Raw genomic sequence first — 57,671 nt, forward strand, 5'->3', positions numbered from 1 at the left:
TTGAAAGAAAAACAATTTTGGAATCGTATTTTAGAATTTGCTCAAGAAAGATTGACTCGATCTATGTATGATTTCTATGCTACACCTGCTGAACTCATCAAAGTAGAAGAAAACACAGCTACTATATTTCTACCGAGATCAGAGATGGAAATGGTGTGGGAAAAGCAATTAAAAGATATTATTGTTGCTGCTGGTTTTGAAATTTATGATTCTGAAATCAAACCTCACTATATTTTCACTAAACCTCAGAGTACAGAATCTCCTCAAGTAAATGATACGAATAGTGTCTCTACTTACGATTATACGCCTGCACTACCAACGATTCCCTATTCTGAAACAGGATTAAAAGAAAAATATACCTTTGATAACTTTATTCAAGGTGATGGGAATGTTTGGGCGGTGTCTGCTGCACTAGCTGTATCTGAAGATTTAGCTCTGACCTATAATCCTCTTTTCATCTATGGAGGACCTGGTCTTGGAAAGACTCATTTGCTCAATGCGATTGGAAATGAGATTTTGAAAAATATTCCTGATGCGCGTGTCAAATACATTCCTGCCGAAAGCTTTATCAATGACTTTCTTGAACACTTGCGACTTGGGGAAATGGAAAAGTTCAAAAAGACTTACCGTAGTCTTGATCTCTTGTTGATCGATGATATCCAATCTCTCAGTGGCAAAAAAGTCGCGACCCAGGAAGAATTTTTCAATACCTTCAATGCTCTTCATGATAAACAGAAACAGATTGTTCTAACCAGTGATCGAAGTCCTAAACACCTAGAAGGACTTGAAGAGAGACTTGTCACGCGCTTTAGCTGGGGATTGACGCAAAATATCACTCCTCCTGACTTTGAGACACGTATCGCCATTCTTCAAAGTAAAACAGAGCATTTGGATTACCATTTCCAAAGTGATACTCTGGAATACTTGGCTGGCCAATTTGATTCAAATGTTCGAGAATTGGAAGGAGCAATCAACGATATCACTTTAATTGCCAGAGTGAAGAAGATTAAGGATATTACTATTGATATTGCTGCGGAAGCTATTAGAGCACGTAAGCAAGACGCCCGCCAGATACTTGTTATTCCAATTGAGAAAATTCAAACTGAAGTTGGTAATTTTTATGGAGTGAGTGTCAAAGAAATGAAGGGTACGAGACGAGTTCAAAACATCGTTTTAGCACGTCAAGTTGCCATGTACCTAGCTAGAGAACTGACAGATAATAGTCTTCCAAAAATCGGAAAAGAATTTGGCGGAAAGGATCACACCACCGTTATTCATGCCCATGCTAAAATTAAATCATTGATTGACGAAGACGATAATTTACGTTTAGAAATAGAAGCAATCAAAAAGAAAATTAAGTAGGTTGTGGATAACTTTTCCTTTCTTATCTTTTTTATCCACATTTTTTAAACAAGCTTATAAGCTTAAGTTTACTAAATAGCACCCAGTTTTCCACAGAATTCACAGACTCTATTATTACTATTAACTTTCTAATACTAAAAATAAATAAAGGAGAATCCATGATTCATTTTTCAATCAATAAAAATTTATTTCTACAGGCCTTAAATACTACAAAACGAGCAATAAGCTCTAAAAATGCTATTCCAATTTTATCAACAATCAAAATTGACGTTACCAATGAAGGAATTACTTTAATTGGATCAAACGGTCAAATTTCTATTGAAAATTTCATTTCTCAAAAGAATGAAGATGCTGGTCTCTTGATAACTTCTTTGGGTTCGATTCTTCTAGAAGCTTCTTTCTTTATCAATGTTGTATCTAGTCTTCCAGATGTAACGCTTGATTTCAAAGAGATTGAACAAAAACAAATTGTCTTAACCAGTGGCAAATCAGAAATTACCCTAAAAGGAAAAGATAGCGAACAATACCCACGAATCCAAGAAATTTCAGCAAGCACACCTTTGGTTCTTGAAACCAAACTACTTAAGAAAATTATCAATGAAACAGCTTTTGCTGCAAGTACGCAAGAAAGTCGTCCAATTTTGACTGGTGTCCATTTTGTTTTGAGCCAACACAAGGAACTAAAAACAGTTGCGACAGACTCACACCGCCTTAGCCAGAAGAAATTGACTCTTGAAAAAAATGGTGATGATTTCGATGTAGTAATTCCTAGTCGCTCTCTACGTGAATTTTCAGCTGTATTTACGGATGATATTGAAACAGTGGAGATTTTCTTTGCCAATAATCAAATCCTCTTTAGAAGCGAAAATATTAGTTTCTATACTCGTCTCCTAGAAGGTAATTATCCTGATACAGATCGCTTGATTCCAACAGACTTTAACACTACAATTACTTTTGATGTGGTTAATTTGCGTCAATCTATGGAGCGTGCACGTCTCTTATCAAGTGCGACTCAAAATGGTACTGTGAAGCTTGAAATTAAAGGTGGTGTTGTTAGCGCCCACGTTCATTCTCCTGAAGTTGGTAAAGTAAACGAAGAAATCGATACTGAGCAGGTGACTGGTGATGATTTGACTATTAGTTTTAACCCAACTTACTTGATTGATTCCCTCAAGGCTTTAAATAGCGAAAAGGTAACTATTAGCTTTATCTCAGCTGTTCGTCCATTTACTCTTGTGCCAGCAGATACTGACGAAAATTTCATGCAGCTCATTACACCAGTTCGTACAAATTAAGTGAAAGAGGTTGAGCCTGGCTCGCCTCTTTTATGATATAATCGAAAAAGAAAAGGAGAGTAGTATGTATCAAGTTGGAAATTTTGTTGAAATGAAAAAACCACATGCTTGCACCATCAAGTCAACAGGTAAAAAGGCCAATCGTTGGGAAATTACACGTGTAGGGGCAGATATCAAACTCAAATGTAGCAATTGTGATCACGTTGTTATGATGAGTCGCTATGATTTTGAACGAAAAATGAATAAGATTATTGACTAAGAACCCTTAGTTAGAGGGTTAGCAAGTTTTCCCTTTTTGTGTTATAATGTTAGGGATTGAAATGAGAACGGAGAATGAGAAACTATGGCTTTAACAGCAGGTATCGTTGGTTTGCCAAACGTTGGTAAATCAACCCTTTTTAATGCAATTACAAAAGCAGGAGCAGAGGCGGCAAACTACCCATTTGCGACTATTGATCCAAACGTTGGGATGGTGGAAGTTCCAGATGAACGTCTACAAAAACTAACGGAAATGATTACCCCTAAAAAGACAGTCCCAACAACCTTTGAATTTACAGATATTGCAGGGATTGTAAAAGGAGCATCAAAAGGAGAAGGTCTAGGTAATAAATTCTTGGCCAATATCCGTGAGGTAGATGCGATTGTTCACGTAGTTCGTGCTTTTGATGATGAAAATGTGATGCGCGAACAAGGACGTGAAGACGCCTTTGTGGATCCACTTGCAGATATTGATACCATTAACCTGGAGTTGATTCTTGCGGACTTAGAATCAGTTAATAAACGCTATGCGCGTGTAGAAAAGATGGCACGTACGCAAAAAGATAAAGAATCAGTAGCAGAGTTTAATGTTCTTCAAAAGATTAAACCAGTCCTTGAAGATGGAAAATCAGCTCGTACCATTGAATTCACAGATGAGGAACAAAAGGTTGTCAAAGGTCTCTTCCTTTTGACCACTAAACCAGTTCTTTATGTTGCTAATGTGGATGAGGATGTAGTTTCAGATCCAGATTCTATCGAATATGTGAAGCAAATTCGTGAATTCGCAGCGACAGAAAATGCAGAGGTAGTAGTTATTTCTGCGCGTGCTGAGGAAGAAATTTCTGAGTTAGATGATGAAGATAAGCAAGAGTTTCTTGAAGCACTTGGCTTGACAGAATCAGGTGTTGACAAGTTGACTCGTGCAGCCTATCACTTGCTTGGGCTTGGAACTTACTTCACAGCTGGTGAAAAAGAAGTCCGTGCTTGGACCTTTAAGCGAGGGATGAAAGCTCCTCAAGTAGCTGGTATTATCCACTCAGACTTTGAAAAAGGCTTTATTCGTGCAGTAACAATGTCATATGAGGATCTAGTGAAATATGGATCTGAAAAGGCTGTAAAAGAAGCTGGACGCTTGCGTGAAGAAGGAAAAGAATATATCGTTCAAGATGGCGATATCATGGAATTCCGCTTTAACGTTTAATAACATTTAATAAATAGTGTCAATTAGGTTGGAAAAAAATTCCAACCCTTTTGGCTTTTGAAAGGAAAAATAAATGACTAAATTACTTGTTGGATTAGGAAATCCAGGGGATAAATATTTTGAAACCAAGCACAACGTTGGATTTATGTTGATTGACCAATTGGCCAAAAAACAAAATGTTACCTTTACACATGACAAGATATTTCAAGCTGACCTAGCATCTTTTTTCTTCAATGGAGAAAAAATTTATCTGGTCAAACCAACAACATTTATGAATGAAAGTGGAAAAGCGGTTCATGCTTTATTGACTTACTATGGTTTGGATATTGATGATTTACTCGTTATTTACGACGACCTTGACATGGAAGTCGGAAAAATTCGTTTAAGAGCAAAGGGCTCAGCAGGTGGTCATAATGGGATCAAATCTATTATTCAACATATAGGGACTGAGGTATTTAACCGTGTTAAAATAGGTATTGGAAGACCTAAAAAAGGCATGTCGGTTGTTCATCATGTTTTAAGTAAGTTTGATCAGGATGACTATGTGGGTATTTTACATTCTATTGACAAGGTTGACGATGCTGTAAACTACTATTTACAAGAGAAAAACTTTGAGAAAACAATGCAGAGGTATAATGGATAAATGGTGACTTTATTAGGTTTATTCTCAGAAAATGACCAGATAAAAAAATGGCATCAAAATCTTATAAATAAGAAAAGACAACTAATACTTGGTTTATCAACGTCTACCAAGGCTCTTGCAATTGCAAGCAGTCTAGAAAAAGAAAATAAGATTGTGTTACTGACTTCAACTTATGGAGAAGCAGAACGAATTATCAGTGATCTTCTTTCTCTCTTAGGAGAGGAAGTTGTCTATCCTTTTTTGGTAGATGACTCTCCTATGGTAGAGTTTTTGATGTCTTCGCAAGAAAAAATCATTTCGCGGGTTGATGCCTTGCGTTTTTTGAGTGATCCGTCTAAGAAAGGGATTTTAGTTTGTAATATCGCAGCGAGTCGGTTGATCTTACCCTCTCCGACTAGATTTAAAGAAAGTATTATAAGGATTGCGGTTGGTGAAGAATATGACCAACACGAGCTACTTCACAAATTAAAGGAAATTGGATATCGAAAAGTTACTCAAGTACAGACACAAGGTGAGTTTAGTATTCGAGGAGATATTTTAGATATTTTTGAGATGTCTCAGTTAGAACCTTTCCGAATTGAGTTTTTTGGTGATGAAGTAGATGGTATTCGTACTTTTGAAGTCGAAACACAATTATCGAAAGAAAATCAGACAAACCTCACTATCTTTCCAGCTAGCGACATACTTTTGAGAGAAAAAGATTATCAACGAGGACAGTCAGCTTTAGAAAAGCAAATTTCGAAGACTCTATCACCGATTTTGAAATCCTATCTAGAAGAAATTTTGTCAAGTTTTCATCAAAAACAAGTACATTCAGATAGTCGAAAGTTTTTGTCTTTATGTTATGAAAAAACATGGACTATATTTGATTATACTGAAAAAAATACACCAGTATTCTTTGATGATTATCAAAAATTGATGAATCAGTATGAAGTATTTGAAAGAGAATTAGCACAATACTTTACAGAAGATTTACAGAATAGTAAATCATTTTCTGAGATGCAGTATTTTGCAGATACAGAGCAAACCTATAAAAAACAAAGTCCAGTTACCTTTTTCTCCAATCTTCAAAAGGGTTTAGGAAATCTCAAGTTTGATCACATTTATCAATTTAATCAATACCCCATGCAAGAGTTTTTCAATCAGTTTTCTTTTCTTAAAGAAGAAATTGAGCGATACAAAAAAATGGACTACACCATTGTTTTGCAGTCTAGCAATTCAATGGGCAGTAAAACATTGGAAGATGTTTTAGAGGAATACCAGATCAAATTGGATTCCAAAGATAAGTCAAGTATCTGTAAAGAATCTGTAAACTTGATTGAGGGTAATCTAAGACATGGTTTTCATTTTGTAGATGAAAAAATTCTCTTGATTACTGAACATGAGATTTTTCAAAAGAAATTAAAACGTCGGTTTCGAAGACAACATGCTTCAAACGCAGAGCGATTAAAAGATTATAATGAACTTGAAAAAGGTGACTACGTTGTTCACCATATTCATGGAATTGGTCAATATTTAGGAATCGAAACAATTGAAATCAAAGGGATTCACCGTGATTATGTCAGTGTACAGTATCAAAATGGTGACCAAATCTCCATCCCAGTAGAGCAGATTCAGTTACTGTCTAAATATGTTTCAAGTGATGGGAAAGCGCCAAAACTTAATAAATTAAATGATGGTCATTTCAAAAAGGCCAAGCAAAAAGTTAAGAAACAAGTAGAGGATATAGCTGACGATTTAATCAAGCTTTATTCTGAGCGTAGTCAGTTGAAGGGGTTTGCTTTCTCAGCTGATGATGATGAGCAACATGCTTTTGATGATGCTTTCCCTTATGTTGAAACGGATGATCAACTTCGTAGTATTGAGGAAATCAAGAGAGATATGCAGGATTCTCACCCCATGGATCGACTTTTGGTTGGAGATGTTGGTTTTGGGAAGACTGAAGTAGCAATGCGTGCTGCTTTTAAGGCAGTCAATGATCACAAACAGGTGGTCGTTCTAGTTCCAACGACGGTTTTAGCGCAACAGCACTATACGAATTTTAAGGAACGATTCCAAAATTTTGCTGTTAATATTGATGTGTTGAGTCGCTTTAGAAGTAAAAAAGAGCAGGCAGAAACACTTGAAAAACTAAAGAATGGTCAAGTCGATATTTTGATTGGAACGCATCGTGTTTTGTCAAAAGATGTTGTGTTTTCAGATTTGGGCTTGATGATTATTGATGAGGAACAACGATTCGGTGTTAAGCATAAGGAAACTTTGAAAGAACTAAAAAAACAAGTAGATGTTCTAACCTTGACAGCAACGCCGATTCCTCGTACTCTTCATATGTCTATGCTAGGAATCAGAGATTTGTCTGTTATTGAAACTCCTCCAACCAATCGCTATCCTGTTCAAACCTATGTTTTGGAAAAGAATGATAGTGTGATTCGTGATGCTGTCTTGCGCGAAATGGAGCGTGGAGGTCAAGTTTACTATCTTTACAATAAAGTTGACACAATTGACCAGAAGGTTTCGGAATTACAGGAGTTGATTCCAGAGGCTTCGATTGGGTATGTTCATGGACAAATGAGTGAAATTCAGTTAGAAAATACTCTACTGGACTTTATTGAAGGACAATATGATATTTTGGTGACAACTACTATTATTGAGACAGGGGTAGATATTCCAAATGCCAATACCTTATTTATTGAAAATGCAGATCATATGGGCTTGTCAACCTTGTATCAATTAAGAGGAAGAGTTGGTCGTAGCAATCGCATTGCCTATGCCTATCTCATGTATCGTCCAGAAAAATCAATCAGTGAAGTTTCTGAGAAGAGATTAGAAGCTATTAAGGGATTTACAGAATTGGGCTCAGGATTTAAGATTGCGATGCGAGATCTTTCGATTCGCGGAGCAGGAAATCTCCTAGGAAAGTCCCAGTCTGGTTTCATTGATTCTGTTGGTTTTGAATTGTATTCACAGTTATTAGAGGAAGCTATTGCTAAACGGAACGGTAATGGGAATAAAAGAATCAAAGGAAATGCTGAGTTGATTTTACAAATTGATGCTTATCTTCCTGATACTTATATTTCTGACCAACGACATAAGATTGAAATTTACAAGAAAATTCGTCAAATTGACAATCGTGTCAACTATGAAGAACTACAAGAAGAATTGATGGATCGATTTGGAGAATACCCAGATGTAGTAGCCTACCTTTTAGAGATTGGTTTGGTTAAGTCATATTTGGACAAGGTCTTTGTAGAACGTGTGGAAAGAAAAGATAACAAGATTACAGTTCAATTTGAAAAAGTCACTCAACGACTATTCTTGGCTCAAGATTATTTTAAAGCCTTATCTGCAACGAACTTAAAAGCAGCTATAGCTGAGAATAAGGGATTAATGGAAGTTGTATTTGATGTCCGAAACAAGAAGGATTATGAAATTTTAGAAGGTTTGCTGATTTTTGGAGAAAGTTTATTAGAGATAAAAGAATCAAAGGAAGCAAATCCCATTTAACATTTTTCTTCTATAAAAAGGATAAAAATGGTACAATAATAATTTGAGGTAATAAAAATGAGATTAGACAAGTATTTAAAAGTATCACGAATTATTAAGCGCCGTACAGTCGCAAAAGAAGTAGCAGATAAAGGTAGAATCAAGGTAAATGGAATTTTGGCCAAAAGTTCAACGGATTTGAAAGTTGATGACCAAGTTGAAATTCGCTTTGGAAATAAGTTGTTGCTTGTTAAAGTACTAGAAATGAAAGATAGTACAAAAAAAGAAGATGCAGCAGGCATGTATGAAATTCTCAGTGAAACACGGGTAGAAGAAAATGTCTAAAAATATTGTACAGATGAATAATTCTTTTATTCAAAATGAACATCAACGTCGTCGTTACCTGATGAAGGAGAGACAAAAACGAAATCGTTTTATGGGTTGGGTCCTTATTTTGATGATCTTGTTGTTTATTTTACCAACTTATAACTTGGCCCAAAGCTATGATCAGTTACTGCAACGACGTCAGCAATTAACAGAGTTGAAAGAGAAGTACCAAACTCTTAGTGATGAAAAGGATAAGGAATCCGCCTTTGCTGCAAAGTTGAAAGATGAAGACTATGTAGCAAAGTATGCACGCGCCAAGTACTATTACTCAAAGAAACGAGAAGCAATTTACACAATTCCTGATTTGCTTCCGAGGTAATGTCATGGAAAATTTATTGGAAGTTGTTGAGCAATTTCTAAGTTTATCAGATGAAAAATTAGAGGAATTGGCAACTAAAAACCATTTATTACGATTACAAGAAGAAAGGGAAGAGAAGAATGCGTAAGTTCTTAGTAGTTTTATTGCTACCTGCTTTTATCATAACCTCAAGAGTAGTTAGCACAGAAAAACAGCTTCCTTACTCTTCACAAGAAATTTATTATCTAACCGAGTCTGATTATGGATTCTACTATAAAGAAACTCTGGAATCCCCAATGGTATATGGAGAAACAGCTGTCTATGCTAATGAGGATCTTGTCAAGGAGTCTGGTAAATTGACTCCTGGAACCACCTTTAAAATAGTAGAATGGCGTTTGAATAGACAAGGTGTTCCTGTTTTTAAATTAGATAATCACCAGTTTATCCTTGCAGATAAGCGGTTGGTCTATGATCAAAGTCAAGTTCAAACTCAAAATAGACAAGTATGGTTGGAGCAGGGGTTTGTTATCTATAACAGTCCCTATGATGCGAAAGAAATTTCTTCAACCCTCTCTCCCTATCAACGCGTAACGGTGGATAGAGCTCTCTTTGCTGAGGGACAAGAATTTCTTCATATCAATCAAGTTGGGTGGGTATCAAAAGAGTTCACCTCAGAAGAAGACAATCGCATCCAGAAGGTTCAAGAAGTTTTATCAAACAACTATCAGAATGAAAATTATTCTATTTATGTTAAACAACTGAGTACAGGTAAAGAGGCTGGGGTGAATGAAGACAGCAAACTTTATGCAGCTAGCATCTTGAAACTAGCCTACCTTTATTACGCTCAAGATAAGATAAATCAAGGGGAATATACGCTAGACAGTAGCTTCAAGTATATCCCAGAAGTAAATAGTTTCCCTGGGTCCTATAAACCAGAAGGTAGTGGTAGCTTACCTAAAAAAGAAGATAACAAAGAATACAGTCTTCAACAGTTAATTACCAAGGTAACAAAAGAGTCTGATAATGTTGCTCATAATATTTTAGGTTATTACGTGACCAATCAATCTGACGGGGCTTTTAAAGAAAAAATGTCCACCATTATGGGCGAAGATTGGGATGTGAATGATAAACTGACTTCTTCAAAAATGGCTGGAAAAGTCATGGAAGCTATTTATAATCAGAATGGTTTTGTCCTAGAGTCTCTAGGTAAGACTGATTTTGACAACCAAAGAATCGCAAAAGGTGTTTCGGTTAAGGTAGCTCATAAAATTGGAGATGCCGATGAGTTTAAACATGACACTGCCATTGTTTATACGGATTCTCCTTTCGTTCTTTCCATTTTCACCAAAAATTCTGATTATGATACTATTGCTAAGATAGCCAAGGATGTCTATGAGGTTCTAAAATGAGGGACCAGGATTTTTTAAATCATTTTCTCCGAAAAGAGTATTTCAAAAAACATTCTAAAGTCGTATTAGCTTTGTCTGGCGGACTGGACTCAATGTTTTTATTCCAGCTATTGTCTACTTATCAAAATGAGTTAGAAATTGAGTTGATTTTAGCACATGTCAATCACAAGCAGAGAAGGGAATCTGACTGGGAGGAAAATGAACTAAGGAAGTTAGCTGATGCAGCTGAACTTCCTATTTATATCACAAGCTTCTTAGGAGACTTTTCAGAAGCGCGTGCTCGAGAGTTTCGTTATGATTTTTTTAGGAAAATCATGAAAGAGATTGGAGCGACTGCCTTGGTTACTGCCCACCATGCAGATGATCAAGTTGAAACGATTTTGATGCGCTTGATTCGAGGAAGTCGGCTCCGTTATTTAACAGGAATAAAAGAAAGTCAAGTAGTTGATGGAATTGAAATCATTCGTCCCTTGTTGCCTTTTCATAAAAAGGATTTTCCACCAATTGTTCATTTTGAAGATCAAACAAATCAGGAAAATACCTATTTTCGCAATCGCATTCGAAATAGGTATTTACCAGAGCTTGAAAAAGAAAATCCTCGTCTTAAATCCGCCCTTTTAGATTTAGGAAGGGAAATTTCAGATTACCAAGCAACAATAACGGAGCTTTCGAAACAAATTGATGTGGAAGATTTGAATGAGCTATTTTCATACTCTCAACAAACTCAAGGAATCTTGCTCCAAAACTATCTTAATCAATTTCCAGACTTAAATCTGACGAAGGCTCAGTTTGATGAAGTTCGACAGATTTTAACAACGAAAAGCCAGTATCGTCATTCTCTTAAAAATGGCTACGAATTGATAAAAGAGTATCAGAATTTTCGAGTTTGTAAAATCAGTCCTCAGGCCGATGAAAAGGAAGATGAACTTGTGTTACACTATCAAAATCAAGTTCGATATAAGGGATATTTATTTTCCTTTGGCATCCCTATTGAAGGGGATTTTGTTCAAAAAGTAACGGTTTCACGGGAAACATCTGTACATATTAGATGTCGAAAACCTGGCGACGTTATTACCCTAAATGGTCATCGAAAGAAACTGAGACGCTTATTTATAGATTTGAAAATCCCTATTGAAAAACGAAAAACAACCCCTATTATTGAGCAATTTGGAGAAATTGTCTCAATTTTAGGAATTGCGACCAGTGATTTGAGTAAAAACACGAAAAATGATATAATGAACACTGTGATTTATATAGAAAAAATAGATAGGTAAAAAGATGTTAGAACACGATATTAAAAAAATCCTCGTTTCACATGATGAAATTACAGAAGCAGCTAAAAAGCTAGGTGCGCAACTAACAAAAGAATATGAGGGGAAAAATCCAATTCTTATTGGAATTTTGAAAGGATCGATTCCTTTTATGGCTGAATTGGTCAAACATATTGATACGCATATCGAGATGGACTTCATGATGGTATCTAGTTACCATGGTGGAACAGCAAGTAGTGGTGTCATCAATATCAAGCAAGACGTGACTCAAGATATCAAAGGAAGACATGTTTTATTTGTAGAGGATATCATCGATACAGGTCAAACTTTGAAGAATTTGAGAGATATGTTTATTGCAAGAGAAGCAGCTTCTGTTAAAATCGCGACTTTGTTGGACAAACCAGAGGGACGTGTTGTTGAAATTGAAGCGGATTATACTTGTTTTACTATTCCAAATGAGTTTGTAGTAGGTTATGGTTTGGACTATAAAGAAAATTATCGTAACCTTCCTTATGTCGGAGTATTGAAAGAAGAAGTTTATTCAAATTAGAAAGATTTATCTTTAATGAAAAAACAAAATAATGGTTTAGTTAGAAATCCATTTCTATACTTGTTAATTATCTTCTTCCTAGTGACAGGATTCCAGTATTTTTACTCTGGAAATACTGCTGGACGAAGCGAAAAAATTAACTATACAGAACTGGTAAAAGAAATTACTGCAGACAATGTAAAAGAATTAACCTATCAGCCAAATGGTAGCATCATTGAAGTGTCTGGTGTTTATAAAAATCCTAAGACTAGTAAAGAAGAAACGGGAATTCAATTTTTCACTCCTACAGCTACAACAGTAGAAAGATTCTCAAGTACTATTCTTCCGTCTGATTCAACAGTTTCAGAATTGCAAAAACTTGCTTCTGAACATCAGGCAGAAGTAACAGTCAAACATGAGAGTTCAAGCGGTATGTGGATCAATATCCTTGTCTCTGTTGTGCCATTTGCTATTCTTTTCTTCTTCTTATTCTCTATGATGGGAAATATGGGAGGAAATAGTGGCCGAAATCCAATGAGTTTTGGACGTAGCAAGGCCAAAGCTGCTAACAAAGAAGATATCAAGGTACGATTTTCAGATGTTGCAGGTGCCGAGGAAGAAAAACAAGAATTAGTTGAAGTTGTTGAATTCCTAAAAGATCCAAAACGATTTACCAAACTTGGTGCGCGTATTCCTGCGGGTGTTCTTTTAGAGGGACCTCCGGGAACAGGTAAGACCTTACTTGCTAAGGCGGTTGCTGGAGAAGCAGGAGTTCCATTCTTTAGCATCTCAGGATCGGACTTTGTAGAAATGTTTGTCGGAGTTGGGGCTAGCCGAGTTCGTTCACTTTTTGAGGATGCAAAAAAAGCAGCGCCAGCCATCATCTTTATCGATGAAATTGATGCCGTTGGTCGCCAACGTGGTGTCGGTCTTGGTGGAGGTAATGATGAACGTGAACAAACCTTGAACCAACTCTTGATTGAGATGGATGGTTTTGAGGGAAATGAAGGAATTATTGTTATCGCTGCGACGAACCGTTCAGATGTTCTAGATCCAGCTCTTCTCCGTCCAGGACGTTTTGATAGAAAAGTCTTAGTTGGTCGCCCTGATGTTAAAGGTCGTGAAGCAATCTTGAAAGTTCACGCTAAAAATAAACCTCTGGCAGACGATGTGGATTTGAAACTAGTTGCCCAACAAACTCCAGGTTTTGTGGGAGCTGACTTGGAAAACGTATTGAACGAAGCAGCATTGGTTGCTGCCCGTCGCAACAAATCAATCATTGATGCTTCAGATATTGATGAGGCAGAGGACAGAGTGATTGCTGGACCATCTAAGAAAGATAAAACAGTATCACAAAGAGAACGTGAATTGGTTGCTTATCATGAGGCTGGACATACCATTGTTGGTTTAGTCTTGTCAAATGCCCGTGTTGTTCATAAAGTTACCATTGTACCACGTGGACGTGCAGGTGGCTACATGATTGCACTTCCGAAAGAGGATCAAATGCTTCTTTCTAAAGAAGATATGAAAGAGCAATTAGCAGGTTTGATGGGTGGTCGTGTAGCTGAAGAGATTATCTTTAATGTCCAAACGACAGGAGCTTCAAATGACTTTGAACAAGCTACACAGATGGCGCGTGCAATGGTCACTGAATACGGTATGAGTGAAAAACTTGGCCCAGTTCAATACGAAGGTAATCATGCTATGTTTGGTGCACAAAGTCCTCAAAAATCAATTTCAGAACAAACAGCCTATGAGATTGATGAGGAAGTTCGTTCATTATTAACTGAGGCGCGAAACAAAGCTGCTGAAATTATCCAATCAAATCGTGAAACGCATAAGTTGATTGCAGAAGCGTTGTTGAAATATGAAACATTAGATAGTACACAGATTAAATCTCTTTACGAGACAGGAAAAATGCCTGAGACAGTAGAAGAGGAATCCCATGCATTATCTTATGATGAAGTGAAATCAAAAATGAGTGAAGAAAAATAAATTTAGAGAGGTTCAACCTCTCTTTTTATGTTCTAATGTGATGGCTACCGAGCGGATGCCCTGATAGTCGACCCTCCTCGTACAGGCTTAGATGATAAGCTGTTGGAAACCATTCTGACCTATGTTCCAGACAAAATGGTCTATGTATCCTGCAATGTTTCAACCTTGGCACGAGATTTGGTTAAACTAGTAAAAGTCTATGATCTCCAGTATATCCAGTCGGTCGATATGTTCCCCCACACTGCACGGACAGAAGCAGTGGTTAAGTTAGTGAAGAAAAGAAAAAATTAACTTCACTGAAAAAAGTCCTTGACAAAGGTAAAAAAGTAGGTATAATAGAAAGAGTTGAAAAGCTCAGGTCCGTTGGTCAAGGGGTTAAGACACCGCCTTTTCACGGCGGTAACACGGGTTCGAATCCCGTACGGACTATGTTGTATTGCGGCTAAAAAAACTTGAAAAAAGTTTAAAAAATCTGTTGACAGAGACAGGTGGCTGTGATATACTAATATAGTTGTCGCTCGAGAGAGAATGAGTGACAAAGACCTTTGAAAACTGAACAAGACGAACCAATGTTCAGTACTATAACTGAAGTTATAGTACTGAACAATGAAAAAACAATAAATCTGTCAGTGACAGAAATGAGTGAGAACTCAAACTTTTAATGAGAGTTTGATCCTGGCTCAGGACGAACGCTGGCGGCGTGCCTAATACATGCAAGTAGAACGCTGAAGGAGGAGCTTGCTTCTCTGGATGAGTTGCGAACGGGTGAGTAACGCGTAGGTAACCTGCCTGGTAGCGGGGGATAACTATTGGAAACGATAGCTAATACCGCATAAGAGTAGATGTTGCATGACATTTGCTTAAAAGGTGCAATTGCATCACTACCAGATGGACCTGCGTTGTATTAGCTAGTTGGTGAGGTAACGGCTCACCAAGGCAACGATACATAGCCGACCTGAGAGGGTGATCGGCCACACTGGGACTGAGACACGGCCCAGACTCCTACGGGAGGCAGCAGTAGGGAATCTTCGGCAATGGACGGAAGTCTGACCGAGCAACGCCGCGTGAGTGAAGAAGGTTTTCGGATCGTAAAGCTCTGTTGTAAGAGAAGAATGAGTGTGAGAGTGGAAAGTTCACACTGTGACGGTATCTTACCAGAAAGGGACGGCTAACTACGTGCCAGCAGCCGCGGTAATACGTAGGTCCCGAGCGTTGTCCGGATTTATTGGGCGTAAAGCGAGCGCAGGCGGTTAGATAAGTCTGAAGTTAAAGGCTGTGGCTTAACCATAGTACGCTTTGGAAACTGTTTAACTTGAGTGCAAGAGGGGAGAGTGGAATTCCATGTGTAGCGGTGAAATGCGTAGATATATGGAGGAACACCGGTGGCGAAAGCGGCTCTCTGGCTTGTAACTGACGCTGAGGCTCGAAAGCGTGGGGAGCAAACAGGATTAGATACCCTGGTAGTCCACGCCGTAAACGATGAGTGCTAGGTGTTAGACCCTTTCCGGGGTTTAGTGCCGCAGCTAACGCATTAAGCACTCCGCCTGGGGAGTACGACCGCAAGGTTGAAACTCAAAGGAATTGACGGGGGCCCGCACAAGCGGTGGAGCATGTGGTTTAATTCGAAGCAACGCGAAGAACCTTACCAGGTCTTGACATCCCTCTGACCGCTCTAGAGATAGAGTTTTCCTTCGGGACAGAGGTGACAGGTGGTGCATGGTTGTCGTCAGCTCGTGTCGTGAGATGTTGGGTTAAGTCCCGCAACGAGCGCAACCCCTATTGTTAGTTGCCATCATTTAGTTGGGCACTCTAGCGAGACTGCCGGTAATAAACCGGAGGAAGGTGGGGATGACGTCAAATCATCATGCCCCTTATGACCTGGGCTACACACGTGCTACAATGGCTGGTACAACGAGTCGCAAGCCGGTGACGGCAAGCTAATCTCTTAAAGCCAGTCTCAGTTCGGATTGTAGGCTGCAACTCGCCTACATGAAGTCGGAATCGCTAGTAATCGCGGATCAGCACGCCGCGGTGAATACGTTCCCGGGCCTTGTACACACCGCCCGTCACACCACGAGAGTTTGTAACACCCGAAGTCGGTGAGGTAACCTTTTAGGAGCCAGCCGCCTAAGGTGGGATAGATGATTGGGGTGAAGTCGTAACAAGGTAGCCGTATCGGAAGGTGCGGCTGGATCACCTCCTTTCTAAGGATAAGGAACTGCACATTGGTCTTGTTTAGTCTTGAGAGGTCTTGTGGGGCCTTAGCTCAGCTGGGAGAGCGCCTGCTTTGCACGCAGGAGGTCAGCGGTTCGATCCCGCTAGGCTCCATTGGTGAGAGATCACCAAGTAATGCACATTGAAAATTGAATATCTATATCAAATAGTAACAAGAAAATAAACCGAAACGCTGTAGTATTAAAAGAGTTTATGACTGAAAGGTCAAAAAATAAGGTTAAGTTAATAAGGGCGCACGGTGGATGCCTTGGCACTAGGAGCCGAAGAAGGACGTGACAAACGACGATATGCCTTGGGTAGCTGTAAGTAAGCGATGATCCAGGGATTTCCGAATGGGGGAACCCAACAGGTACTACCTGTTACCCGCATCTGTTAAGGATGTGAGGAGGAAGACGCAGTGAACTGAAACATCTAAGTAGCTGCAGGAAGAGAAAGCAAAAGCGATTGCCTTAGTAGCGGCGAGCGAAACGGCAGGAGGGCAAACCGAAGAGTTTACTCTTCGGGGTTGTAGGACTGCAATGTGGACTCAAAGACTATAGAAGAATGATTTGGGAAGATCAGCCAAAGAGAGTAATAGCCTCGTATTTAAAATAGTCTTTGTACCTAGCAGTATCCTGAGTACGGCGGGACACGTGAAATCCCGTCGGAATCTGGGAGGACCATCTCCCAACCCTAAATACTCCCTAGTGACCGATAGTGAACCAGTACCGTGAGGGAAAGGTGAAAAGCACCCCGGGAGGGGAGTGAAATAGAACCTGAAACCGTGTGCCTACAACAAGTTCGAGCCCGTTAATGGGTGAGAGCGTGCCTTTTGTAGAATGAACCGGCGAGTTACGATATGATGCGAGGTTAAGTTGAAGAGACGGAGCCGCAGGGAAACCGAGTCTGAATAGGGCGCCTTAGTATCATGTCGTAGACCCGAAACCATGTGACCTACCCATGAGCAGGTTGAAGGTGCGGTAAGACGCACTGGAGGACCGAACCAGGGCACGTTGAAAAGTGCTTGGATGACTTGTGGGTAGCGGAGAAATTCCAAACGAACTTGGAGATAGCTGGTTCTCTCCGAAATAGCTTTAGGGCTAGCGTCGACATAAAGATTCTTGGAGGTAGAGCACTGTTTGGGTGAGGGGTCCATCCCGGATTACCAATCTCAGATAAACTCCGAATGCCAATGAATTATGGTCGGCAGTCAGACTGCGAGTGCTAAGATCCGTAGTCGAAAGGGAAACAGCCCAGACCACCAGCTAAGGTCCCAAAATAATTGTTAAGTGGAAAAGGATGTGGGGTTGCACAGACAACTAGGATGTTAGCTTAGAAGCAGCTATTCATTCAAAGAGTGCGTAATAGCTCACTAGTCGAGTGACCCTGCGCCGAAAATGTACCGGGGCTAAAACAATTTACCGAAGCTGTGGATACCTTTATAGGTATGGTAGGAGAGCGTTCTATGTGTGAAGAAGGTATACCGTGAGGAGTGCTGGAACGCATAGAAGTGAGAATGCCGGTATGAGTAGCGAAAGACAGGTGAGAATCCTGTCCACCGTAAGACTAAGGTTTCCAGGGGAAGGCTCGTCCGCCCTGGGTTAGTCGGGACCTAAGGAGAGACCGAAAGGTGTATCCGATGGACAACAGGTTGATATTCCTGTACTAGAGTATGTAGTGATGGAGGGACGCAGTAGGCTAACTAAAGCAGACGAATGGAAGAGTCTGTCTAAGCAGTGAGGTGTGATATGAGTCAAATGCTTATATCTATAACATTGAGCTGTGATGGGGAGCGAAGTTTAGTAGCGAAGTTAGTGACGTCACACTGCCAAGAAAAGCTTCTAGCGTTTAAACATACTCTACCCGTACCGCAAACCGACACAGGTAGTCGAGGCGAGTAGCCTCAGGTGAGCGAGAGAACTCTCGTTAAGGAACTCGGCAAAATGACCCCGTAACTTCGGGAGAAGGGGTGCTGACTTTACGTCAGCCGCAGTGAATAGGCCCAAGCAACTGTTTATCAAAAACACAGCTCTCTGCTAAATCGTAAGATGATGTATAGGGGGTGACGCCTGCCCGGTGCTGGAAGGTTAAGAGGAGTGCTTAGGAGTAATCCGAAGGTATGAATTGAAGCCCCAGTAAACGGCGGCCGTAACTATAACGGTCCTAAGGTAGCGAAATTCCTTGTCGGGTAAGTTCCGACCCGCACGAAAGGCGTAATGATTTGGGCACTGTCTCAACGAGAGACTCGGTGAAATTTTAGTACCTGTGAAGATGCAGGTTACCCGCGACAGGACGGAAAGACCCCATGGAGCTTTACTGCAGTTTGATATTGAGTGTCTGTACCACATGTACAGGATAGGTAGGAGTCTATGAGATCGGGACGCCAGTTTCGAAGGAGACGTTGTTGGGATACTACCCTTGTGTTATGGCCACTCTAACCCGGATAGGTTATCCCTATCGGAGACAGTGTCTGACGGGCAGTTTGACTGGGGCGGTCGCCTCCTAAAAGGTAACGGAGGCGCCCAAAGGTTCCCTCAGAATGGTTGGAAATCATTCGCAGAGTGTAAAGGTATAAGGGAGCTTGACTGCGAGAGCTACAACTCGAGCAGGGACGAAAGTCGGGCTTAGTGATCCGGTGGTTCCGTATGGAAGGGCCATCGCTCAACGGATAAAAGCTACCCTGGGGATAACAGGCTTATCTCCCCCAAGAGTTCACATCGACGGGGAGGTTTGGCACCTCGATGTCGGCTCGTCGCATCCTGGGGCTGTAGTCGGTCCCAAGGGTTGGGCTGTTCGCCCATTAAAGCGGCACGCGAGCTGGGTTCAGAACGTCGTGAGACAGTTCGGTCCCTATCCGTCGCGGGCGTAGGAAATTTGAGAGGATCTGCTCCTAGTACGAGAGGACCAGAGTGGACTTACCGCTGGTGTACCAGTTGTCTTGCCAAAGGCATCGCTGGGTAGCTATGTAGGGAAGGGATAAACGCTGAAAGCATCTAAGTGTGAAACCCACCTCAAGATGAGATTTCCCATGATTTTATATCAGTAAGAGCCCTGAGAGATGATCAGGTAGATAGGTTAGAAGTGGAAGTGTGGCGACACATGTAGCGGACTAATACTAATAGCTCGAGGACTTATCCAAAGTAACTGAGAATATGAAAGCGGACGGTTTTCTTGGTATTTGATAGATATTCAATTTTGAGTAGGTATTACTCAGAGTTAAGTGACGATAGCCTAGGAGATACACCTGTACCCATGCCGAACACAGCAGTTAAGCCCTAGAACGCCGGAAGTAGTTGGGGGTTGCCCCCTGTGAGATATGGAAGTCGCTTAGCTTTTATCCGCCATAGCTCAGTTGGTAGTAGCGCATGACTGTTAATCATGATGTCGTAGGTTCGAGTCCTACTGGCGGAGTATAAATCGAAACGTTCAACTGAGCGTTTTTTTATTTATAAATATAGTGGACTATTGAAATTTCAAATTTTAATTTTTAAATCTGTAATTACCTCTTTATTTTATTTATAGTTCGTTTAGCTTTAAATTCTTCTTTTATAGGATTTGAAGCTTTTTTAGTTCCTTTTTTTGTTAGACTAGTGTTACTAATAAGAAAGGGAATTTTTATATGCTTCAGAAATTTTATGATCGAGCATTTGTCTTTTTGAAACTAGTTGAACAAGAATATGCCTCTTTAGGCCAGAGTTGTTCAGAGTGGGAATCACTTCATCTTCGGTTTTTACTATATTACTTAATCCGATTTAAAATTAAAAGTGATAGGGACTTTTCTCTATATCACTTTAAAACAGCTTATCGTCTATATCTAGATAAATTACTGCAAGGTGGTACAACTCTTATCCAATAGGGGGCATCTATATCATAATTACGAACAATAGTTATAACTATATTTTAAAAAATATAGAATTAGCTTATAATCAAAGACTTTGGTATTTAGAAATGAAAGAATTTCCAAATCTTTTCTCCTGTTTCTTCTTGATAAAATAGTGTTTTTTTCTTATAATAAATTGTAAGATATAATTGCGGGTGAAATTCCTGCCATGTATATGAGAAAGGACGAGCTACTAGTAGCTCAGACGAATTTTATTATGACTTCAGTTGTTGTTGTAGGTACCCAGTGGGGTGATGAAGGTAAAGGGAAAATTACAGATTTTCTTTCTGCTAATGCAGAGGTAATTGCTCGTTATCAAGGTGGTGATAATGCTGGTCACACGATTGTGATCGATGGTAAGAAATTTAAGTTGCACTTGATTCCATCTGGAATTTTCTTTCCTGATAAAATCTCTGTTATTGGGAATGGAATGGTCGTGAACCCAAAATCCCTTGTGAAAGAGTTGAGCTATCTTCATGAGGAAGGTGTGACAACTGATAACTTGCGTATTTCTGATCGTGCGCATGTTATTTTGCCTTATCATATTGAGTTGGATCGCTTGCAAGAAGAGGCTAAGGGAGATAACAAGATTGGTACTACAATCAAGGGAATCGGTCCAGCATATATGGACAAGGCTGCTCGTGTTGGAATTCGTATTGCGGATCTTTTGGATAAGGATATTTTCCGTGAACGTTTGGAACGCAACCTTGCGGAAAAGAATCGTTTGTTTGAAAAATTATATGATAGCACCCCTATTTCAGTTGATGATATTTTTGAAGAATATTATGAATATGGTCAACAAATCAAGCAATACGTGACAGATACATCCGTTATCTTGAATGATGCGCTTGATAATGGCAAACGTGTGCTGTTTGAAGGTGCGCAAGGTGTTATGCTAGATATCGACCAAGGTACGTATCCATTTGTTACGTCGTCAAACCCTGTCGCTGGTGGTGTGACAATTGGGTCTGGTGTTGGCCCAAGTAAGATTGACAAGGTTGTAGGTGTATGTAAAGCCTACACAAGTCGTGTAGGAGACGGACCTTTCCCAACTGAATTATTTGATGAAGTGGGAGATCGCATCCGCGAAGTAGGTCATGAATATGGTACAACAACTGGTCGTCCACGTCGTGTGGGTTGGTTTGACTCAGTTGTGATGCGTCACAGCCGTCGTGTATCTGGGATTACCAATCTTTCATTGAACTCTATCGATGTTTTGAGTGGTTTGGATACTGTGAAAATCTGTGTGGCCTATGATCTTGATGGTCAACGTATTGATTACTATCCTGCTAGTCTTGAGCAGTTGAAACGCTGCAAGCCAATCTACGAGGAATTGCCAGGTTGGTCAGAAGACATCACTGGAGTCCGTAATTTGGAAGACCTTCCTGAGAATGCACGTAACTATGTTCGTCGTGTAAGCGAGTTGGTTGGTGTTCGTATCTCAACTTTCTCAGTAGGACCTGGTCGTGAACAAACTAATATTTTAGAAAGTGTTTGGTCATAGGAGATTTTTAAGATTAGTTTAAGACAGGTTGGGTATACTATAGACAGTTACAAGAAGACCTCCTAACTTGTTGTAACAAATATCCTAAACTTTTCTTTTTCATAATAATCTCCCTATTAAGTCACCGCATTCGGTGGCTTTTTTTGTGTTGAGAATCATGATATAATAATAAAATCGACAAGTAGGAAAAGAGAAGAACGATGAATTATACAGTTGAAGAAAAAGAAGCTTTTATGAGAGAGGCTTTGAGAGAGGCTGAGATTGCCTTAGAACACGATGAAATTCCAATTGGTTGTGTGATTGTCAAGGATGGAGAAATCATTGGTAGGGGGCATAATGCGCGCGAGGAGTTGCAACGGGCGGTCATGCATGCAGAAATCATGGCTATAGAGAATGCGAATGTGAGTGAAGAGAGTTGGCGCCTGCTGGATTGCACGCTTTTTGTGACCATTGAGCCTTGTGTCATGTGTAGCGGGGCGATTGGGCTTGCCCGTATTCCAAACGTAGTCTACGGGGCTAAAAACCAGAAATTTGGTGCAGCTGGGAGCTTGTACGATATTTTGACAGATGAGCGTCTCAATCATCGTGTAGAGGTTGAAACGGGAGTTTTGGAGAGTGAGTGTGCAGCGATTATGCAGGACTTTTTCCGAAATCGACGGAAAAAATAATTTCTCTTTAAAAACAGAGGGGAATGTGGTATAATGAATAATGGAGCAACAGTTCTGCGTGAAGCGGGTCAGGGGAGGAATCCAGCAGCCCTAAGCGATGTGAATTGTGTGCTCTTTTTTCGTGCTTTTTTCGAATAAATAAGATAAAATAGCCTAGAATAAATGATTATAGAATAGAAAAGAGAAAGATATGAAAATTCGTGGTTTTGAATTGGTTTCGAGTTTTACAGATGAAAATTTGTTACCTAAGCGTGAGACAGCCCATGCAGCTGGCTATGACTTAAAGGTTGCGGTGCGTACGGTTATTGCTCCAGGAGAGATTGTTTTGGTTCCGACAGGTGTTAAGGCCTATATGCAGCCGACTGAAGTGCTCTATCTTTATGACCGTTCATCAAATCCTCGTAAGAAAGGTCTGGTCTTGATCAACTCTGTTGGCGTTATTGATGGAGACTATTATGGTAATCTGGGAAATGAAGGCCATATCTTGGCTCAGATGAAAAATATTACCGATCAGGAAGTTGTTCTTGAAGTTGGAGAACGTGTAGTTCAGGCTGTCTTTGCTCCATTTTTAATTGCAGATGGAGATGAGGCAGACGGAGTTCGTACTGGTGGATTTGGATCGACTGGGCACTAAGATAATGACCTGCTTTCAAAACCATAACAGGAGAAATCAGCTGATAGAAAGAAGGATAATAAAATGAGTTATAAAGACTTTCAGTCTTTTACTCCAGAAAATTGTCAAGGGTATAAGAAAGTCTATAATATCAGTATTGGAGGATTTCTTTACTTAGCTTTTCTTCCGGAAGCCTATTATAAAATTCTTTGTATTTCTTCAGAATATATGTCAATAATTGACTGTGAAAATGATCAGGTAACTCCTGTAGATGGGGATTATGATGAGACGGAATTAGTAGCCATGTATGAGGGCTGTGATTCTCCCATTTCTATTGCGGGACAATATGGTGGAAGTCTCCCTTTGGACAATGGGGAAGATATCCGAGTGACAATGGAAAAAGATCAATCTGGGAAGTATCCGATTTTAACCATTTTTTGGGAAAAGGATAAAGAAACTAGGGTACAAATTTATAAAGGTTATTTACCGTATATTTTTGGTTTTAGTCCGGATGGAGAGTATTATGCTTATGCAGATGATGGCGGATTGACTGTTTTAAAGAAAGATAGTTGATAGCGTGAAAAAAAGAAATTTTAAAATGAGAGGATTAGAATCATCGCAAAGAAAAAAGCGACATTTGTATGTCAAAATTGTGGGTATAATTCCCCTAAATATCTGGGACGTTGTCCTAACTGTGGGTCTTGGTCTTCTTTTGTAGAAGAGGTTGAGGTTGCCGAGGTCAAGAATGCGCGTGTGTCCTTGACAGGTGAGAAAACCAAGCCCATGAAACTGGCTGAGGTGACTTCCATCAATGTCAATCGAACCAAGACGGAGATGGAGGAATTCAACCGTGTACTTGGAGGCGGAGTGGTACCAGGGAGTCTCGTCCTTATCGGTGGGGATCCAGGGATTGGGAAATCAACCCTTCTCTTACAAGTATCGACTCAGCTGTCCCAAGTAGGGACTGTTCTCTATGTCAGTGGGGAGGAGTCTGCCCAGCAGATTAAACTCCGTGCAGAGCGCTTGGGGGATATTGATAGCGAGTTTTATCTCTATGCAGAGACCAATATGCAGAGTGTTCGATCTGAGGTGGAGCGCATCCAACCAGATTTTCTCATCATCGACTCTATCCAGACGATTATGTCTCCTGAGATTTCAGGGGTGCAGGGGTCTGTTTCTCAGGTGCGTGAGGTGACAGCTGAACTCATGCAGTTGGCTAAGACTAATAACATTGCCATCTTTATCGTAGGGCATGTGACCAAGGAAGGGACCTTGGCGGGTCCGCGTATGTTGGAGCATATGGTGGATACGGTGCTTTACTTTGAAGGGGAGCGCCACCATACCTTCCGTATTTTGAGGGCAGTCAAAAACCGTTTTGGTTCCACTAATGAGATTGGGATTTTTGAGATGCAGTCGGGTGGATTGGTTGAGGTACTCAATCCGAGTCAAGTTTTCCTAGAGGAGCGTTTAGATGGGGCTACTGGCTCGTCAATCGTTGTGACCATGGAAGGGACCCGTCCGATTTTGGCGGAGGTTCAGGCTTTGGTAACACCAACCATGTTTGGAAATGCTAAACGCACGACGACAGGACTTGATTTCAATCGTGCAAGTCTGATTATGGCTGTTTTGGAAAAACGAGCAGGGCTTCTCTTGCAAAATCAGGATGCCTATCTCAAATCTGCTGGTGGCGTGAAATTGGATGAGCCTGCTATTGACTTAGCCGTTGCAGTGGCTATTGCCTCTAGTTACAAGGACAAGCCTACCAATCCTCAGGAATGTTTTGTGGGTGAACTGGGCCTGACTGGAGAAATTCGGCGCGTGAATCGTATCGAACAACGTATCAATGAAGCGGCAAAACTGGGCTTTACCAAGATTTATGTACCCAAGAATTCCTTGACAGGAATCACTCCACCCAAGGAAATTGAAGTCATTGGTGTGACAACGATTCAGGAAGTTTTGAAGAAGGTCTTTGCATAATCCGTGACAAATCCTCTTAAAAATGATAAGATAGGAGAAATATTTGATTATCAAATTTTTGAGGAGGGAATCGTGTCGTATTTTGAACAGTTTATGCAAGCCAATCAGGCTTATGTTGCCCTACATGGGCAGTTAAATCTGCCACTTAAACCCAAAACCAGAGTAGCTATCGTGACCTGTATGGACTCACGTCTACACGTTGCGCAAGCTCTAGGTTTGGCCCTTGGGGATGCTCATATCTTGCGGAATGCGGGTGGTCGAGTAACTGAGGACATGATTCGTTCACTGGTGATTTCCCAGCAACAAATGGGGACAAGAGAGATTGTGGTGCTTCACCATACAGACTGTGGAGCTCAAACCTTTCAAAATGAAAGTTTTCATGAACATTTGAAACACGAGCTCGGAGTCGATGTGTCTGATCAAGATTTTTTACCATTCCAGGATGTGGAAGAGAGTGTGAGAGAGGATATGCAATTGCTTCGAGAATCTCCACTGATTCCTGATGATGTGGTTATTTCAGGTGCTGTCTATGATGTGGATACAGGAAGTATGAGAGAAGTATACTAACTTTGTCTCGAAAAAATTTCATCCTAGCATAAAATCGATTGTTAAAATGTAGGATTTTTAGTTTTAATATAGCTAATATAAAATAGCATAAAACAAGGGTATAAATGTTTGCTCTTGTTTTATTTTTGATTGAAAAATAAAGGAAAAAGCGCTACAATGGTAGATGGAAGATGTTGTGTAAAAACAAGTGATACATAAATACCGGAGGAAATCATGTCTTTTTCTGATTTAAAGCTGTTTGCCCTTTCTTCTAATAGAGAATTGGCAGAGCGTGTGGCGCAAGAAATTGGGATAGAGTTGGGGAAATCGACTGTTCGCCAATTTTCAGATGGGGAGATTCAGGTCAACATTGAAGAATCAATCCGTGGAAAACACGTCTTTATCCTACAATCAACTAGTTCACCTGTAAATGATAATTTACTTGAAATTTTGATTATGGTGGACGCATTGAAGCGCGCCAGTGCAGAATCTGTCAATGTTGTTATGCCTTACTATGGCTATGCACGTCAGGATAGAAAAGCGCGCGCGCGTGAGCCAATCACTGCAAAGCTCGTTGCAAACATGCTAGAAGTTGCTGGGGTAGATCGTTTGTTGACGATTGATTTGCACGCTGCACAGATTCAGGGATTCTTTGATATTCCTGTAGATCACTTGATGGGTGCTCCATTGATTGCGGACTATTTTGAACGTCGTGGCATGGTTGGCTCTGACTACGTGGTTGTCAGCCCAGACCATGGTGGGGTGACTCGTGCTCGTAAATTGGCAGAGTTTTTGAAAACTCCGATTGCGATTATTGACAAACGCCGTAGTGTAGACAAGATGAATACCAGTGAAGTGATGAACATCATTGGTAAGGTAGAAGGTAAGACTTGTATCTTGATTGACGATATGATCGATACAGCTGGAACTATTTGTCATGCGGCGGATGCTCTTGCTGAAGCAGGTGCTGTTGAAGTTTACGCAAGCTGTACGCACCCAGTACTTTCTGGGCCAGCTATGGACAATATCCAAAAATCAGCTATTAAGAAATTGGTTGTTTTGGATACTATCTATCTACCAGAAGAGCGTTTGATTGATAAGATTGAACAAATTTCGATTGCTCATCTTCTGGGCGATGCTATTATTCGTATCCACGAAAAACGTCCTCTTTCTCCATTATTTAGTATCGAGAAAAAAATCTAAACTTTCACTTGAAATAGATCGTTCTCCTAGCAGGTTTCTTTTCTTGCTAGGAGATTTTTTGTAGTCAAAATCTGCAAGCCTTTTCAAAATATGCTATACTGAGAAAAAAGGAGGATTTCTATGAGCCAAGAATATATCAATCCAAGTGATGGTGTGATTCGTCAGTATCTGGAGACCAGTAAAACGTTAGCGGTAGTGGGCTTGTCTGACCGTGAGGAAACAACTAGTAATCGAGTGACCAAGGAAATGCAAGCTCGGGGCTATAAAATCATTCCAGTTAATCCCAAGGCTGCAGGTGGGGAAATTTTGGGAGAAAAGGCTTATGCCAGTCTAGTTGAGATTCCTTTTCCTGTGGACATTGTCAATGTATACCGACGGAGCGAGTTTTTACCAGATGTGGCGCGTGATTTTCTCAAGGCAGATGCCAAGATTTTCTGGGCGCAATTAGGACTTGAAAATCTAGAAGCGGAAGAAATCTTGCGTGCTGGAGGATGCGATGACATCGTGATGAATCGCTGTATCAAGAGAGAACACACACGCTTAATTCTTGAACAATAAAAAGGTAGCCAGTAGGCTACCTTTTGTGTTAGAAAATACCAATCAATGCCTGCATGCCTAGGCTGGTAAGGATGATAGCAATCCAGCAAAGGCCTCCAAGAAGAATGGATTTCCCACTGGATTTGACCATGGCAATCAGATTGGTTTTGAGACCGATGGCACTCATAGCCATGATAATGAGAAATTTGGAGAGTTGTTTAAGAGGGGTAAAGAAGCTACTAGACACACCGAGAGAGGTGAGAAGAGTCGTTAATAGAGAAGCCAGGATAAAGTAAAGGATAAAAAGTGGGAAGACTTTTTTCAGCTGTACGCCTTGTTTATTTTCTTGCTGGCGACTTTGCCAGTAGGAGAGAAAGAGCGTAATGGGAATGATAGCTAGGGTGCGCGTGAGTTTCACAATGGTTGCAGACTCAAGGGTATTGGTCTGGTAAAGACTGTCCCAGGAGCTGGCGGTAGCCGTTACAGAGGAAGTGTCATTGACCGCAGTTCCTGCAAAGAGGGCGAAGCCATCATTGGATAGGTGAAGCCAGGTTCCTAGGGTTGGAAAGATGAGCGCAGCCAAGACATTGAAGAAAAAGATAACGGAAATGGCTTGGGCAACTTCTTTTTCCTTGGCATGGATAACGGGTGCTGTCGCAGCAATGGCAGAGCCACCACAGATAGAAGATCCCACTCCAACCAAGATAGCCAGTTTTGTATCCAGTGCAAAGAAGCGCTGGAAGAGGTAGGCAATAATCAAGGCTATTGAAATGGTGGAGAGGATAACAGGGAGTGAAGATTGCCCAACTGCGAAGACTTGCGAGATATTGAGACCAAAACCAAGCAAGACAACGGCATATTGGAGTAATTTTTTAGAACTAAAGGTCAATCCAGCATCCAGTTGTTTATAGGATGAGAGAAAGGGATTTAGGAGCATTCCTATGAAAATGGCAAAAACGGGTGCGCCAATGACAGGAAAGAATCCTCCTAAGTACCAAGATACGATAGAAATGAGAAGGCAGGCAAAGATGCCTGCTCCATTTTTTGATAAAAATGACATATAAACCTCCGAAAATAAGCATTTATTATTATACTCCTGTCGAGAAGAAAAGTAAAACAGAAAGTGAAAAATGCGGGTTTCAGATGGATTTTGCGGTCAGGGAGCTTTTGTAGTATAATAGTACTATGTTCTGTAAGCAAGGGGGATATCTATGGACTTAACCAAGCGCTTTAATAAACAGTTAGACAAGATTCAAGTTTCGTTGATTCGCCAGTTTGACCAGGCTATTTCAGAGATTCCTGGGGTCTTGCGTTTGACCTTGGGGGAACCTGATTTTACAACACCAGATCATATCAAGGAGGCAGCCAAGCGAGCCATTGACCAGAACCAATCCTACTATACTGGGATGAGTGGTCTGCTGACTCTACGTCAGGCGGCTAGTGACTTTGTTAAGGAAAAATACCAACTGGACTATGCTCCTGAAAATGAAATCTTGGTTACAATTGGGGCGACAGAGGCCTTATCTGCTACTTTGACAGCTATCTTAGAAGAAGGAGACAAGGTTCTCTTGCCAGCTCCTGCCTATCCAGGATATGAGCCGATTGTCAATCTAGTTGGGGCAGAGATTGTCGAGATTGATACAACTGAAAATGGTTTTGTTTTGACCCCTGAGATGTTGGAAAAGGCCATTCTGGAGCAAGGGGATAAACTCAAAGCAGTTATTCTCAACTATCCAGCCAATCCGACAGGAATCACCTATAGTCGGGAGCAGTTGGAAGCCTTGGCAGACGTTTTACGCAAGTATGAGATTTTTGTTGTCTGTGATGAGGTTTACTCGGAATTGACCTATACAGGGCAAGCCCATGTATCTTTGGGAACTATGCTGAGAGACCAGGCTATTATTATCAATGGCTTATCTAAGTCTCATGCCATGACAGGTTGGCGTTTAGGCTTCATCTTTGCTCCTGCGGCCTTCACAGCTCAGTTGATCAAGAGTCACCAATACTTGGTCACTGCCGCAAACACTATGGCTCAGCATGCTGCGGTGGAGGCTTTGACCGCTGGTAAAAACGACGCAGAGCCTATGAAGAAGGAATACATTCAGCGTCGTGATTATATTATCGAAAAGATGACAGCTCTTGGTTTTGAGATTATCAAACCAGACGGTGCCTTCTATATCTTTGCTAAGATTCCAGCGGGCTACAATCAAGACTCCTTTGCTTTTCTGAAGGATTTTGCCTATAAGAAGGCCGTTGCCTTTATCCCTGGTGCAGCCTTTGGACGTTACGGAGAAGGCTATGTGCGTCTGTCTTATGCAGCCAGCATGGAAACGATCAGAGAGGCCATGAAACGACTTGAGGAGTACATGAGAGAAGCATGATTCAGTCTATCACGAGTCAAGGCTTGGTGCTCTACAATCGTAACTTTCGTGAGGATGACAAGCTAGTCAAGATCTTTACCGAGCAAGCGGGCAAGCGCATGTTTTTCGTCAAACACGCTGGTCAGTCCAAACTAGCTTCTGTTATTCAGCCCTTGGTGTTGGCACGATTTCTCTTGCGAATCAATGATGACGGGCTTAGCTACATCGAGGACTACCATGAGGTCATGACCTTTCCAAAGATTAATAGTGATCTCTTTGTCATGGCCTATGCTACCTATGTGGCAGCTCTTGCAGATGCTAGTTTGCAGGATAATCAGCAGGATGCTCCCTTGTTTGCTTTCTTGAGGAAGACTCTGGAGTTGATGGAAGCAGGGATAGATTATCAGGTTTTAACCAATATTTTTGAAATTCAAATCTTGACTCGATTTGGAATCAGCCTTAATTTTAATGAGTGTGTCTTTTGCCATCGGGTCGGTCAGGCCTTTGACTTTTCTTTCAAATATGGAGCCTGCCTTTGCCCAGAGCATTATCATGAAGATGAGAGACGTTGTCATCTAAATCCCAATATCCCTTATCTGCTCAATCAATTTCAAGCCATTAATTTTGAAACCTTGGAGACCATTTCGCTTAAGGCAGAAATCAAGCAAGACTTACGAAAGTTTATGGATCAACTCTACGAAGAGTACGTTGGGATTCACCTAAAATCAAAGAAATTTATTGATTCCCTAGCAGACTGGGGACAATTACTAAAAGAGGAAGATAAATGAAAAAAATTGCAGTAGATGCTATGGGGGGCGATTACGCACCTCAAGCCATCGTTGAGGGTGTCAATCAAGCCCTTGCTGACTTTTCAGATATTGAGGTTCAACTCTACGGAGATGAAAGCAAGATCAAGCAATATCTAACGGCGACAGAGCGCGTCAGCATTATCCATACGGATGAGAAAATTAACTCAGACGATGAGCCGACAAAAGCTATCCGTAAGAAGAAAAATGCCAGCATGGTCTTGGCAGCCAAGGCAGTCAAAGAGGGAGAAGCAGACGCCGTCCTCTCAGCTGGGAATACAGGTGCCTTGTTGGCTGCAGGATTCTTCATCGTGGGTCGCATCAAGAATATCGACCGTCCTGGACTTATGTCAACATTGCCAACTATAGATGGAAAAGGGTTTGATATGCTGGATCTTGGTGCCAATGCAGAAAATACAGCCCAACACCTGCATCAATATGCTGTCCTAGGTTCCTTCTATGCCAAGAATGTTCGTGGGATTGCAAAACCACGTGTTGGTTTGCTCAACAACGGAACAGAAAGCAGCAAGGGAGATCCGCTTCGTAAGGAAACATACGACTTGCTAGTAGCTGATGAAAGTTTGAACTTTGTCGGAAACGTGGAAGCGCGTGATCTGATGAATGGCGTTGCGGATGTTGTCGTAACAGATGGTTTCACGGGAAACGCTGTTCTCAAATCCATTGAAGGTACAGCTTTGGGAATCATGGGATTGCTTAAAAATGCTATTACGGGTGGTGGCCTTCGAGCGAAGCTAGGTGCTCTACTTCTCAAGGATAGTCTTAAAGGGTTGAAGACCCAGCTCAACTATTCAGATGTTGGAGGAGCAGTTTTGTTTGGTGTCAAGGCACCTGTTGTTAAGACCCATGGCTCAAGTGATGCCAAGGCTGTATACAGTACGATTCGTCAGATTCGTACCATGCTAGAAACAGACGTAGTTGCTCAGACTGCGCGTGAATTTTCAGGAGAATAAAAAAGATGACAGAAAAAGAAATTTTTGACCGTATTGTAACCATTATCCAAGAGCGACAGGGAGAAGACTTTGCCGTAACAGAGGCCTTGAGTTTGAAAGACGATTTAGATGCGGACTCAGTGGACTTGATGGAGTTTGTCTTGACACTAGAAGATGAATTTGGTATCGAAATCACTGATGAGGAAATCGATCAACTTCAAAGTGTAGCGGATGTAGTAGCAATTATTAAAGATAAAAAATAGCCAAAAGCAACATGCAAGTCATGTTGTTTTTTTGTTTGCAGAAAAAGAGAAGCTTTTAGTAGAAATTGCGAATAAAGATATGAGAAAGAAAAAGGAGGAACGTTTATGTATGTTACCGGTTTTTATCCGTGGTTCATTAGGTGGTTTTTAAAATAAAAATGAATGAATTGTTCATTTTCGAATTGTTTTTCGAATAGATAGGTAAGGAAAAAGGGAAGGAGACTATGTGATGTATTTACCAATCTTATTGCCATGGTTGATCAAATGGTATTTAAAATAAATGAAATTTACCTGTTCATTTTAAATTACTTCTCGAATAAAAAAGTGAGAAGAAAAGGAAGGAGATAAGGAAATGATTTCAGTAATTTACCCAATCTGGTTTTTAAAATGGTTTAAAGCCTAAAAACCGTAAACTAAAAATAAAGGAGAAAACAAATGACAAACTTTGACAACATGGAACAGAACTTTGTAGCTCTTACAGAAGAAGAGTTGACGGATGTGAATGGGGGAGCATGGCCGATTGTAGCTTGGGTGATTGCTAATCCTGTGACAGCAGCTAAAATTGCTGGTGGAATTACTGCAGCAGGAATTGCAGGTTATAATTATGTGACGGGTAGATGGTAATAGAAGGAGGAGATGATATGGAAAAATCTATTTTAGAATTTGAAACAATGACTGATACGGACTTGCAGGAAATTCAAGGGGGATCATTTCCCCTTCTTATCCCTGTGGCAGTTGGTTTTGTAAAAGGTTTTGTATATACAGGTGGAGCTATTTTAACAACTCGAGCACTCTTTTCAGGTAAATAGGAGTCTGCTATGAAAAAAATCTTATTAGGATTTGCTGAGGGGTATTTTGTCGTATCGATTATTCTTTATATCGCAACGTATTTGATTATGAAAAATCCGATCAACACTCTGTTTTATCCAGAAACTTATCCAATTCTGCTTGGTCTGTTTTATGTAGGATACAAGTACAAAACAAAAGAAAGTACGATTGGAAATTGATGAACCATCAGATCGGAGTTTGAGATGAAAGTTGTTCAATTACTAGGAAAAGCTTGGCCAGAGTTTATTGTATTGTTTAGCTCTATAACTTATCTAATGATTAGAATTGTGGCCGATATAAACAAAGTAAATCTACCTACGTAGTTTGAATATTTTGACATACCTAAGATTTCATCATTCTTGGTGACATTTCTCTCGCTTCATAGAAATATCATTTCAGAATAGTTTATTTCTAGACATTCATTTTTTAACGGTTACTTTAAACAGGCAGAACTTTTGTTCTGCTTTTTACATTTAAATAATAGTTTATGCTTTTTAAAGTGCGTTTTAGGCGTAAAAATAGTTTATTTAGGAATATTTTCCTGTTTTTATCCTTGTTTGGTTAAAATAATCTTACAAATTTTTAAAGAGATTGTTAGAAAAAGGAGAAGATATGAAATTTGGGAAAAGGCACTATCGTCCCCAGGTGGATCAGATGGATTGTGGCGTGGCTTCCTTGGCTATGGTCTTTGGCTACTACGGTAGTTATTACTCCTTGGCTCATCTACGAGAGTTAGCCAAGACGACCATGGATGGGACGACCGCTTTGGGACTTGTAAAGGTAGCAGAGGAGATTGGGTTTGAGACGCGGGCTATAAAGGCGGATATGACGCTCTTTGATTTGCCAGATTTGACCTTTCCTTTTGTGGCTCATGTGCTCAAGGAAGGGAAGTTGCTCCACTACTATGTGGTGATAGGTCAGGATAAAAAGCACATTCATATCGCTGATCCAGATCCTGGTGTCAAGCTGACCAAGATTTCCCGTGAGCGATTTGCGCAAGAATGGACAGGGGTCAGTCTCTTTATGGCTCCGTCTCCAGACTATAACCCCCATAAGGAGAAAAAACAAGGACTCTTATCATTTTTACCTATCTTGCTCAAACAGCGGGGCTTGATTGCTAATATCGTTTTGGCAACACTCTTGGTAACCCTGATCAATATCGTGGGCTCCTACTATCTTCAGTCCATCATTGACAGTTACGTACCAGACCAGATGCGCTCGACACTGGGTATTATCTCTATTGGGCTGGTCATCGTCTATATTCTCCAGCAGATTTTGTCCTATGCCCAGGAATATCTCCTACTAATCCTTGGGCAACGTCTGTCAATTGATGTGATTTTGTCCTACATCAAGCATGTTTTTCACCTACCGATGTCCTTTTTCGCGACACGCAGGACAGGAGAGATTGTATCTCGTTTTACGGATGCTAACAGTATCATCGATGCGCTGGCATCGACTATTCTGTCGATTTTCCTAGATGTGTCGACGATTTTGATTATCTCGCTTGTCTTGTTTTCACAAAATATAACGCTCTTTTTCATTAGTCTGCTTGCACTTCCCATTTATACAGCGATTATCTTTGCCTTTATGAAGCCTTTTGAAAAGATGAATCGGGACACTATGGAAGCCAATGCAGTTCTGTCTTCTTCTATTATCGAGGACATCAACGGTATTGAGACTATTAAATCTTTGACCAGTGAAAGTCAGCGTTACCAAAAGATTGACAAGGAATTTGTAGCTTATCTGAAAAAATCCTTTGCCTATAGTCGGGCAGAAAGTCAGCAAAAGGCTCTGAAAAAAGTTGCCCAGCTTTTGCTCAATGTTGCCGTTCTCTGGCTGGGAGCTATTCTTGTCATGGATGGGAAAATGAGTTTGGGCCAGCTGATCACTTATAACACCCTGCTCGTTTACTTTACCAATCCTTTGGAAAATATCATCAACCTACAAACCAAACTTCAGACAGCGCAGGTCGCCAATAACCGTCTTAACGAGGTTTATCTAGTAGCTTCGGAGTTTGAGGAGAAGAAAACGGTAGAAGATTTGAGCATGATGAAAGGTGATATGACCTTTAAACAAGTTCACTATAAGTATGGCTATGGGCGTGATGTCTTGTCGGATATCAATTTGACCATTCCGCAAGGGTCTAAGATGGCTTTTGTGGGGATTTCAGGTTCGGGTAAGACCACCTTAGCCAAAATGATGGTTAATTTTTACGACCCAAGTCAGGGAGAGATTAGTCTGGGTGGTGTCAATCTCAATCAGATTGATAAAAAAGCTCTGCGCCAGTTTATCAACTATCTGCCTCAACAGCCCTATGTCTTTAACGGAACGATTTTGGAGAATCTTCTTTTGGGAGCTAAGGAGGGAACGACTCAGGAAGATATCTTACGGGCAGTTGAATTAGCAGAGATTAGGGAGGATATTGAGCGCATGCCACTGAATTACCAGACAGAATTGACTTCGGATGGGGCAGGGATCTCAGGTGGTCAACGTCAGAGAATTGCTCTGGCGCGTGCTCTCTTGACAGATGCGCCGGTCTTGATTTTGGATGAGGCAACTAGTAGTTTGGATATTTTGACAGAGAAGCGGATTGTTGATAATCTCATGGCTTTGGACAAGACCTTGATTTTCATCGCCCATCGCTTGACCATCGCTGAGCGGACAGAGAAGGTTGTTGTCTTGGATCAGGGCAAGATTGTCGAAGAAGGTACCCATGCAGACTTGCTTGCACAGGATGGCTTTTACGCCCATTTGGTGAATAGCTAGAAAGAGGAGAAGATGAAACCAGAATTTTTAGAAAGTGCGGAGTTTTACCATCGTCGTTACCATAATTTTTCCAGTCGGGTGATTTTACCTATGTCGCTTCTGCTCGTGTTTCTGCTAGGATTTGCAGTCTTTGCAGAGAAGGAAATTAGTTTGTCTACCAGAGCCACTGTCGAACCTAGTCGGATTATTGCCAATATCCAGTCGACTAGCAATCAACGGATTGTGACCAATTATCTGGAAGAGAACAAGTTGGTCAAGCAAGGAGATCTGCTCGTTCAGTACCAGCAAGGGGCGGAGGCTGTCCAGGTAGAGGCATATGCCAGTCAATTGGAGATGCTAAAGGATCAAAAAAAGCAGTTGGGGTATTTGCAATCCAGTTTGAAAGAGGGGAGCGATCAATTTCCAGAGGCGGATAAGTTTGGTTATCAGGAGATGTTTAGAGACTATCTCAGCCAAGCGAATGGTCTAAGAAGTAATGTTTCTCAACAAAATGCCAGCATCTCTTCTCAAAATGCGGTAGCAAGTCAGAGCCAGGCCGAGATTGGCAATCTTATCAGCCAAACAGAGGATAAAATCCGAGACTACAAAACAGCTAAGTCGGCGATTGAAACAGGAGCTCAACTGGATAGTCAAAATGCAGCCTACTCATTTTATCAGACCTATAAAAACCAAGCTGGAGATGATTCGCAAGTTAAATCACAAGTTATTGCACAGGTGGATGCACAAATTGCCCAGCTAGAGTCTAGTTTAGCTACCTATCGTGTGCAGTATGCGGGTTCTGGAGCTCAACAAGCCTATGCAACGGGACTGGATAGTCAACTGGAATCGCTCAAATCTCAGCACTTAGTCAAAGTCGGTCAGGAATTAACTCTTTTGGATCAGAAAATTTTAGAAGCAGAATCGGGTAAGAAGGTACAGGGAGGTCTCCTAGATAAAGGGAAGATTACAGCAAGTGAGGATGGGGTGCTACACCTCAATCCTGAGACTAGTGAATCTACGATGGTCGCAGAAGGAACCCTGCTAGCCCAACTCTACCCATCCTTGGAAAAAGAAGGGAAAACCAAACTCACAGCTTATCTCAGTTCAAAAGATGTTGCTAGAGTCAAGATTGGGGACTCTGTTCGTTATACTACGACTAATGATGCGAAGAATCAAATTTTCCTGGATTCCACGATTACAAGTATTGATGCGACAGCTACAAAAACTGAACAAGGAAATTTCTTTAAAATTGAGGCGGAGACTAATTTAACTTCGGAGCAGGCTGCAACACTTCGTTATGGTTTAGAAGGCCGCCTGCAGATGATCACAGGGAAGAAAAGCTATTTCCGTTATTTTTGGGATCAATTTCTAAATAAAGGGTAATATTCGTGTTTTTCAGAGGATAAATGGTTTTAAAACTGTAAGAAGAGTTCATCTTGCAGTTTTTCTTTACGCTTAAAACAGGAAAATGTTATTTATTCGTAAAAATCTTGAATTTTTCATGCTTTTGTGGTAGAATGTGCTCAAGTAAAACGAAAGGCGAACTTTAAAATGTCAAAACAACTGATCTATTCGGGAAAAGCCAAGGATATCTATACAACTGAGGATGAAAATCTCATTATTTCAACTTACAAGGACCAGGCGACTGCCTTCAACGGTGTCAAGAAGGAGCAGATTGCGGGTAAGGGAGTGTTAAATAATCAGATTTCATCTTTTATTTTTGAGAAATTAAATGCGGCTGGTGTAGCAACTCATTTTGTGGAGAAGCTTTCGGATACGGAACAGCTCAATAAAAAAGTTGAGATTATTCCTTTGGAAGTTGTGCTCCGCAACTACACGGCTGGTTCCTTTTCAAAACGTTTTGGCGTAGAAGAAGGTATTGCATTTGAGACTCCAATTGTCGAATTTTACTATAAAAATGATGATTTGGATGACCCCTTTATCAATGATGAGCATGTGAAATTCCTAAAAATTGCGGATGACCAGCAGATTGCTTACTTGAAAGAAGAAACCCGTCGTATCAATGAGCTCTTGAAAGCTTGGTTTGCTGAGATTGGTCTTAAATTGATTGACTTTAAGCTAGAGTTTGGTTTTGACAAGGATGGCAAGATTATCTTGGCAGACGAGTTTTCACCAGATAACTGCCGTCTGTGGGATGCAGATGGCAATCATATGGACAAGGATGTTTTCCGTCGTGGATTGGGAGAACTAACTGATGTTTACGAAGTTGTCTGGGAAAAGTTGCAAGGTTTAAAATAACATCTTCAAGGTCGTTTGAGAACATTGCAAGAGCTGAAATAAAGGAATAAGAATTGATGGATAAACGTATTTTTGTTGAAAAAAAGGCTGATTTTCAGGTTAAGTCAGAGAGTTTGGTAAGGGAACTCCAGCACAACTTGGAACTGTCAACTTTGAAAAGTATTCGCATTGTGCAGGTTTATGATGTCTTTGATTTGGCAGAGGACTTGTTTGCACCTGCAGAGAAGCACATCTTCTCTGAGCAGGTGACGGATCATGTCTTGGACGAAGCGGCCGTGCAAGCGGATCTTGCCAACTATGCTTTCTTTGCCATTGAAAGCCTGCCTGGTCAATTTGACCAGCGTGCAGCTTCTTCACAGGAAGCCTTGCTTTTACTGGGAAGTTCAAGTGATGTAACAGTCAACACAGCCCAGCTTTACTTGGTCAATAAGGATATTGATGCGATTGAGTTGGAAGCAGTCAAGAACTACTTGCTCAACCCAGTTGATTCTCGTTTCAAGGACATCACGACAGGGATTGCCAAGCAGGAATTTTCAGAGTCGGACAAGACTATTCCAAAATTGACTTTCTTTGAAAACTATACGGCAGAAGACTTTGCTCGCTACAAGGCTGAGCAAGGGATGGCCATGGAAGTGGATGATTTGCTCTTTATCCAAGACTACTTCAAGTCAATCGGGCGCGTGCCGACAGAAACAGAGCTCAAGGTTTTGGACACTTATTGGTCTGACCACTGCCGTCACACGACTTTTGAGACGGAGTTGAAACAGATTGATTTCTCAGCTTCTAAATTCCAAAAGCAATTGCAAGCGACTTATGACAAGTATATTGCCATGCGTGATGAACTAGGTCGGTCTGAAAAGCCACAAACCTTGATGGATATGGCGACTATTTTTGGTCGTTATGAGCGTGCTAATGGTCGTTTAGACGATATGGAAGTGTCTGACGAAATCAATGCATGCTCGGTTGAAATCGAAGTGGACGTTGATGGTGTCAAGGAACCTTGGCTCCTCATGTTTAAGAACGAAACCCACAACCACCCAACAGAAATCGAACCATTTGGTGGGGCTGCTACTTGTATCGGTGGAGCTATTCGTGACCCATTGTCAGGTCGTTCCTACGTTTACCAAGCTATGCGTATCTCAGGTGCTGGAGATATTACAGCACCGATTTCGGAAACTCGCGCTGGGAAATTGCCACAACAAGTTATTTCTAAAACAGCGGCTCATGGTTATTCTTCATACGGGAACCAGATTGGGCTTGCGACGACCTACGTTCGTGAATATTTCCACCCAGGCTTTGTAGCCAAACGCATGGAGCTTGGTGCCGTTGTTGGTGCTGCTCCTAAGGGCAATGTAGTCCGTGAAAAACCGGAAGCCGGCGATGTGATTATCTTGCTCGGTGGTAAGACTGGACGTGATGGTGTCGGGGGTGCAACGGGATCTTCTAAGGTTCAAACAGTTGAGTCTGTAGAGACTGCTGGTGCTGAGGTTCAAAAAGGGAATGCCATCGAAGAACGTAAGATTCAACGTCTTTTCCGTAATGGAGATGTCACTCGTCTGATCAAGAAATCCAATGACTTTGGCGCTGGTGGTGTCTGTGTGGCTATCGGTGAATTGGCAGATGGTCTTGAAATCGACCTCAACAAGGTTCCTCTTAAATACCAAGGTTTGAACGGTACCGAAATTGCTATTTCTGAATCACAAGAACGGATGGCTGTGGTGGTTCGTCCTGAGGATGTAGATGCCTTCGTTGCGGAATGTAACAAAGAAAATATTGATGCTGTTGTTGTTGCGACAGTGACTGAAAAACCAAATCTTGTCATGCACTGGAATGGTGAAACGATTGTCGACTTGGAACGCCGTTTCCTTGATACAAACGGTGTGCGCGTGGTTGTCGATGTCAAGGTGGTAGACAAGGATGTCAAGCTCCCAGAAGAGCGTAAAACAAGTGCTGAAACACTTGAAGCTGATACCCTTGCGGTTCTATCTGATCTCAACCATGCAAGTCAAAAAGGCTTGCAGACTATCTTTGACTGCTCGGTCGGTCGTTCAACGGTCAATCACCCACTTGGCGGTCGCTACCAACTCACACCAACTGAGGCATCTGTGCAGAAATTGCCAGTTCAACACGGCGTGACTCACACTGCGTCTGTCATGGCGCAAGGTTTCAACCCTTATGTGGCAGAATGGTCTCCATACCACGGTGCTGCCTATGCGGTTATCGAAGCAACCGCTCGTTTGGTGGCTACTGGTGCAAACTGGTCTAAGGCTCGCTTCTCTTACCAAGAGTATTTCGAACGCATGGATAAACAAGCAGAGCGTTTTGGTCAGCCAGTAGCGGCTCTTCTAGGATCTATCGAAGCACAAATCCAGCTTGGCTTGCCATCTATCGGTGGTAAGGACTCCATGTCTGGTACCTTTGAAGAATTGACCGTACCGCCAATCTTGGTTGCCTTTGGGGTGACGACGGCAGATAGCCGTAAGGTGCTCTCTCCTGAGTTCAAGACTGCTGGTGAAAATATCTACTACATCCCAGGTCAAGCTCTTGCTGCAGAGATTGATTTTGACTTGATTAAGTCTAATTTTGCTCAATTTGAAGCCATCCAAGCTGATCACAAAGTAACATCTGCATCAGCTGTTAAATATGGTGGTGTCCTTGAAAGCTTGGCTCTTGCTACCTTTGGGAACCATATCGGTGCAGAGGTGACCTTGCCTGAACTTGAGATAGCTTTGACAGCTCAATTGGGTGGATTTGTCTTCACCTCTCCTGAAGAAATCACTGGAGTAGAGAAGATTGGACGAACAAGAGTAGACTTTACACTCCTTGTCAACGGTGTGAAGTTAGATGGACAGAAACTTGACAGTGCCTTCCAAGGGAAACTGGAAGAAGTTTACCCAACTGAATTTGCCCAAGCTAAAGAATTGGCTGAAGTGCCAGCTGTCGCTTCTGACGCAGTCATCAAAGCCAAGGAAACTATTGAAAAACCAGTGGTTTACATCCCAGTCTTCCCAGGAACAAACTCAGAATATGACTCAGCAAAAGCTTTTGAAAAAGAAGGTGCAGAGGTTAACTTGGTGCCATTTGTGACCTTGAATGAAGAAGCTATTGTCAAGTCAGTTGAAACCATGGTTGACAATATCGGCAAGGCAAACATTCTCTTCTTTGCAGGTGGATTCTCAGCTGCGGATGAGCCGGATGGATCAGCTAAATTTATCGTGAATATCTTGCTCAATGAAAAAGTGCGTGCAGCCATTGATAGCTTTATCGTTCGTGGTGGCTTGATTATCGGTATCTGTAATGGATTCCAAGCCCTCGTCAAATCAGGTCTTCTTCCATATGGCAACTTTGAAGATGCAAGCAGCACTAGTCCAACCCTCTTCTACAATGATGCCAACCAGCACGTGGCTAAGATGGTGGAAACGCGAATTGCCAATACCAACTCGCCATGGTTGGCTGGAGTGCAAGTGGGCGATATCCATGCCATCCCAGTGTCACACGGTGAAGGGAAGTTTGTCGCGACGGCTGAGGAATTTGCGGAGCTCCGTGACAATGGTCAAATCTTTAGCCAATACGTTGACTTTGACGGCAAACCAAGTATGGATTCTAAGTACAATCCGAATGGTTCGGTAAATGCCATCGAAGGAATTACCAGCAAGAATGGTCAAATCATCGGTAAGATGGGACACTCAGAACGTTATGAAGACGGTCTTTTCCAAAACATCCCAGGGAATAAAGACCAGCACCTGTTTGCGTCGGCGGTACGTTATTTCACAGGGAAATAAAAGGTATAAAAAATGACATACGAAGTAAAATCTCTTAATGAAGAATGTGGTGTTTTCGGTATCTGGGGACATCCAGATGCTGCTAAATTGACCTATTTTGGTCTCCATAGTCTTCAGCACCGTGGTCAGGAAGGGGCAGGAATCCTCTCCAATGATCAGGGGCAATTGAAGCGTCATCGTGATATGGGGCTTTTATCAGAAGTGTTCAGAAATCCAGCTAATTTGGATAAATTGACAGGAACGAGCGCGATTGGGCATGTGCGTTATGCGACTGCTGGCGAAGCTTCTGTGGATAACATCCAGCCCTTCCTTTTTCGCTTTCATGATATGCAGTTTGGCCTTGCTCATAACGGAAACTTGACCAATGCCGGATCGCTCAAGCAAGAATTGGAACAAAGAGGAGCTATTTTCAGTTCAACTTCGGACTCGGAAATCTTGGCCCACCTCATTCGTCGGAGTCACAATCCGAACTTGATGGGCAAAATCAAAGAGGCGCTCAGTCTTGTCAAAGGTGGATTTGCTTATATCCTGCTGTTTGAGGACAAGTTGATTGCTGCGCTTGATCCTAATGGTTTCCGTCCACTTTCTATTGGGAAAATGGCCAATGGAGCAGTTGTGGTTTCATCTGAGACCTGTGCCTTTGAAGTCATTGGTGCCGAGTGGATTCGTGATGTGAAACCAGGGGAAATTGTGATTGTGGATGACAATGGGATTCAGTACGATAGCTATACGAATGATACCCAGTTGGCGATTTGCTCTATGGAGTATATCTATTTTGCCCGTCCTGACTCCAATATCCATGGTGTCAACGTCCATACAGCCCGCAAGAGAATGGGAGCTCAATTGGCGCGTGAGTTCAAGCACGAAGCGGATATTGTGGTCGGTGTGCCAAATTCCTCGCTCAGCGCAGCCATGGGATTTGCAGAAGAATCTGGTCTGCCAAATGAAATGGGTCTCATCAAAAACCAATACACCCAACGCACCTTTATCCAACCGACTCAAGAATTGCGGGAGCAAGGGGTGCGGATGAAACTGTCTGCTGTTTCGGGCGTTGTCAAAGGCAAACGTGTGGTCATGATTGATGATTCCATTGTTCGTGGGACAACCTCTCGCCGTATCGTTCAGCTTTTGAAAGAAGCGGGGGCTTCTGAAGTTCACGTTGCTATTGGTAGTCCAGCGCTAGCTTATCCATGTTTTTACGGGATTGATATCCAGACGCGTCAGGAGCTGATTGCGGCCAATCATACGGTCGAAGAAACTCGCCAAATCATTGGTGCGGATAGCCTGACCTATCTTTCGATTGATGGCTTGATTGATTCTATCGGGATTGAAACAGATGCGCCAAACGGTGGTCTTTGTGTCGCTTACTTTGACGGCGACTACCCAACTCCTCTCTACGACTATGAGGAAGACTATCGTAGAAGTTTGGGGGATAAGACCAGTTTTTACAAATAGACGGATAAAGACTCTCCATGAAAGGAAAGGAAGAGAAGATGACAAATAAAAATGCTTATGCTCCACGTCTCGCTACTGACTAAAAGCTAAAGCATTTGTCAGTAGACGCTTTGCCCTATGGGACCAAAGCTAGAGCCCTGACTAGTATTTTTAGATAAAATAATTGTTTATCTAAAAATACGTCGCAATCTTCTCAAAGAAAAGGAAAAATAAAATGGCAAATAAAAATGCGTACGCCCAGTCGGGTGTGGATGTTGAAGCGGGTTATGAAGTTGTTGAGCGGATCAAAAAGCATGTGGCTCGCACGGAGCGTGCGGGTGTCATGGGAGCTCTTGGTGGTTTCGGTGGCATGTTTGACCTCTCAAAAACAGGTGTCAAAGAGCCCGTCTTGATTTCAGGGACTGACGGTGTCGGAACCAAGCTCATGCTGGCTATCAAGTACGACAAGCACGATACCATCGGGCAGGACTGTGTGGCCATGTGTGTTAATGACATCATCGCTGCAGGTGCGGAGCCTCTTTACTTCCTTGACTACGTCGCGACTGGCAAGAATGAACCAGCTAAACTAGAACAAGTCGTTGCTGGTGTGGCAGAAGGTTGTGTGCAGGCAGGCGCTGCTCTCATCGGTGGGGAAACGGCTGAAATGCCTGGTATGTATGGCGCAGATGACTACGATCTGGCTGGTTTTGCAGTAGGTGTGGCTGAAAAATCTCAAATCATAGACGGTTCAAAAGTAGCTGAAGGAGATGTCCTTCTCGGGCTTGCTTCGAGTGGTATTCACTCAAATGGTTACTCACTCGTGCGTCGTGTCTTTGCCAACTATACAGGTGAGGAAGTCTTGCCAGAATTGGAAGGCAAGAAACTCAAGGAAGTCCTTCTTGAGCCAACTCGTATCTACGTCAAGGCTGTCTTGCCACTCATCAAGGAAGGCTTGGTAAACGGGATTGCCCACATCACAGGTGGGGGCTTTATCGAGAATGTCCCTCGTATGTTTGCGGCTGACCTAGCTGCGGAAATTGAAGAAGACAAGGTCCCAGTGCTTCCGATTTTCAAAGCCCTTGAAAAATACGGTGAAATAAAGCATGAAGAAATGTTTGAAATCTTCAATATGGGTGTGGGACTCATGCTGGCAGTTAGCCCTGAAAATGTAGGTCGCGTCAAGGATTTGTTGGATGAACCAGTCTATGAAATTGGTCGCATCGTCAAGAAAGAAAACGAAAGTGTCATCATCAAATGAAAAAAATAGCGGTTTTTGCCTCTGGTAATGGCTCAAATTTTCAGGTGATTGCTGAAGAATTTCCGGTGGAGTTTGTCTTTTCAGACCATCGTGACGCCTATGTGCTCGAACGTGCAGACAAGCTCGGCGTCCTGTCCTATGCTTTTGAACTCAAGGAGTTTGAGAACAAGGCGGACTACGAAGCAGCTCTTGTCGAGCTCTTGGAAGAACACCAGATTGACTTGGTTTGCCTCGCTGGCTACATGAAAATCGTTGGGCCAACTTTATTGTCAGCTTATGAGGGCCGAATTATCAACATTCATCCAGCCTACCTGCCAGAATTTCCAGGAGCTCATGGGATTGAGGACGCTTGGAATGCTGGAGTTACTGAGAGCGGCGTGACCATTCACTGGGTGGACTCTGGTGTAGATACAGGAAAGGTTATCAAGCAAGTCCGAGTGCCACGACTAGCTGATGATACCATCGAAAGCTTTGAAGCTCGCATTCATGAAGCGGAGTACAAGTTGTATCCAGAGGTGCTGGATAGCTTGGGAGTGGAGAGAATGTAAGAAGTAAATCAAGTTTTGATTGCGTAATCTTGCTAGGAGAAAAAATGATTGAACTGAAATTGGTAGATGAGAGCAGTTTTCAGGCAGTGTTGGATTTGAAAATATCAGAAGCTGATGAACGAGCACGTTTCGTAGCTCCAAATGTGCGCTCTTTAGCTGATGCATGGCTCTACCGGAAAAACGAAGATGTGTTTCCGATGGCAATCTATTGGGATAAGCAAGTGGTTGGCTTTCTCCTGCTAGAAATAGACAAGGATGAAGCGGAATACTTTATCTGGCGGATAATGATTGGTCAGTAGTACCAAGGAAGAGGTTATGGTCGAAAAGCCTTGGAAGTTCTAATCAAAGAGGCCCAGATGGATAGAGCTTGCAGTCATATTACCGCAGATTATGTGGTTGGAAATGAAAAAATGAAGCACCTGTTGACTAGTCTGGGTTTTCAGGAAACAGGATTTATAGAAGAAAATAACGAAGTCGCTATGCGCTTGGATCTAAAGAAAGAGGAATAGAATGACGAAAAAGGCCTTAATCAGCGTCTCAGACAAAGCGGGCATTGTTGAATTTGCCCAAGAACTTAAAAAACTTGGTTGGGATATCATCTCGACAGGTGGGACAAAAGTTACCCTGGATAATGCTGGGGTGGGGACCATTGCGATCGATGATGTGACGGGTTTTCCAGAAATGATGGACGGCCGTGTCAAGACCCTTCACCCAAATATCCATGGTGGGCTCTTGGCTCGTCGTGATTTGGATAGCCACCTTGAGGCGGCTAAGGACAATAAGATCGAGCTTATCGACCTTGTAGTGGTCAACCTTTACCCATTCAAGGAAACCATTCTAAAACCAGACGTGACCTACGCTGATGCCGTTGAAAACATCGATATCGGTGGTCCGTCTATGCTTCGTTCGGCAGCGAAAAATCACGCCAGCGTAACAGTTGTGGTAGATCCTTCTGACTATGCTGTGGTGCTTAACGAATTGGCAGCTAACGGCGAAACGACTTACGAAACTCGTCAACGTCTGGCAGCCAAGGTTTTCCGTCACACAGCAGCTTATGATGCTTTGATTGCAGAATATTTCACAGCTCAAGTGGGCGAAAGCAAACCTGAAAAGTTGACCTTGACCTATGACCTCAAACAAGCCATGCGCTATGGGGAAAATCCTCAACAGGATGCAGATTTCTACCAAAAAGCTTTGCCAACGGATTACTCGATTGCAACAGCGAAACAGCTCAACGGTAAGGAGCTATCTTTCAACAACATCCGCGATGCGGATGCTGCCATTCGTATTATCCGTGACTTCAAAGACCGTCCAACCGTTGTGGCTCTCAAACACATGAATCCTTGTGGTATCGGTCAAGCTGATGACATCGAGACTGCTTGGGACTATGCTTATGAGTCTGACCCAGTGTCTATCTTTGGTGGGATTGTCGTTCTTAACCGTGAGGTGGATGCTGCGACAGCTGAGAAGATGCATGGCGTTTTCCTTGAAATCATCATCGCACCAAGCTATACGGATGAAGCGCTAGCCATTTTGACCAACAAAAAGAAAAACTTGCGTATCCTTGCCTTGCCATTTGACGCTCAAGATGCTAGTGAAGTGGAAGCAGAATACACAGGTGTAGTAGGTGGACTTCTGGTGCAAAACCAAGACGTGGTGAAAGAGAGCCCGGCTGACTGGCAAGTGGTGACCAAACGCCAACCAACAGAAACTGAAGCGACTGCCCTTGAGTTCGCTTGGAAAGCTATCAAGTACGTCAAATCAAACGGTATCATCGTAACCAACGACCATATGACACTCGGTGTTGGCCCAGGTCAAACCAACCGAGTGGCTTCTGTTCGCATCGCCATTGAACAAGCCAAAGACCGTCTTGACGGTGCTGTCCTTGCTTCGGATGCCTTCTTCCCATTTGCGGATAACGTGGAAGAAATCGCTAAGGCAGGGATCAAGGCCATCATCCAGCCAGGAGGCTCCGTTCGTGACCAAGAATCTATCGAAGCCGCTGACAAATATGGCTTGACTATGGTCTTCACAGGCGTGAGACATTTTAGACATTAAGAAAACGAAAGGGAAGAAAACAGTTTCTTTCCTTTTTTTGAAATGAAATAATAGATTAATAAAAAATTATGAGAAGCGAATTTATTTGTAAATTAGAAAACATCATAATTTTATCAGCAAGGTAATAAATAAAGTTATGATAAACTATGTTAGAAGTAGATATTTTTGATATAATGATGTTAGCAGAGCGCAATCAAGGAGGGGATTGATTTGGAAATTAAAAAAAATTATTTAATAAATAGATTTTTTTCCAGAAATACTATCAAAAATCTCGTACAAAATAAAAAAGATCCAGTTTTTGAGCGTGTTTCGCAACATTATAAATTAGAAAATAATTTGTCCACTATTCAAAATATTTATAATAAACTATCTCGGTCGTATCGGAACGAATACTTCTATAAGAATACTCTTTTAAATAAACGTTTATTAGGAATACATAGTGTCAATACTACAACAGCTTTAACAGAGATACCTGTCGGTCGAGCAAAACCAGATTTTATTTTAATCAACGGAAAGGCGGTTGTGTATGAAATAAAAACAGAATTAGACAATTTTGACAGACTTGAAAATCAAATCAATGAATATTATAAAGCTTTTAACCATGTTGCCATTGTGACATACGAAAAGAACATTGACATGGCAAAAAGAAAAATTGCTGAGATTAATAAACCTATTGGTCTATATATTCTACAAAAAAACGTAAAAATTAAAACAGTGATGGAACCCAAGGAATACAATAATGATTTAGATAGAGATGTCATTTTCAGTATTCTTCGGAAACGCGAATATGAAAGTATTATTGAGAAGCGTTTTGGTTCTTTACCTCAGGTCTCTCAATTCGATTATTACGATGTTTGTAGGCAACTAACTGAGGATATTCGACTAGAGCAATTTTATTCAGATTTTTTAATTGAACTGAAAAAAAGAAATCCAATCAATAAAGAATTGTTTGCGGCGGTCCCATATGAACTCAAGTTTTTGGTGTATTTCATGAACTTTAAACCAAAGGATTATGATGCACTTGCTCAATTTTTACAAAAATAGGAGGAGCAAAGTATGTATTTTCCATACCTAAGAGGTCGGCAATATGAATTAATAGCGCTCAGAGAGTTATTAGAAAATAATAAGTTAAGCAACAATGTTATTCCAATTATTGAACCAGTGAGATTATCCCCAACTCTGGTCAGCGCTTTGGAAGCATTTGCAACGAAGAAGCAACCGTGCGCCCTCATCATGAATCCAGCAGTAGGGTTCTTTAATGAGGAATACAGCAAAAACGAAAAAAATCGAGCAAGCCGCTTAGACAAAGTGATTGAGCAGAGTGAGCATTTGTACTTTGCCTCACTGATGAGCACAGATTATCAAAAAGCTGATAATTTCAAGCAGAATGATGACATGAATAGGCAAATCACAATATGTAAAGATCCTGATGATTTAAATGGATACGAAGATAATTATAATACAGAACTAACAGCCTACAATATTATTGGGGAAGACAGTAAGTTAAACAGAGAGGTTAGCGGGAGCAAAGTCAAAATTAGTGACAGATTTAAGAAAGCGCCAAGAAATGTAGATTATGCTAAAAAAACAGATGAATTTTTCTCAGAAGATCATAAATATTTTTTAAAGGATGGGTATAAGGGATTTTCGGATTACTCTATCGTTGGCGAGAGCTACAGTGATTCAGGATTTGCCCCCACTGCTATAGCTATTCATATCGTTTATTTTGACTCTGATGAAAATCTAAGAATTCACCATTTTGTATCAGATACTAATCAAGAGCCAACAAATCCAGCTGGTAAGTTTAAGGAAGCACTTGAGAAATTAATTGGTTATGTTGATGCGGGTCAAGTGCAAAGAACACTGGCAATCAATGAGTTTGAAAAACTGTATAGAACGGGCTCTTATCCAGGTCTTGGCACCATTAAAAAATTAACCATGATGCATCATATTGAATTGGTTGGTAAATATCTTGATCAAATAAATGGAGACAGATAGTTAATGAAGTTTTGTCAAAAATGCTTTGCAGATGAAATTCTTAAATCTCAAGTAATCATAGCTGAAAGACAGTCTAGCTGTGATTTATGTAGTAATGCGAATGACTTTGTTTATGATACGCAGAAAGATAATTATTTAATTGATTATTTTAGTTCATTTATTTCTATTTTTTCTCCAATAGAAAAAATAGAAAATTTCCAATCTGGGCAAGAGACGCTATTAAAAACTGAAGTAGCAACAAATTGGAACATATTTACTACTAATGATGAGTATAAGGTTTATCAAATGCTTTCAGAAATTTGTAAAGAACTGTTTGAAGAAATTCCAAATTTGTTAAACTCACCTGTTGGAGTAGATAAAATGTATGATCCTATCTATTTACAGGAGCATTCGTTATTCAGTAAGGGTTGGGAATGTTTTGTTGAAGATATTAAATATAATAATCGTTTTCATTCTAACCAGATTAATAAAGGTATTTTAGCAAAGTATTGTGAAGCTATCCAAAAGACTTATTCAGGAGGAGAACAATTCTTTAGATGTAGAATTGCAAAAGATAGAAAACAATTTGAGCCGGAAGAAATAGGTGCACCCCCTAAAGGTAAATCTGCTGATGGAAGAGCGAATGCAAGAGGGATTGTGACGTTATATTTGGGTGATACAGAAAAAACAGCATTACATGAAACTAGAACAGGTTTATATGACCATGTCTGCATTGGGACTTTTGAATTAAAGTCTCCTATAACAGTTATTGATTTTAAAAAAATCAATGAAATTAGTCCCTTTCAAGATGGGATTATTGATGACATTGCTGAGTTGGCAATTAATAAAAAGCATCTAAAACAAATTGATTATGAGATGGGGAGAGTAATGAGAAAGTCTGATGATGTTTTAGATTATCTCCCAACTCAATATATAGCTGATTTTGTCAGATCTATAGTCTCAGAAGAATATCCTGAACAATATGCCTTTCAAGGAATTGAATTCCGTAGTGTTATGAATCTAGAAGGTTTCAATTTAGCTATATTCACACCAGAGTGTTTTGATGTAATTGATATAAAAATGAAACGAATAAATCAGATTTCCTATGTCTGGTAGATATAAAACATGGCTACATACTTTAGAGATATTCCGCACTTAATGAGCTTGGGACAAAAGTCTAGCCTTAAATATAAAAAGCGAACAAAGATAGTTTTCTGACAATCAGAATTTTTTCTTGTTCGCTTTTTTATTTCATTTACCAAGTCTAAGAATTTATCGTATAGAATCCCTAAAGTCAAAATTTTTTTGTCCCAGCCTCATTAGGTGTTTAAAGATTTAAAAAATGAACTAGCTTCAGTAAGTTTACTCTATGTTGTAGTTTTCTACTTGTAGATATAATTAGATTAAAACGAACGTTTATGGTATAATATTAGTAAATAATTCGCAAAAGAGGTTGAGAGATGAAACTGTTAGTTGTCGGTTCTGGTGGTCGTGAACATGCGATTGCTAAGAAGTTGCTTGAATCAAAAGACGTTGAAAAAGTCTTTGTGGCTCCTGGGAATGACGGAATGACTCTGGATGGTCTGGAATTGGTAAATATCTCTATTTCCGAACATTCTAAGCTGATTGACTTCGCAAAAGCGAACGATATTGCTTGGACCTTTATCGGTCCAGATGATGCCCTTGCGGCTGGGATCGTGGATGATTTCAATGCAGCAGGCCTCAAGGCCTTTGGTCCGACTAGAGCTGCAGCGGAGCTGGAGTGGTCCAAGGATTTTGCCAAGGAAATCATGGTCAAATACGGCGTTCCGACAGCAGCCTACGGCACATTTTCAGATTTCGAGGAGGCCAAGGCCTATATCGAGGAGAAAGGTGCCCCAATCGTGGTCAAGGCGGATGGCTTGGCGCTTGGGAAGGGTGTCGTTGTTGCGGAGACGGTTGAGCAAGCAGTCGAAGCTGCTCATGAGATGCTTTTGGACAATAAATTCGGTGACTCAGGTGCGCGTGTGGTTATCGAGGAATTCCTTGAAGGAGAGGAATTTTCACTTTTTGCCTTTGTCAATGGTGACAAGTTCTACACCATGCCAACAGCTCAGGACCACAAACGTGCCTATGATGGCGACAAGGGGCCTAACACTGGTGGGATGGGTGCCTATGCACCAGTTCCCCACTTACCACAGAGTGTAGTTGATACGGCAGTGGAGACTATTGTCAAGCCAGTTCTTGAAGGGATGATTAAAGAAGGTCGTCCGTACCTTGGTGTCCTCTACGCGGGGCTTATTTTGACTGCTGACGGTCCGAAGGTTATAGAGTTCAACGCTCGTTTTGGTGATCCCGAAACACAGATTATCTTGCCTCGTTTGACATCTGACTTTGCGCAAAATATCACGGATATTCTTGATGGCAAGGATCCGAACATCACGTGGACGGACAAGGGTGTGACTCTGGGTGTGGTTGTCGCATCCCAGGGCTACCCGCTAGACTATGAAAAAGGTGTTAAGCTTCCATCCAAGACCGAAGGCGACATTATCACCTACTATGCTGGAGCTAAGTTTGCGGAAAATAGCAGAGCATTGCTATCAAATGGCGGACGTGTCTATATGCTAGTTACCACAGCCGATGCCGTTCAAGAAGCCCAAGATACCATCTACCAAGAACTCTCCCAGCAAAAAACAGAAGGCCTCTTTTACCGAACAGATATCGGAAGCAAGGCAATTAAGTAAAGATATAAGAATAACGCGACGAAGTCGCCAAATACGCTAATGATCGTATGGTTTGCGAGCGTTAGCGAGCTAATATAGAACAATCACCGCCGTTGTGAATGAACGATTGAATGATAATCCAATCGTTCAGGGAAATTGGAAGACCTTGAGCTTCCGATTTAGGCATGAGACACCTTTGGTGGCTGCTGCCGTTCCTCACAACCTAAGGTGATTGTTGAAAGGAAGAAAAAGGAGAATAAATGAAACCAGTAATTTCCATTATCATGGGCTCAAAATCCGACTGGGCTACCATGCAACAAACAGCCGAAGTCCTAGACCGCTTCGGTGTAGCTTACGAAAAGAAAGTTGTTTCTGCCCACCGCACACCAGACCTCATGTTCAGACATGCGGAGGAAGCTCGTAGTCGCGGTATCAAGGTCATTATCGCAGGTGCAGGTGGCGCAGCCCATTTGCCAGGAATGGTCGCAGCCAAAACAACCCTTCCTGTCATCGGTGTACCTGTCAAATCGCGCGCTCTTAGTGGAGTGGACTCACTCTACTCTATCGTACAGATGCCAGGTGGTGTGCCTGTTGCGACGATGGCTATCGGTGAAGCAGGAGCGACAAATGCGGCCCTCTTTGCCCTCCGTCTCCTGTCAGTAGAGGACCAGGCTATTGCGACAGCATTGGCAGATTTCGCAGAAGAGCAAGGAAAAATCGCAGAGGAGTCTACCAATGAGCTCATCTAAAACAATCGGAATTATCGGTGGCGGTCAGCTGGGTCAGATGATGGCCATTTCTGCTATCTACATGGGGCACAAGGTTATCACGCTGGATCCTGCGGCGGATTGTCCGGCTTCTCGTGTAGCGAAAATCATCGTGGCTCCTTATAACGATGTGGATGCCCTCCGTCAGTTGGCGGAGCGTTGCGATGTCCTCACTTATGAATTTGAAAATGTCGACGCTGACGGTTTGGACGCTGTTATCAAGGATGGGCAGCTCCCTCAAGGGACGGACCTGCTCCGCATTTCTCAAAATCGGATTTTTGAAAAGGATTTTCTCGCAAACAAGGCTCAAGTCACTGTGGCACCCTACAAGGTTGTGACTTCAAGTCAAGATTTGGCGGAGATTGACCTTTCTAAAAATTATGTCCTCAAGACGGCGACTGGTGGCTACGACGGGCATGGACAAAAGGTTATTCGCTCGACAGAAGATTTGGAAGAAGCCTATGCGCTGGCTGATTCTGCAGACTGTGTCTTGGAAGAATTTGTCAACTTTGACCTTGAGATTTCAGTCATCGTATCAGGGAATGGCAAGGACGTGACAGTATTCCCAGTTCAGGAAAATATCCACCGCAACAATATCCTGTCTAAGACCATTGTCCCAGCTCGCATTTCAGAAAGTCTAGCAGATAAGGCCAAAGCTATGGCCGTGAGAATCGCCGAGCAACTCAACTTATCTGGCACCCTTTGCGTGGAAATGTTTGCGACAGCTGATGACATCATCGTCAACGAAATTGCGCCACGTCCGCACAACTCAGGCCACTACTCTATTGAAGCCTGCGACTTCTCCCAGTTTGATACCCATATCTTGGGCGTTCTCGGAGCACCATTACCAGCCATCAAGCTACATGCACCAGCTATTATGCTCAATGTTCTCGGCCAGCATGTTGAGGCTGCTGAAAAATATGTCACAGAAAATCCAAGCGCCCACCTCCACCTGTATGGTAAAATAGAAGCGAAGCACAACCGCAAGATGGGACATGTGACTGTGTTTAGTGATGCGCCGGATGAGGTTGAGGAGTTTTAATTTTTCTTAGGTAAGAGGAAAGTAATAATGGGCATTGATGATTTAATTTTTAATAGAACAAATACAGATACAGTCGTTAGTAGTGATCCAATTCAAATATTTAATTATTTGGATAAAAAGGATGGTTTTGGATATCTTCGAACAAACCAAGCAGATTTCTTAAAAGAATGGAATGAACGGCGAACTGAACGTGATATAGTTGGTGTAATGCATACAGGAGCCGGTAAAACGCTAGTTGGTTTGCTGATGCTTCAATCTAAATTGGTTGAGGAGAAAGAGCCAGCAATATATTTATGCCCAACAAAGCAACTTGTAGAACAGACTGTCAAACAAGCAAGCCATTACGGAATAGAAGTTTGTGAAATAGGTGATGATAATCGTATTCCGATAGAGTTTAAAAATGCTGAAAAAGTATTAGTGACGACTTTTTCTAAACTTTTTAACGGGAAGTCCATTTTTGGAGTTAAAGATTTTACTAATACAGCTAGTATATTAAAATTAGGTAGTATTCTGATAGATGATGCACACTCTTGTGTCGATTATGCTAGAAATAGTTCAACAATCATAATAAAAAATGATGCTCCAGCCTTTAATGGAATTTTTGAATTATTCAAAGCAGAAATTGAAAGGCAAAGTTATGGAAAATACAATTCAATTCAGAGATCTGACGCCAGCGTGAGTATTCAAGTTCCATATTGGGAATGGTTATCGAAAATTAGAGATGTGAAAGAGATTCTAAACACTCATTTCTCACAAGGGGATGCAGATTTTGAGTATCGTATGATACAAAATTTATTAGATTTTTCTCGTTGTTATATTTCAGGAACACAAATTGAGATTACACCTAAATATAATCCTATCGAACAAATACCGTCATTTAACAATGCTAAACATCGATATATTCTATCTGCTACTATAAATGAAAAGGATTTGAGGGAAGAACTAGGAATTGAAAAAAGTGCAATTGAAAATCCTATTGTGACAAGTAGCTATGTTGTTGATGTTGGCGAGAGAATGATATTAGCACCTACTAAGTACCATAAAGATATAACTGATAGTCTTATGAGGAGTTGGATGATTACTGAGTGTAAAAAACAAAATATAGGACTCGTTGTTATAGTACCTTCTCGAAATTCATCGGTAACACAAGAATGGGAGGAGCTAGGCGCGAAGATAATTGATAATTCAAATTATGAAGTTATTCTTGGTGGTATAGAGTCTGGGAACAAGGAACAAGTAGTATTGGTAAATAGATATGAGGGAATAGACTTTCCAGGAGAACAATCACATATCCTTATTTTGGATGGTTTACCTGAGTTTTCTACAAATAAAGATAAGGCTATTTCAATCACCTCTCAGGACGATAACTGGAAATTAAAAATCGTTCAAAAAATTGAACAAGGTCTAGGGAGAACCGTACGGTCAAATAGTGATTATAGTGTTGTTTTGTTGCTTGGAGATAAGCTCATTGATTTTATTAGCCTGAAGTCTAATATGAAGTATTTTTCTTTAGCAACACAAGCCCAACTTTCTATTAGTAATGAACTAGTTTCTGGAGTTGTAATGTCAGATGTTAATGCTGCACTGGAAGAAATTACGAAGTCAATCAATTACTGTTTGGGTAGAAATCAAAACTGGATAAAGTATGCTAAAGATAAATTATCTGAAGTAAATGTGTCGGAGTTAGCTCATACAGATATCTCTGATATTGAAAACGAGTATGATTCCTATAAGCAGTATGTAAGACATGATTATGCTAATTCCATATCTAAGTTGGAAACTTTGCGAGCTGATAAGTCTGGGAATGAGCTAGGTAGGATTTATCAAGAGGAAGCAGAAGTTAGGTTTTATAGTGGTGATATTAGAAACTCTCAAAATTTACAAAATCTAGCATTTGAGAAATGGGATTATGCTTTTAAACCGGAAACTTTAGGATATCAAAAAGTGCTAAAAGCGCCGGATATAATAGAAGCATCTTTTAAATTTATTACAGATCATAGTGATAAATATTCACTTAGTAAATTTATAAATGGTATTATAAGCAGATTACGTTATGGTAATGAGACATCTTCAGAACATTTTGAAAAAGCAATTGAAGATTTGGGGAAATTGCTCGGCTTACAGTCAACCAGACCGGAAAAGATAAAAGATGACGGCGGACCAGATAATCTGTGGCTTTCTAGAGACTTTCAGTTTGTTATAGAATGCAAAAATAGAGAAATTAACAATATTAATAAAGGTGATATAGAACAATTACTTCATTCAGAATTGTGGTTCACCAATAATTATGGTAATATGTACAATCAAAAATTGATTTTATTCCATGCAAAGTCTGAGAAAGAAAGAGAAGTTCAGTTTTCAGATAATATGTATATTGTTTCGAACGAGAAACTTAATAAGCTTAAAGATAAAATAGAACAATTAAAGCAATTATTGAATGTAAATTTTGATGGTCTAACAAAAGAACAATTGCAGCAATATTTCTTCAAAACTAGCCTTGATATTACACAAATTGAACATCATTTCTTTACCAAAGCGAAATGAAGTTTGATTATAACAGTGGAGAGAAATAAGATACTAGCTAGAAATAAAAGCAATATAAAAGCAATATAAAAGAAAGGAACAAGGGTACTCGTGTTCACCAAAACTGAATACGGGCTACGGACTTGGTCAAAAAGATAGTTTTTCCTAGAAGCAGTCGCTTCTTCGTCAAAACTCCTATTTTGACTGTGTCCGCTTAACGCCCTTAATATCATAATCATGATTAACCGTTACTCTCGCCCTGAGATGGCGAATATTTGGAGTGAAGAAAATAAATACCGTGCTTGGCTTGAGGTGGAAATCTTGGCTGATGAGGCATGGGCTGAGTTGGGGGAAATCCCTAAGGAAGATGTGGCTTTGATTCGCGAAAAGGCGGACTTTGACATCGACCGTATTTTAGAAATTGAGCAGGAGACTCGCCACGATGTGGTGGCTTTCACGCGTGCGGTTTCTGAGACGCTTGGTGAAGAGCGCAAGTGGGTCCACTATGGTTTGACTTCTACTGACGTGGTGGATACGGCCTACGGATACCTCTACAAGCAGGCCAACGACATCATCCGTCGTGACCTTGAAAACTTCACCAACATCATCGCTGATAAGGCTAAGGAGCACAAGTTCACCATCATGATGGGGCGTACCCACGGTGTGCACGCTGAGCCGACAACTTTTGGTCTTAAATTGGCGACTTGGTACAGCGAAATGAAGCGCAATATCGAGCGTTTCGAGCATGCGGCTGCTGGTGTGGAAGCTGGTAAGATTTCTGGTGCGGTTGGTAACTTTGCCAACATCCCACCATTCGTTGAAAAATACGTCTGCGACAAACTCGGTATCCGTGCTCAAGAAATCTCTACACAGGTGCTTCCTCGTGACCTTCACGCTGAGTACTTCGCAGTTCTTGCCAGCATCGCAACTTCTATCGAGCGTATGGCGACTGAAATTCGTGGTTTGCAAAAATCTGAGCAACGCGAAGTAGAAGAGTTCTTTGCCAAAGGTCAAAAAGGGTCTTCAGCCATGCCTCACAAACGCAATCCTATCGGTTCTGAAAACATGACAGGTCTTGCGCGTGTCATCCGTGGTCACATGGTGACGGCCTATGAGAACGTCGCTCTCTGGCATGAACGTGATATCTCTCACTCATCAGCAGAGCGTATTATCACACCGGACACGACCATTTTGATCGACTACATGCTCAACCGTTTTGGAAACATCGTCAAGAACTTGACGGTCTTCCCAGAAAACATGATCCGTAACATGAACTCAACTTTCGGTCTCATCTTCAGCCAGCGTGCTATGTTGACCTTGATTGAGAAAGGTATGACACGTGAGCAAGCTTACGACCTTGTTCAACCTAAGACAGCACACTCTTGGGACAACCAAGTAGACTTCAAACCACTTCTGGAAGCAGATCCAGAAGTGACATCACGCCTGACTCAAGAGGAGATTGATGAAATCTTCAACCCAGCATACTACACCAAACGAGTAGAGGATATCTTTGAACGTATCGGACTTGGTGACTAATCATAACAAAAAGCGAGATTGAATCTCGCTTTTTTGTATGCTTATCGAAGAGGTTTAGTCTTCTTTTCTCTTAGTCAGTCCGTAGGCTGCTAGAGTCGCCATGAGGCCTGCTGCGACCAAGCCTGCAGAGTCTTGACTTCCTGTTGCAGGGAGTTGTTTTTCATCTGCTTTGGCAGTAGTTGGTGCAGTTTGCTCAGCTTTCTCAACGGCAGTGCCGACTTCAACGATTTGAGTGACGGCTTCCTGTGTTACCACGCTATTGACAAGAGTTCTTTCTTCTTTGCCATCAGCAGTAGTACTTACAGAGTAGAAGGCAGTACGGTGGCCGTTAGCTCCTTTAGTAACAACTTGCGTTTGTCCTTTTGGTAATTGAGGATTTTCACGTGTCACAGTAGTGAATGGAATTTCTTCCTCTTGAATGTCCAGTCTTGGTTTTGTTTCTGCGGTTGGAGCAAGACCGTGTTCGTCCCCTACATGGGTTACAAGAGTTCCGACTTCAATAACTTGGGTCACTGCTTCTTGGGTCACAAGGCTATCTACAAGAGTTTTCACTTCCTTAC

The 57,671-nt window shown here is 41.3% G+C and carries 48 protein-coding genes, 3 tRNA genes, 3 rRNA genes, 1 other RNA gene and 2 pseudogenes (1 of these 57 running past the window's edge); 55 read left to right on the plus strand and 2 right to left on the minus strand.

Annotated elements, in window-relative coordinates; all coding sequences use genetic code 11:
- From dnaA to DG474_RS00150, 30 genes and pseudogenes are all read left to right on the plus strand, one after another.
- Nucleotides 1–1,362, plus strand: coding sequence for a chromosomal replication initiator protein DnaA (gene dnaA / locus DG474_RS00005; protein WP_000660630.1), 1,362 nt, complete (start codon nucleotides 1–3; stop codon nucleotides 1,360–1,362).
- Nucleotides 1,363–1,520: 158 nt separating this feature from the next.
- On the plus strand, nucleotides 1,521–2,657 hold the full coding sequence (gene dnaN, locus DG474_RS00010) for a DNA polymerase III subunit beta (protein WP_255778225.1): 1,137 nt from the start codon (nucleotides 1,521–1,523) through the stop codon (nucleotides 2,655–2,657).
- A 64-nt stretch (nucleotides 2,658–2,721) separates the two neighbouring features.
- Nucleotides 2,722–2,916 carry a DUF951 domain-containing protein gene (locus DG474_RS00015; protein ID WP_255778226.1) on the plus strand — a complete coding sequence of 65 codons (195 nt, stop codon included), beginning with the start codon at nucleotides 2,722–2,724 and terminating at the stop codon, nucleotides 2,914–2,916.
- A gap of 84 nt (nucleotides 2,917–3,000) precedes the next feature.
- Nucleotides 3,001–4,116, plus strand: coding sequence for a redox-regulated ATPase YchF (gene ychF / locus DG474_RS00020; RefSeq protein WP_001218703.1), 1,116 nt, complete (start codon nucleotides 3,001–3,003; stop codon nucleotides 4,114–4,116).
- Between the two features lie 73 nt (nucleotides 4,117–4,189).
- The gene (pth, locus tag DG474_RS00025; RefSeq protein ID WP_255778228.1) at nucleotides 4,190–4,759 is read left to right on the plus strand and encodes an aminoacyl-tRNA hydrolase; all 570 of its coding nucleotides are present in this window, start codon (nucleotides 4,190–4,192) and stop codon (nucleotides 4,757–4,759) included.
- Entirely contained in the window at nucleotides 4,760–8,263 is a 3,504-nt protein-coding gene (gene mfd / locus DG474_RS00030) for a transcription-repair coupling factor (RefSeq protein ID WP_255778229.1), read from the plus strand. It begins immediately after the preceding gene.
- Nucleotides 8,264–8,320: 57 nt separating this feature from the next.
- A complete protein-coding gene (locus tag DG474_RS00035) occupies nucleotides 8,321–8,587 on the plus strand; it encodes an RNA-binding S4 domain-containing protein (protein ID WP_001234975.1) in 267 nt (88 codons plus the stop codon).
- On the plus strand, nucleotides 8,580–8,948 hold the full coding sequence (locus DG474_RS00040) for a septum formation initiator family protein (protein WP_255778230.1): 369 nt from the start codon (nucleotides 8,580–8,582) through the stop codon (nucleotides 8,946–8,948). The genes DG474_RS00035 and DG474_RS00040 overlap by 8 nt, the downstream gene beginning before the upstream one ends.
- A gap of 4 nt (nucleotides 8,949–8,952) precedes the next feature.
- Entirely contained in the window at nucleotides 8,953–9,075 is a 123-nt protein-coding gene (locus tag DG474_RS00045; protein WP_000429344.1) for an SP_0009 family protein, read from the plus strand.
- Entirely contained in the window at nucleotides 9,068–10,336 is a 1,269-nt protein-coding gene (locus tag DG474_RS00050; protein WP_070569610.1) for a serine hydrolase, read from the plus strand. The genes DG474_RS00045 and DG474_RS00050 overlap by 8 nt, the downstream gene beginning before the upstream one ends.
- A complete protein-coding gene (tilS, locus tag DG474_RS00055) occupies nucleotides 10,333–11,610 on the plus strand; it encodes a tRNA lysidine(34) synthetase TilS (RefSeq protein WP_255778232.1) in 1,278 nt (425 codons plus the stop codon). The genes DG474_RS00050 and tilS overlap by 4 nt, the downstream gene beginning before the upstream one ends.
- A 4-nt stretch (nucleotides 11,611–11,614) precedes the next feature.
- Nucleotides 11,615–12,157 carry a hypoxanthine phosphoribosyltransferase gene (gene hpt / locus DG474_RS00060; RefSeq protein WP_000889402.1) on the plus strand — a complete coding sequence of 181 codons (543 nt, stop codon included), beginning with the start codon at nucleotides 11,615–11,617 and terminating at the stop codon, nucleotides 12,155–12,157.
- A gap of 15 nt (nucleotides 12,158–12,172) precedes the next feature.
- Nucleotides 12,173–14,131: an ATP-dependent zinc metalloprotease FtsH gene (gene ftsH, locus DG474_RS00065; protein ID WP_255778235.1), complete on the plus strand. Its 1,959-nt coding sequence runs from the start codon at nucleotides 12,173–12,175 to the stop codon at nucleotides 14,129–14,131.
- A gap of 39 nt (nucleotides 14,132–14,170) precedes the next feature.
- Nucleotides 14,171–14,422: pseudogene (locus tag DG474_RS00070) on the plus strand (23S rRNA (uracil(1939)-C(5))-methyltransferase RlmD); the annotation flags it as partial.
- A gap of 66 nt (nucleotides 14,423–14,488) precedes the next feature.
- A tRNA-Glu gene (locus tag DG474_RS00075) sits at nucleotides 14,489–14,560 on the plus strand.
- Between the two features lie 228 nt (nucleotides 14,561–14,788).
- Nucleotides 14,789–16,335 (plus strand): 16S ribosomal RNA (locus tag DG474_RS00080).
- Between the two features lie 51 nt (nucleotides 16,336–16,386).
- A tRNA-Ala gene (locus DG474_RS00085) sits at nucleotides 16,387–16,459 on the plus strand.
- Nucleotides 16,460–16,581: 122 nt separating this feature from the next.
- Nucleotides 16,582–19,484: ribosomal RNA gene (locus DG474_RS00090) — 23S ribosomal RNA — on the plus strand.
- 77 nt (nucleotides 19,485–19,561) lie between these two features.
- Nucleotides 19,562–19,677 (plus strand): 5S ribosomal RNA (rrf, locus tag DG474_RS00095).
- Together the 16S, 23S and 5S rRNA genes with 3 tRNA genes alongside form the textbook arrangement of a ribosomal RNA operon.
- Nucleotides 19,678–19,682: 5 nt before the next feature.
- Nucleotides 19,683–19,756 (plus strand) — tRNA-Asn (locus DG474_RS00100).
- Nucleotides 19,757–19,964: 208 nt separating this feature from the next.
- Complete coding sequence (comW, locus tag DG474_RS00105) at nucleotides 19,965–20,201, plus strand: sigma(X)-activator ComW (protein ID WP_242746665.1); 237 nt, start codon at nucleotides 19,965–19,967, stop codon at nucleotides 20,199–20,201.
- A 241-nt stretch (nucleotides 20,202–20,442) separates the two neighbouring features.
- The gene (locus DG474_RS00110) at nucleotides 20,443–21,729 is read left to right on the plus strand and encodes an adenylosuccinate synthase (RefSeq protein ID WP_255778237.1); all 1,287 of its coding nucleotides are present in this window, start codon (nucleotides 20,443–20,445) and stop codon (nucleotides 21,727–21,729) included.
- Between the two features lie 200 nt (nucleotides 21,730–21,929).
- On the plus strand, nucleotides 21,930–22,397 hold the full coding sequence (gene tadA / locus DG474_RS00115; protein WP_084933671.1) for a tRNA adenosine(34) deaminase TadA: 468 nt from the start codon (nucleotides 21,930–21,932) through the stop codon (nucleotides 22,395–22,397).
- A 32-nt stretch (nucleotides 22,398–22,429) separates the two neighbouring features.
- Nucleotides 22,430–22,528, plus strand: an RNA gene (gene ffs, locus DG474_RS00120) — signal recognition particle sRNA small type.
- A gap of 59 nt (nucleotides 22,529–22,587) precedes the next feature.
- On the plus strand, nucleotides 22,588–23,031 hold the full coding sequence (locus DG474_RS00125) for a dUTP diphosphatase (protein ID WP_255778238.1): 444 nt from the start codon (nucleotides 22,588–22,590) through the stop codon (nucleotides 23,029–23,031).
- Between the two features lie 63 nt (nucleotides 23,032–23,094).
- Entirely contained in the window at nucleotides 23,095–23,583 is a 489-nt protein-coding gene (locus tag DG474_RS00130) for a hypothetical protein (RefSeq protein WP_061416456.1), read from the plus strand.
- A 39-nt stretch (nucleotides 23,584–23,622) separates the two neighbouring features.
- The gene (gene radA, locus DG474_RS00135) at nucleotides 23,623–24,987 is read left to right on the plus strand and encodes a DNA repair protein RadA (protein ID WP_185756299.1); all 1,365 of its coding nucleotides are present in this window, start codon (nucleotides 23,623–23,625) and stop codon (nucleotides 24,985–24,987) included.
- A 72-nt stretch (nucleotides 24,988–25,059) separates the two neighbouring features.
- Nucleotides 25,060–25,554 carry a beta-class carbonic anhydrase gene (locus tag DG474_RS00140; RefSeq protein ID WP_002876632.1) on the plus strand — a complete coding sequence of 165 codons (495 nt, stop codon included), beginning with the start codon at nucleotides 25,060–25,062 and terminating at the stop codon, nucleotides 25,552–25,554.
- Between the two features lie 213 nt (nucleotides 25,555–25,767).
- Nucleotides 25,768–26,736: a ribose-phosphate diphosphokinase gene (locus DG474_RS00145; protein WP_000010175.1), complete on the plus strand. Its 969-nt coding sequence runs from the start codon at nucleotides 25,768–25,770 to the stop codon at nucleotides 26,734–26,736.
- A 120-nt stretch (nucleotides 26,737–26,856) separates the two neighbouring features.
- A complete protein-coding gene (locus DG474_RS00150) occupies nucleotides 26,857–27,294 on the plus strand; it encodes a CoA-binding protein (protein WP_000076968.1) in 438 nt (145 codons plus the stop codon).
- A gap of 28 nt (nucleotides 27,295–27,322) precedes the next feature.
- Here the strand turns inward: DG474_RS00150 and DG474_RS00155 are convergent, their stop codons facing one another.
- Complete coding sequence (locus DG474_RS00155; RefSeq protein WP_076984873.1) at nucleotides 27,323–28,333, minus strand: YeiH family protein; 1,011 nt, start codon at nucleotides 28,331–28,333, stop codon at nucleotides 27,323–27,325.
- A gap of 151 nt (nucleotides 28,334–28,484) precedes the next feature.
- On the opposite strand from DG474_RS00155, the gene DG474_RS00160 reads away from it, so the two are divergent.
- The 25 genes and pseudogenes from DG474_RS00160 to purB all read left to right on the plus strand — a co-directional run bounded on the left by DG474_RS00160 (nucleotide 28,485) and on the right by purB (nucleotide 57,111).
- Entirely contained in the window at nucleotides 28,485–29,654 is a 1,170-nt protein-coding gene (locus DG474_RS00160) for a pyridoxal phosphate-dependent aminotransferase (protein WP_200370601.1), read from the plus strand.
- Nucleotides 29,651–30,421: a DNA repair protein RecO gene (recO, locus tag DG474_RS00165; protein WP_255778240.1), complete on the plus strand. Its 771-nt coding sequence runs from the start codon at nucleotides 29,651–29,653 to the stop codon at nucleotides 30,419–30,421. The genes DG474_RS00160 and recO overlap by 4 nt, the downstream gene beginning before the upstream one ends.
- Nucleotides 30,418–31,410 carry a phosphate acyltransferase PlsX gene (gene plsX, locus DG474_RS00170; protein WP_255778241.1) on the plus strand — a complete coding sequence of 331 codons (993 nt, stop codon included), beginning with the start codon at nucleotides 30,418–30,420 and terminating at the stop codon, nucleotides 31,408–31,410. The genes recO and plsX overlap by 4 nt, the downstream gene beginning before the upstream one ends.
- Before the next feature lie 5 nt (nucleotides 31,411–31,415).
- A complete protein-coding gene (locus tag DG474_RS00175; protein ID WP_000136435.1) occupies nucleotides 31,416–31,652 on the plus strand; it encodes an acyl carrier protein in 237 nt (78 codons plus the stop codon).
- Between the two features lie 435 nt (nucleotides 31,653–32,087).
- Entirely contained in the window at nucleotides 32,088–32,276 is a 189-nt protein-coding gene (locus DG474_RS00180) for a class IIb bacteriocin, lactobin A/cerein 7B family (RefSeq protein ID WP_049501355.1), read from the plus strand.
- Between the two features lie 17 nt (nucleotides 32,277–32,293).
- Nucleotides 32,294–32,461, plus strand: coding sequence for a ComC/BlpC family leader-containing pheromone/bacteriocin (locus DG474_RS00185; protein WP_255778242.1), 168 nt, complete (start codon nucleotides 32,294–32,296; stop codon nucleotides 32,459–32,461).
- A 9-nt stretch (nucleotides 32,462–32,470) separates the two neighbouring features.
- Nucleotides 32,471–32,659 (plus strand): hypothetical protein, encoded by a 189-nt coding sequence (locus DG474_RS00190; RefSeq protein WP_000722238.1) that lies wholly within the window; start codon nucleotides 32,471–32,473, stop codon nucleotides 32,657–32,659.
- A 433-nt stretch (nucleotides 32,660–33,092) separates the two neighbouring features.
- The gene (gene comA, locus DG474_RS00200; RefSeq protein ID WP_255778243.1) at nucleotides 33,093–35,246 is read left to right on the plus strand and encodes a peptide cleavage/export ABC transporter ComA; all 2,154 of its coding nucleotides are present in this window, start codon (nucleotides 33,093–33,095) and stop codon (nucleotides 35,244–35,246) included.
- Between the two features lie 12 nt (nucleotides 35,247–35,258).
- A complete protein-coding gene (gene comB / locus DG474_RS00205; protein WP_255778244.1) occupies nucleotides 35,259–36,608 on the plus strand; it encodes a competence pheromone export protein ComB in 1,350 nt (449 codons plus the stop codon).
- A gap of 168 nt (nucleotides 36,609–36,776) precedes the next feature.
- Nucleotides 36,777–37,484 carry a phosphoribosylaminoimidazolesuccinocarboxamide synthase gene (purC, locus tag DG474_RS00210; protein ID WP_000043287.1) on the plus strand — a complete coding sequence of 236 codons (708 nt, stop codon included), beginning with the start codon at nucleotides 36,777–36,779 and terminating at the stop codon, nucleotides 37,482–37,484.
- A gap of 56 nt (nucleotides 37,485–37,540) precedes the next feature.
- On the plus strand, nucleotides 37,541–41,266 hold the full coding sequence (locus tag DG474_RS00215; RefSeq protein ID WP_255778245.1) for a phosphoribosylformylglycinamidine synthase: 3,726 nt from the start codon (nucleotides 37,541–37,543) through the stop codon (nucleotides 41,264–41,266).
- Nucleotides 41,267–41,278: 12 nt separating this feature from the next.
- Nucleotides 41,279–42,721, plus strand: a complete 1,443-nt coding sequence (gene purF / locus DG474_RS00220) for an amidophosphoribosyltransferase (RefSeq protein ID WP_255778246.1) — start codon at nucleotides 41,279–41,281, stop codon at nucleotides 42,719–42,721.
- Between the two features lie 214 nt (nucleotides 42,722–42,935).
- Nucleotides 42,936–43,958, plus strand: a complete 1,023-nt coding sequence (gene purM / locus DG474_RS00225) for a phosphoribosylformylglycinamidine cyclo-ligase (RefSeq protein WP_255778247.1) — start codon at nucleotides 42,936–42,938, stop codon at nucleotides 43,956–43,958.
- Entirely contained in the window at nucleotides 43,955–44,506 is a 552-nt protein-coding gene (gene purN, locus DG474_RS00230) for a phosphoribosylglycinamide formyltransferase (protein ID WP_255778248.1), read from the plus strand. The genes purM and purN overlap by 4 nt, the downstream gene beginning before the upstream one ends.
- A 44-nt stretch (nucleotides 44,507–44,550) precedes the next feature.
- Nucleotides 44,551–45,015: pseudogene (locus DG474_RS00235) on the plus strand (GNAT family N-acetyltransferase).
- Between the two features lies 1 nt (nucleotide 45,016).
- Nucleotides 45,017–46,564 carry a bifunctional phosphoribosylaminoimidazolecarboxamide formyltransferase/IMP cyclohydrolase gene (gene purH / locus DG474_RS00240; protein ID WP_255778249.1) on the plus strand — a complete coding sequence of 516 codons (1,548 nt, stop codon included), beginning with the start codon at nucleotides 45,017–45,019 and terminating at the stop codon, nucleotides 46,562–46,564.
- 210 nt (nucleotides 46,565–46,774) lie between these two features.
- Nucleotides 46,775–47,608 carry a sce7726 family protein gene (locus DG474_RS00245; RefSeq protein WP_255778250.1) on the plus strand — a complete coding sequence of 278 codons (834 nt, stop codon included), beginning with the start codon at nucleotides 46,775–46,777 and terminating at the stop codon, nucleotides 47,606–47,608.
- A 12-nt stretch (nucleotides 47,609–47,620) separates the two neighbouring features.
- Complete coding sequence (locus tag DG474_RS00250; protein WP_255778251.1) at nucleotides 47,621–48,562, plus strand: sce7725 family protein; 942 nt, start codon at nucleotides 47,621–47,623, stop codon at nucleotides 48,560–48,562.
- A 3-nt stretch (nucleotides 48,563–48,565) separates the two neighbouring features.
- A complete protein-coding gene (locus DG474_RS00255) occupies nucleotides 48,566–49,657 on the plus strand; it encodes an RES family NAD+ phosphorylase (RefSeq protein ID WP_255778252.1) in 1,092 nt (363 codons plus the stop codon).
- A gap of 344 nt (nucleotides 49,658–50,001) precedes the next feature.
- On the plus strand, nucleotides 50,002–51,264 hold the full coding sequence (purD, locus tag DG474_RS00260; RefSeq protein WP_255778253.1) for a phosphoribosylamine--glycine ligase: 1,263 nt from the start codon (nucleotides 50,002–50,004) through the stop codon (nucleotides 51,262–51,264).
- 94 nt (nucleotides 51,265–51,358) lie between these two features.
- Nucleotides 51,359–51,475, plus strand: a complete 117-nt coding sequence (locus DG474_RS00265; RefSeq protein WP_255778254.1) for a phosphoribosylaminoimidazole carboxylase — start codon at nucleotides 51,359–51,361, stop codon at nucleotides 51,473–51,475.
- A 28-nt stretch (nucleotides 51,476–51,503) separates the two neighbouring features.
- A complete protein-coding gene (gene purE / locus DG474_RS00270) occupies nucleotides 51,504–51,992 on the plus strand; it encodes a 5-(carboxyamino)imidazole ribonucleotide mutase (RefSeq protein ID WP_255778257.1) in 489 nt (162 codons plus the stop codon).
- Nucleotides 51,979–53,052 carry a 5-(carboxyamino)imidazole ribonucleotide synthase gene (gene purK / locus DG474_RS00275; RefSeq protein ID WP_255778259.1) on the plus strand — a complete coding sequence of 358 codons (1,074 nt, stop codon included), beginning with the start codon at nucleotides 51,979–51,981 and terminating at the stop codon, nucleotides 53,050–53,052. Before purE ends, purK begins: the two co-directional genes overlap by 14 nt.
- A gap of 27 nt (nucleotides 53,053–53,079) precedes the next feature.
- Entirely contained in the window at nucleotides 53,080–55,596 is a 2,517-nt protein-coding gene (locus DG474_RS00280) for a DEAD/DEAH box helicase (protein WP_255778261.1), read from the plus strand.
- A gap of 216 nt (nucleotides 55,597–55,812) precedes the next feature.
- Entirely contained in the window at nucleotides 55,813–57,111 is a 1,299-nt protein-coding gene (purB, locus tag DG474_RS00285) for an adenylosuccinate lyase (RefSeq protein ID WP_096408786.1), read from the plus strand.
- 54 nt (nucleotides 57,112–57,165) lie between these two features.
- Here purB and strH read toward each other — a convergent pair whose 3' ends face one another.
- Nucleotides 57,166–57,671 carry the 3' portion of an LPXTG-anchored beta-N-acetylhexosaminidase StrH gene (strH, locus tag DG474_RS00290; RefSeq protein ID WP_255778262.1) on the minus strand. Its footprint extends 3,526 nt past the window's final position, so the window shows 506 of its 4,032 coding nt (coding positions 3,527–4,032); the start codon falls outside the window, past its right edge; its stop codon occupies nucleotides 57,166–57,168.

This window comes from Streptococcus oralis (genome assembly GCF_024399415.1).
GTDB lineage: Bacteria > Bacillota > Bacilli > Lactobacillales > Streptococcaceae > Streptococcus > Streptococcus oralis_CS.

Coding starts and splice junctions, on each gene's coding strand:
- recO (WP_255778240.1), top strand. CDS start 29,651: ATGATTCAGTCTATCACGAGTCAAGGCTTGGTGCTCTACAATCGTAAC.
- comW (WP_242746665.1), top strand. CDS start 19,965: ATGCTTCAGAAATTTTATGATCGAGCATTTGTCTTTTTGAAACTAGTT.
- purN (WP_255778248.1), top strand. CDS start 43,955: ATGAAAAAAATAGCGGTTTTTGCCTCTGGTAATGGCTCAAATTTTCAG.
- DG474_RS00130 (WP_061416456.1), top strand. CDS start 23,095: ATGAGTTATAAAGACTTTCAGTCTTTTACTCCAGAAAATTGTCAAGGG.
- purB (WP_096408786.1), top strand. CDS start 55,813: ATGATTAACCGTTACTCTCGCCCTGAGATGGCGAATATTTGGAGTGAA.
- ychF (WP_001218703.1), top strand. CDS start 3,001: ATGGCTTTAACAGCAGGTATCGTTGGTTTGCCAAACGTTGGTAAATCA.
- DG474_RS00035 (WP_001234975.1), top strand. CDS start 8,321: ATGAGATTAGACAAGTATTTAAAAGTATCACGAATTATTAAGCGCCGT.
- DG474_RS00125 (WP_255778238.1), top strand. CDS start 22,588: ATGAAAATTCGTGGTTTTGAATTGGTTTCGAGTTTTACAGATGAAAAT.
- DG474_RS00250 (WP_255778251.1), top strand. CDS start 47,621: ATGTATTTTCCATACCTAAGAGGTCGGCAATATGAATTAATAGCGCTC.
- DG474_RS00160 (WP_200370601.1), top strand. CDS start 28,485: ATGGACTTAACCAAGCGCTTTAATAAACAGTTAGACAAGATTCAAGTT.
- purF (WP_255778246.1), top strand. CDS start 41,279: ATGACATACGAAGTAAAATCTCTTAATGAAGAATGTGGTGTTTTCGGT.
- DG474_RS00175 (WP_000136435.1), top strand. CDS start 31,416: ATGACAGAAAAAGAAATTTTTGACCGTATTGTAACCATTATCCAAGAG.
- DG474_RS00155 (WP_076984873.1), bottom strand. CDS start 28,333: ATGTCATTTTTATCAAAAAATGGAGCAGGCATCTTTGCCTGCCTTCTC.
- DG474_RS00050 (WP_070569610.1), top strand. CDS start 9,068: ATGCGTAAGTTCTTAGTAGTTTTATTGCTACCTGCTTTTATCATAACC.
- DG474_RS00015 (WP_255778226.1), top strand. CDS start 2,722: ATGTATCAAGTTGGAAATTTTGTTGAAATGAAAAAACCACATGCTTGC.
- DG474_RS00040 (WP_255778230.1), top strand. CDS start 8,580: ATGTCTAAAAATATTGTACAGATGAATAATTCTTTTATTCAAAATGAA.
- DG474_RS00045 (WP_000429344.1), top strand. CDS start 8,953: ATGGAAAATTTATTGGAAGTTGTTGAGCAATTTCTAAGTTTATCAGAT.
- purC (WP_000043287.1), top strand. CDS start 36,777: ATGTCAAAACAACTGATCTATTCGGGAAAAGCCAAGGATATCTATACA.
- DG474_RS00150 (WP_000076968.1), top strand. CDS start 26,857: ATGAGCCAAGAATATATCAATCCAAGTGATGGTGTGATTCGTCAGTAT.
- hpt (WP_000889402.1), top strand. CDS start 11,615: ATGTTAGAACACGATATTAAAAAAATCCTCGTTTCACATGATGAAATT.
- DG474_RS00110 (WP_255778237.1), top strand. CDS start 20,443: ATGACTTCAGTTGTTGTTGTAGGTACCCAGTGGGGTGATGAAGGTAAA.
- DG474_RS00190 (WP_000722238.1), top strand. CDS start 32,471: ATGAAAAAAATCTTATTAGGATTTGCTGAGGGGTATTTTGTCGTATCG.
- dnaN (WP_255778225.1), top strand. CDS start 1,521: ATGATTCATTTTTCAATCAATAAAAATTTATTTCTACAGGCCTTAAAT.
- tilS (WP_255778232.1), top strand. CDS start 10,333: ATGAGGGACCAGGATTTTTTAAATCATTTTCTCCGAAAAGAGTATTTC.
- comB (WP_255778244.1), top strand. CDS start 35,259: ATGAAACCAGAATTTTTAGAAAGTGCGGAGTTTTACCATCGTCGTTAC.
- mfd (WP_255778229.1), top strand. CDS start 4,760: ATGGTGACTTTATTAGGTTTATTCTCAGAAAATGACCAGATAAAAAAA.
- tadA (WP_084933671.1), top strand. CDS start 21,930: ATGAATTATACAGTTGAAGAAAAAGAAGCTTTTATGAGAGAGGCTTTG.
- purD (WP_255778253.1), top strand. CDS start 50,002: ATGAAACTGTTAGTTGTCGGTTCTGGTGGTCGTGAACATGCGATTGCT.
- DG474_RS00145 (WP_000010175.1), top strand. CDS start 25,768: ATGTCTTTTTCTGATTTAAAGCTGTTTGCCCTTTCTTCTAATAGAGAA.
- purH (WP_255778249.1), top strand. CDS start 45,017: ATGACGAAAAAGGCCTTAATCAGCGTCTCAGACAAAGCGGGCATTGTT.
- DG474_RS00280 (WP_255778261.1), top strand. CDS start 53,080: ATGGGCATTGATGATTTAATTTTTAATAGAACAAATACAGATACAGTC.
- ftsH (WP_255778235.1), top strand. CDS start 12,173: ATGAAAAAACAAAATAATGGTTTAGTTAGAAATCCATTTCTATACTTG.
- purM (WP_255778247.1), top strand. CDS start 42,936: ATGGCAAATAAAAATGCGTACGCCCAGTCGGGTGTGGATGTTGAAGCG.
- purK (WP_255778259.1), top strand. CDS start 51,979: ATGAGCTCATCTAAAACAATCGGAATTATCGGTGGCGGTCAGCTGGGT.
- plsX (WP_255778241.1), top strand. CDS start 30,418: ATGAAAAAAATTGCAGTAGATGCTATGGGGGGCGATTACGCACCTCAA.
- DG474_RS00180 (WP_049501355.1), top strand. CDS start 32,088: ATGACAAACTTTGACAACATGGAACAGAACTTTGTAGCTCTTACAGAA.
- comA (WP_255778243.1), top strand. CDS start 33,093: ATGAAATTTGGGAAAAGGCACTATCGTCCCCAGGTGGATCAGATGGAT.
- DG474_RS00215 (WP_255778245.1), top strand. CDS start 37,541: ATGGATAAACGTATTTTTGTTGAAAAAAAGGCTGATTTTCAGGTTAAG.
- DG474_RS00185 (WP_255778242.1), top strand. CDS start 32,294: ATGGAAAAATCTATTTTAGAATTTGAAACAATGACTGATACGGACTTG.
- purE (WP_255778257.1), top strand. CDS start 51,504: ATGAAACCAGTAATTTCCATTATCATGGGCTCAAAATCCGACTGGGCT.
- pth (WP_255778228.1), top strand. CDS start 4,190: ATGACTAAATTACTTGTTGGATTAGGAAATCCAGGGGATAAATATTTT.
- DG474_RS00255 (WP_255778252.1), top strand. CDS start 48,566: ATGAAGTTTTGTCAAAAATGCTTTGCAGATGAAATTCTTAAATCTCAA.